Source organism: Nocardioides panzhihuensis (assembly GCF_013408335.1).
GTDB classification, from domain to species: domain Bacteria; phylum Actinomycetota; class Actinomycetes; order Propionibacteriales; family Nocardioidaceae; genus Nocardioides; species Nocardioides panzhihuensis.
Genome location: NZ_JACBZR010000001.1, coordinates 3840855 through 3897112, shown reverse-complemented (window position 1 = coordinate 3897112; position 56258 = coordinate 3840855). Strand labels below are relative to the sequence as shown.

Genomic DNA, 56258 nt, shown 5'->3' with positions numbered 1-56258 from the left:
CGTTGGGTGTGGTCACGTCCACGCTGCCGGCGACATCGCCACCCTTGCCGTCGGTGAGGATGTACTCGATCGTCTCGGTGCCGCGCCAGCCCTTGGCCGGCTGGTAGGTCACGGTGGTGACGGGCTCGCCGGCCATCCGCAGGCCGCCGAAGATCGCGCCGCTGACGCCGCCGCCCTTTCCGCCGGAGGTCGTGGCGCCGCCCTTGGTGACCGTGCCGCGGGCAGGGGCTGCTAGAGCGGCCTCCTTGACCGAGAGCGGATCGCCGTCGGCGTCACTGGCGCCCTGGGTCAGGTCGATGACCGCCTTGCCGCCCGGAGAGACCTCGACCGTAGGCAGAGGCGCGGTGATCACCGGCGCCTCCTGCGCTGGCACGGGAGTGTCGGCAGGCGGGGCCGCTGGTGGTGCGGCCGGCGGGGCCGCGGGCTGGCCGGCGGGCGGAGCGGCTGCCGGCGGCGGAGCAGCCGGGGGAGCGGCGGGAGGAGCAGGAGCCGGGTCGGCGGCAGCAGGCGCCTGCGCGGCTGGCTCGTCGGCGGCCGGTTGCTTCGGGGCCGGGTCACCACCGGTGAGCGCGAACCCGGCGACCACGGCCGCAGCGGCCGCGACACCGGCGCCACCCGCGACCGTACGTCCCACAGGGTCGCCCAGCACCCAGTCCTTGACTCGACCGAAGAAGAGCAGCGCGCCGCCCTTGGCGGCGACGCCACTGCCGACGGCGAGGTAGCCCGCGCCGGCTGCGCCGAGCAGGGCAGGTGCGAGCCAAGCGCCCATACCGGAGTTGACCTCGGTGAGCTCGAGGTAGATCGCGGTGCAGGGGCGGCAGTCCTGGAGGTGTTCGTCGACCTTCTTCGAGTCACGCTTGGACAAGCCGTTGCGGATGTAGGCGCCCAGGTTGGCTCGCGTCGTGGCGCAGGCCTCCTCGCCGGCATCCTGCGCGTGCATCGAGATGAAGGCCTGCTTGAGACCCTCGCGAGCACGGTAGGCGAGCGCGGAGACCGAGTTGGCCGACATTCCGAGCAGGGGCGCGATCTCGGCCGGCTTCTGGCCTTCGACCTCGGTGTGCCACAGCACCTGCTGCCAACGCTCGGGGAGCTGCTGGAACGCCTTTGCGGCCGCCTGGTTGTCGAAGCCCGACACCGCGGTGTCCTCGAAGGGCACGCCCGGGTCGAACGGCGTCAGGTCGTCGGTCGTGGTGAGCTTGGAGGCGGCGCGGATCTTGTCCACGTGGAGCCGCCGCAACGACGTCAGCAGGTAGGCGCGGAACGCCAGGTCCGGGCCGCCGCCCCTCTGCAGCACGTTGAGCACCTTGGCGAAAGCCTCGGAGACGAGGTCGTCGACGTCGCCCGCCGACACCAGCTGGCGGGCGAGGCGGCGCGCAGACTCGACATGGCGCTCGAACAGCAGCCCGTACGCATCCAGATCACCCCCACGGACAGCGGTGATCAGCTCGGCGTCGCCAGGGGCGTCGAGGGTCTGTAGAGAGGTGGGGGTCGTTTCGCTCACGGCACCAGAGACGTTCGAAGTATGGAGGTATGACGCGGGTTGCGCCAACGGGAGACATGCGTTGTGCTAACGACAGCGGTAGCCCGCACGTCACGCCCCCTCCCCGGGATCTGACAACAACTTTCGAGAAACCCAGAAAGACGGGCCTCTATCGCGTCATGCTTGCCGATTTCGTGCGTCAAGTCCATGTGAGCGCGAGCTGGACCGGCGTGCCCACCACTGTATCCATGACCCTTCGGCATCGGACGAGAAGCGACAACAACGCCAGGAAACATCAGGAAAGGGGTGAGTTGTGCGGCTGTTCTCCCGAGATCGGCGTCCGCGTGCCTCCACCCCGACTGAGACCACAGAGCTCTCCGAGCAGCAGCGCGCGTTGCTCCCGGAGCGGTTCGAGGCTGTCGCAGAGGCGCTGGCCGAGCGGAGCAGCTACGTCGCCGAGGCCTGCTGGGTGGTCGGCCATGACCTCGCGGAGACCGGTGTGTCGCTCGGCGAGAGCCTCGAGGACCTCCGGATGACGACCCAGACCGTCGAGAACCGTGACCCGGCCTTCGTCGAGGTGCACGCTCTCTCGGTCGCCTGGAGCGAGGCGACGCTCGGCTACCTGCACACCATCTCCTGTGCCGACCCGCTCACCGGCCTCTCCACCCTCGCGCACGTACGTGACCGGATATCGGAGCTCTATCGCGACGCCAAGGCGTGCAGCCACGCGCTGGTCGTCACCGACGCCCACCTCCCGGGCGCTCCCGGTCAGAAGACCGACAGCATCGCCACCGCGCGCCGGATGTCGCTGCTGGGCCAGACCGCCCGCACGGTCTTCGCGGGCGCGGCCGCCGTCGGACAGGTCGGTCACAGCCGGATGGTCGTGGTCGCACCGCGTGACGAGACGCTGGTCAAACGGCTCGGGCTCCTCAAGCGGATGGTCGAGCACAGCGCCGACCGGATCTGGATCGAGGGGCTTCCCGAGAACGACCAGTCGGCCGGCTTCCTGCTCGACGAGCTCGCCCGCGGAGCATGAGCCCATCGGCGGATCTGGGCTGAGCAATACCCCCTGACGCCACACTCACCCGGGGCTATGGTGAACGTATGTGCGGTCGTTACGCGTCCAGCCGCCAGCCCGACGAGCTGGCGGAGGAGTTCGAGATCGATGAGCTGCGTCTGCAGGAGCCGCTCACGGAGAGCTACAACGTCGCGCCGACCGACGATGTCTACGCCGTCCTCGAGCGGCCGCCGCGTGAGGACGACGCGCCCAGCGAGCGCCAGCTCCGCTCCGTACGTTGGGGGCTGGTCCCGTCCTGGGCCAAGGACGTCAAGATCGGCAACCGGATGATCAACGCCCGGATGGAGACGGTCGCCGAGAAGCCCGCCTATCGCCGGGCCTTCGCCAAGCGCCGCTGCCTGCTGCCGGCCGACGGCTACTTCGAGTGGTACGCCACCGAGGCCAAGGACGCGAAAGGGCTGAGTGGAAAAGGACGGGCGCGCAAGCAGCCCTACTTCATCACCCCGAAGGACGGGAAAGTGCTGGCGATGGCCGGGCTCTACGAGCTGTGGCCCGACCCCGCCAAGGCCGAGGACGACCCCGGCAGGTGGCTGTGGAGCTGCACCGTGATCACCACCGAGGCGGAGGACTCCTTGGGGCGGATCCATGACCGGATGCCGCTCATGGTCGAGCGTGAACGCTGGGACCAGTGGCTCGACCCGACCCGCCCGGGCGACGTGGAGCTGCTGACCCCGGCGGCGCCCGGCCGTCTGGAGGCCTTCCCGGTCTCGACACTGGTGAGCAACGTACGCAACGACGGCCGCGAGCTCATCGAGCCGCTACCGATCGAGGAAGCCTGGGGATGACATGGGTGGAACCACGACGCAGATGATCGACACGCCCTACGGGGAAGGGCGGCTGTACACCCGCCGGGCGCGGCGACCACAGGCGACCCTGCTGCTCTCCCACGGCGCGGGCAACGGCATCGACACCCACGACCTGATGGCGCTCAACGACGCGCTGCCGGGGCAGGGGATCACCGTGGTCCGTTTCGAGCAGCCCTGGCGCGTCAAGGGGAAGCCGGTGGCCACGCCGCCCAAGTCCCTCGACGCTGCGCTGACCCTGGCCGCCAACTGGATGCGGGTGCGTACGCCGCTGGTGGTCGGCGGGCGCTCCGCCGGCGCCCGCTCGGCGGTCCGCACGGCTCGGGCTTTCGGTGCGGCCGGGGCGCTCTGCCTGGCCTTCCCGCTGCACCCGGTGAGCAAGCCCCAGATCTCTCGTGCCCACGAGCTGCTGGAGGCGAAGGTGCCGACGCTTGTGCTTCAGGGCACCCGCGACAGGTTCGGCAGACCCGAGGAGTTCCCCGAGAGCGTCGAGGTCACCCCGATCCCCGGCGCCGACCACTCTCTCGTCGTCGGGAAGCGCGGCCCGCTCAGCCAGGCCGAGGCCGACGCGATCCTGGTCGAGTCCACCCTGGAGTGGTTGGTCCGCGAGGTCATCGCCTAGCTGGGAATGTTTGGCGACCGTCGCGGCGTTCCCACGACATGACGATCCTCCTCGAACGCCCTACGGCGAACGTGTCGCCGATGAGCGCCCCGATGCTCACCGGCGTACCCTGGGACGTGATGAGCGACAACAACGATGAAGTCGTCGACCTGGCTACGGAGACTCCCGAGGAGCGCGCGCTGCGCTTCGAGCGGGATGCGCTGCCCTTCCTCGACCAGCTCTACTCGGCGGCGATGCGGATGACCCGCAACCCGTCCGACGCGGAAGACCTGGTGCAGGAGACGTTCGCGAAGGCGTACTCCTCCTTCCATCAGTTCAGGCCCGGCACCAACCTCAAGGCCTGGCTCTACCGCATCCTCACCAACACCTTCATCAACACCTACCGCAAGAAGCAGCGCCAGCCGCAGCAGTCGATGTCCGAGGACGTCGAGGACTGGCAGCTGGCCCGGGCCGAGTCACACACCTCGACCGGTCTGAAGTCCGCGGAGATGGAGGCGCTCGAGCACCTGCCCGACTCTCAGGTGAAGGACGCGCTGCAGCGCCTCCCGGAGGAGTTCCGGCTCGCTGTCTACCTCGCCGACGTCGAGGGATTCGCCTACAAGGAGATCGCCGAGATCATGGAAACCCCGATCGGCACCGTGATGTCGCGGCTTCACCGCGGCCGGCGCCAGCTGCGCGATCTTCTCTCCGACTACGTACGCACCAACGACCTCACCGGCGCTCGTGGAGGTGCGTCATGAGTGCCCACGAACACGACGCCTCACCGAGCGACTGCGCCGACTTCCTCGAGCAGATCGTCTTCCTGATCGACAACGAGCTCGCCGCGGCCGACGCCGACCAGGTCAAGCTGCACCTGCAGAGCTGCAACCCCTGCCTGGAGACCTACGATCAGCAGCGCATCGTCAAGGCGGTCGTCGCGCGCTCGTGCTCCGAGGTCGCCCCGGGAGACCTGCGCGCGAAGATCATGGTCCAGATCCAGGAGCTTCGCACCAGGTCCTGACGAGGCCCCAGAACGAGGCCCCAGAACAAGGGCCCAGACGCGACGAGAGCCCCAGCCGATCGGCTGGGGCTCTCACGTCATTTCAACAGCTCAGCTGTTGGGGCGCTTGCCGTGGTTCGCGCCCTTCTTGCGGCGCGCGCGGCGCTTGCGGCCAGTCTTGCCCATGATGATCTCCTCCATTGGGGTACGTGACCCCGAGGGGCCTCGGGACAGTCTCTCAAACCCGGCGCTGAGACGTGAAATTCGCCCCTGTCCGCCGGTCGGCGGTTCAGCCGAGGTATGCCCGGTTGGACCGCTTCAGGGCCGCGACGACGACCAGCAGCAGGTCGCCACGGATCTGCGGGGGGTCGTGGCTGAGCGCGAGCTGAAGGTAGAGGGCCCGGAGGAACGCCTCGGCGTTCCCGGTGAGCAGGAACGGGTCCCGGTCGGGGGTCTCCGGGGTGGCGGTGGCGACGGTGACGATCCGGTTGATCCACGGCTCCATGATGTTGAGCGGGACCAGGTTGCGGCGCAGCACGGCCATCGTGGCCGACGCCAGCCGGTCGGGCTCACCGTGGGCGTAGATCGTGTCGCCGCGGGCGAGCACCCGGTCGGCGACGACGTCGAGGATCACCGTCAGCTCCGGCTTGCCGAGGTGCTCGGAGGCGGCCAGGATGCCGAGGGCGTCGGCGCCCCGCGCGACCGCGTGTGCCCAACCGCGCTCGGGGACGAAGGCCCGCAGGTCGCGCTCGCGCAGCAGCCAGGTGGCGATCCGGTCGCCCCACTCCAGCACCTTCTCCGCGCGCACCAGCGAGCGCGCGTTGTCGCGGGCGATGCACTCGGCCAGGGCCTCGACCGAGGAGGCCCGGCGGAAGACGCCGTTGTTGCCGGAGTCACCGAGGCCGACTACGAGACCGGCGGCCATCCCGTCGCCCAGGCCGGCGAGCAGGTCGTCGTAGACACCGCGCTGGATCCACGTCGACAGGGCAGGAACGGCCAGTCCGCTGCGTACGTCCGGGTCGGGGTCGCCGAGCATCCGGGTGAGCTCGATGGTGAGGTCACCGAGCGGCCGGTCCGTGGGTACAGCGAGACCGGTCGAGTGAACCTCCCGCCAGTACGCCTCCGACATGGGGGACATCCTGCCAAACCCGCCCACGCGTGGACATCCGACCCGCGCAATGCGCATACCTTGGTCTACATCTACGCTGTCGCCGTGCCCACTCTGAGTGAGCTTGCCCAGCACCACACCGACCTCGACGGCGATGACGTCGGGTGGCTTCAGCTGCTCATGGCCGACTGGCAGATCCTGGCAGATCTCTCCTTCGCCGACCTGGTGCTGTGGTTGCCCGACAAGTCCGGCAACGGCTTCTGGGCGGCCGGTCAGATGCGTCCTACGACCGGTCCGACGGCCTACGTCGACGACATCGTCGGCATGTTCGTGCCGAAGGGACGCCACGCCACCCTCGACGACGCCGTCGACGTCGGCCGGCTGGTGCGCGAGGGCGACCCGGAGTGGCGCGACGATCTCCCGGTGCGGGTCGAGACCATCCCGGTACGCCGCGCCGGCCGGATCATCGCGGTGCTGAGTCGCAACACCAACCTGCTCGGCGTCCGCACTCCCTCCAAGCTCGAGCTCTCCTACCTGCAGACGGCCAACGACCTGACCCAGATGGTCGCGAACGGCTTCTTCCCCGCGATCGGCCAGCGCAGCGACCACACCGACACCCCTCGGGTGGGGGACGGGTTCGTCCGCGTGGATGCCGGCGGCGTCGTCGACTACGCCAGCCCCAACGCGCTCTCGGTCTTCCGCAGGCTGGGCCTCTCCGGCGATCTCGCCGGCCAGTCCCTCGCCGGGATGACCCGCGCTCTGGTGCCACCGCGCAAGCGCCCCGACGAGGAGACGCTGAGCGCGGTGCTCGGCGGACGGGCGCACCGCGACACCGAGATCGACACCGGCGTCATGGCGATCATCATGCGCTCGATCCCGCTTCGGCCGCGCGGCGAGGCGATCGGTGCGCTGGTGCTGCTGCGCGACGTCACCGACCTGCGCCGGCGCGATCGTGAGCTCGTCACCAAGGACGCCACGATCCGCGAGATCCACCACCGAGTGAAGAACAACCTACAAACCGTGGCCGCGCTGCTGCGGATGCAGTCGCGCCGCGTCGACTCCGGGGTGGCACAGGACGCACTGAACGAGGCCGTACGCCGGGTCGGATCGATCGCGCTGGTCCACGAGATCCTCTCCCAGCAGGCTGTCGAGGAGACCGTCGAGTTCGACGAGATCGCCGACCGGCTCGCTTCCATGGTCGGAGAGGTCACCTCGGTCGGCGTGGCGGTGCGGGTGCGCCGTGAGGGCTCGTTCGGGTCGCTGCCGTCGGAAGTGGCCACGCCGATGGCGATGATCGTCACCGAGCTGTTGCAGAACGCAGTCGAGCACGGCTACCGCGGCAGCGGTCCAGGTGACCCCGAGACGGGCAAGATCATGATGTCCGTACGACAGCAACCCGCCGGGCATCTCCAGGTGACGATCGAGGACGATGGTCACGGACTGCCCGACGGGTTCAGTCTCGACACATCGACAAACTTGGGGTTGTCGATCGTGAAGACTCTCGTCGAAGGCGAGCTCGGTGGCCGACTCTCGTTGGGGCCCCGGCCTGATGGTCACGGGGCGAGAGCTGCGGTCGAGCTGCCGTTGGAGCTCTAGGTGGATCTCTAGGGGGTTGATGGCCTCTAGGGGTTGGTCAGACGGCGGTGCGGACACGGGAACGGGCGTTGCGGCGCTTCAGCGCACGACGCTCGTCCTCGCTCAATCCACCCCACACGCCGTGGTCCTGACCGGCCTCAAGAGCCCACTGAAGACACTGCTCCCGGACGTCGCAACGCCGGCAGACCTGCTTGGCTTCCTCGATCTGGAGGATAGCCGGGCCGGTGTTTCCAATGGGGAAGAACAGTTCCGGGTCTTCATCGAGACAAGCCGAACGGTGGCGCCAATCCATGGCTGGGTAGACCCTCTTTCTGACATAGGATGGGCAAGGCCTTGGTGGTTCGAGACCCTGCGAGTGGGCACGTGGCGGGGATGTGTGAATGTCTTCACGTGCGTGCTGTTCCTACAGTTCCAAGAAATGGACGCCGAAACAACCCCTAACCAGTGTCTGCTTCGTCACCGGACCGTAACACTCCGTCTTCCTGATGCTAGACAATTCGGTAACGCGGTGAGTTACCCAAAAATGCCGTGGTGTATGCTTCCGCGAATTCCCCGAGTCTGGGACAGCGTTCTAGGCTGCTGAGGTGACCGCCCCGCATCGCCCCTGGACCCTTCTACTGGCCGTGTTCGCCGCAGGCCTCGAGACTGCCGCGCTGCTGCTGTGGGGAGCGCTGGAGTTCGTACGCATCCCAGAGGCCTCCTCGCTCACGACCGCCGTCGCGGGCGGGCTGTTCTTCCTGCTGTGCGCGGCCGGCATCGGTTGGTGCGCGTACAAGATCTGGCGCCTGGAGTCGTGGTCGAGGGCGCCCCTGGTGCTCGTCCAGCTGATCGTGCTCGGCCTGGCCTGGAACCTGCGCGAGGACCTCGCGATCACGGGCGGACTGGTGCTGGTCGCGGCGATCGCGCTCGTGGGCATCTTCGCCCCGCCGAGCATCGCCGCGCTCGAAGAGCAGTAGCGGCTAGTCCTCCTCCAGCGCCTTACGGAGCTGGACGAGCGAGCGGTTGAGCAGCCGCGAGACCTGCATCTGGGACACGCCGATCTCGGCGGCGATCTCGGTCTGGGTCTTGTTGCGGAAGAACTTCAGCATCAGCACCTGCTTCTCGTGTGCGGAGAGGCTGTCGAGCACCGGCTTGATCGACTCCCGAACCTCGACGTCGTCCAGGCGCAGGTCGTGGGCGGTCAGCGAGTCGAGCATCGGCGCGGTCTCCTCGCTCTCGGCGTCGAGCGACAGCGCTGCGTACGCGTTGCTGGACTCCAGGCCCTCGACGACGGTCTCGAGGCTCACGCCGAGCCGGGCGGCGAGGTCGCGGGCGGTGGGGGAGCGGCCGAGCTCCTGGGAGAGCTCTGCGGTGGCCTCGCGGAGGTTCTGCTGGAGGTCGCGAAGGCGACGGGGGACGCTGACGGCCCAGCGGCTGTCGCGGAAGTAGCGCTTGATCTCCCCGAGGATGGTCGGCACCGCGTAGGTGGAGAACTCCACGTCGCGGGAGAGGTCGTAGCGGTCGACCGCGTTGAGGAGGCCGACCACGCCGACCTGGACGAGGTCTTCGTGCGGCTCGCCGCGTCCGAAGAACTGGGAGGCGCAGTACTCCACCAGCGCCATGTTGAGGTGGACGAGCTCATCGCGCGCAGCGGTCCGCTCCGCGTCGGTCAGGCCGGGTCCGGCAAGGGCCGTGAAGAGCTCGCGGGAGCGGGCGCGGGCTCCATCCACCTCGCTGGCGCTCCGGGACCTCGACGACCGAATCGTCTCCTGCGCCATGTCAGCGCGCGGCTCCAAGCGGGGTCGCTCCGGCGACCAGGGAGATCCTGAGCTGATCACCGTCGGGGGTGGCGGTGACCTCCCTGGCGAGCGTGGTGAGCACCTGCCAGGCGAAGCTCTCCTCGTCGATCTCGGCTTCGGCGTCGCAGGTCGTGGTCACGGTGACCCCGACGGTGTCTGTGCCGATGTCGAAGACGATGTCCAGATCGGCGGCCTCCGCGGCACACTCCAGACAGATCGCCGCCGCCTCGCTGACGGCCATCCGCAGGTCCTCGATGTCCTCGAGGGTGAAGTCGAGGCGCGCGGCGAGCGCGGCGGTCGTCGTACGCAGCACGGAGACGTAAGCACCTTCTGCGGGAAGGCGCAGCTCGACCTGGGGCATCTGGGTTGTCAGTCCTTCTGATGGGCGTCGCGATGATTATGCAACGAGATCGGTCGCGGTGACCCCTGAACGCACCGCAGCCGCTCCGGGATCGGAGCGGCTGCGGCGTACGGTCTGAGATCTTGCGAAGACTCAGGCCTTCTTGGTCGCCCAGAAGATCTCGGCGATCTCGTCGATCTTGGCGAGGAGCTTGTCGGCTACCTCGAGGTCGAGGGTGCCCTTGGTGCCGGAGGCGCCGGCGAGCTTGGTGGCCTCGTTGACGAGGGTGTGGAGCTGGGGGTACTTCTCGAAGTGCGGGGGCTTGAAGTAGTCGGTCCACAGCACCCACAGGTGGTGCTTGACGAGCTCGGAGCGCTGTTCCTTGATGAGCACGGCGCGGGTGCGGAAGTCGGGGTCGTCGCTGTCCAGGGCTTTGGCGATGACTGCCTTGACGGACTCGGCCTCGATGCGGGCCTGGGCGGGGTCGTAGACGCCGCAGGGCAGGTCGCAGTGGGCCGAGACCTCGATGGTGGGAGCGAAAAGTCGCGCGAACATGCGGGTCCTCTCAAAGAGTGTTCATGTGTCCTACTGATTGCGACACTACTCCGCATGGATGACATCGCGACCAGGGCACCCCGACACGCCTGGGGGATGGCGAAGGTCGTCGGGGACTCGATGGTGCCGACGCTGCAGGCAGGGGACCGGTTGTTGGTCTCCTACCGACGTACGCCGGAGCCTGGGTCTGTGGTCGTCGCCCGGCTCGCCGACGGCGCGGTCGTGGTGAAGCGCGCGGTGGAGCGGCGTACGACCGCGTCCGGCCGTCCCGGGTGGTGGCTGCTCTCGGACAACCCGGCCGCCCCGGGGGTGATCGACTCCCGTCATCGCGGGCCCGTGGTGGACGCCGACGTGATCGCTGTGGTCGTGGGCCGACTCTGGCCGCGCCCGCGCATCCTGAGGTGAATCTCTGGACGAGGGCTCCAGATGAGGGCTTGGTCACCTTGTAGGAAACATCAACCGCTTCCTCCGGTAGCCTGTGGGAAACTGCCATCCGGGCACCACATCCCTGTAGATGGCGCCATGCGCGGCTCCACCCCTCGGCTCGCGTTCGAACGCCCGACGTCCCGAGTCCGTAGTTTCTGGAGGCCCCCAATGACCGAGTCCACCCTGTCCACCGAACCCACCGCGACCACCGTGCCCACCGCCTACGACGGCGACCCGGTGTTCGAGCTCCACCGTGGCGGCAAGATGGCGATCGCGGCGACCGCATCGGTCTCCGACAAGGCATCGCTGTCGATGGCCTATACCCCCGGCGTCGCGCGAGTCTGCACCGCGATCGCCGAGCAGCCGGAGCTCGCCCGCACCTTCACCTGGGTGCCCAACACCGTCGCGGTCGTCACCGACGGCACCGCGGTGCTCGGACTGGGTGACATCGGCCCGGCCGCCGCGATGCCGGTCATGGAGGGCAAGGCGGTGCTGTTCAAGGAGTTCGGCGGCGTCGACTCGATCCCGATCTGCCTGGACACCACCGACGTCGACGAGATCGTCGAGACCGTCATCCGGATGGCGCCGAGCTTCGGTGGCATCAACCTCGAGGACATCTCCGCGCCGCGCTGCTTCGAGATCGAGGACCGCCTCAAGGAGGCGCTCGACATCCCGGTCTTCCACGACGACCAGCACGGCACCGCCGTGGTCACCCTGGCTGCGCTGATGAACGCGCTGAAGCTGACCGGCCGCACCCCGGAGTCGACCCGCGTGGTCATCTCGGGCGCCGGCGCCGCGGGCGTGGCGGTCGCCAAGATCCTGCTCGAGTTCGGCATCAAGGACCTCGCCCTGCTCGACCGCAAGGGCGTCATCTCCTCCACCCGCTCCGATCTGACCGCCTCCAAGAAGGCGATCGCCGAGGTGACCGCGGACATCACCGGCCGCTCGGGCTCGCTGGCTGAGGTGCTCGACGGTGCCGACGTCTACGTCGGCCTCTCCGGCGGCACCGTCCCCGAGGAGTTCGTCGCGACCATGGCCGAGCAGGCGATCGTCTTCGCGATGGCCAACCCGAACCCGGAGATCCACCCCGACGTGGCGCACAAGTACGCCAGCATCGTCGCCACCGGTCGCTCGGACTTCCCCAACCAGATCAACAACGTGCTCGCCTTCCCCGGCATCTTCCGGGGTGCGATCGACGTCCACGCCTCCTCGATCACCGAGGGGATGAAGCTCGCCGCGGCCCAGGCCCTGGCGGCGCTGGTCGAGGACGAGCTGTCGGAGGTCAAGATCATCCCCGAGCCGTTCGACCCGCGGGTCGGCCCCGCCGTGGCCGCTGCCGTCGCCGCCGCTGCCCGGATCGACGGGGTCGCTCGGGCCTGAGCGTCCCGCCATCTGCGTACCTCGATCGGGCAACCGTCCGAGTCGGTAGGGTCGGAGGCATGTTCGCTGCGTACGCCGAGAAGTTCTCATCCGACGACCCGATCTCCGGCCTGGTGCTGGGCGAGCGGCCCGACCCGGTGGCACCGGACGGGTGGACGACCGTCACCGTCAAGGCGGCCTCGCTCAACCACCACGACCTGTGGTCACTGCAGGGGGTCGGGCTCAAGGCCGAGTCGCTGCCGATGATCCTCGGCTGCGACGCGGCCGGGCTCGACGAGGACGGCAACGAGGTCGTCGTGCACTCGGTGATCTCCTCGCCCGACTGGACCGGCGACGAGACCCTCGACCCGAAGCGGTCGCTGCTCTCCGAGCGCCACCAGGGCACCTTCGCCGAGAAGGTCGTAGTGCCGCGGCGCAACGTGGTGGCGAAGCCCGACGGCATGTCCTTCGAGGAGGCGGCCTGCCTGCCGACGGCGTGGCTGACGGCCTACCGGATGCTGTTCACCCAGGGCGGGCTCAAGGCGGGCGACTCGGTGCTGGTGCAGGGCGCCGGCGGGGGAGTGGCGACCGCGGCGATCACGCTCGCGCGGGCGGCCGGTCTGAAGGTCTACGCCACCTCGCGCGACGAGGCGAAGCAGAAACGTGCCCTCGAGCTCGGCGCCCACGAGGCGCTGGCGTCGGGTGAGCGGCTGCCGGTCAAGGTGGACGCGGTGATCGAGACCGTCGGGCGGGCGACCTGGAAGCACTCGGTCCGCTCGCTGCGACCGGGAGGGGCGATCATCATCAGCGGCACCACGTCGGGGGCCGACCTCGACGACGCGCTGCTGACCAACATCTTCTTCCTGCAGCTGAAGGTGATCGGCTCGACGATGGGCACCCGCAACGATCTGGCGAGCCTGGTCTCCCTTCTCGAGGCGACCGGCACCCGCCCGCTGATCGACCGCACCATGCCGCTGACCGAGGCCAAGGCCGGCTTCGAGGCGATGCACGCCGGTGATCTCTTCGGGAAGGTCGTCTTCACGCTGTAAGGCAGAGCGTCGTGACCTAGCGCGATGTGACGCAGCACGATGTGACGCAGCACGATGTGACGTACGGAATATCGTTCGACTCACCCCGGTTGTGCAAGGGACCATTGAGTGTCACTGCCTGGGGGCTCGCAAAGTTTCTTGTGGCGTGATGTCGAAATCGGCCCCACCCGTTCGATGTATCTATGAGAGCGGGCGGCAACGGGCCCCTGCGTACGACCCGAGGACCTCGTCATGACTGCTGCCGTCACAACATCGCACCGTCCCTTGGACGGTGAGAAGCGGCGTACTCCTGCCGTCATCAACTTGCTCGTGCTGGCCACCTTCGTGGTGATCCTCAACGAGACGATCATGCTCAACGCGATCCCGAACCTGATGAACAGCTTCGGGGTCACCGAGCATGCCGCCCAGTGGGTCTCGACCGCGTTCATGCTGACCATGGCGTCGGTGATCCCGGTGACCGGCTGGTTCCTGCAGCGGGTGACGACCCGGACGGCGTACGCCACGGCGATGGGCATCTTCATCGCCGGCACCCTGATCTCGGCGATCGCCCCGGTCTTCAGCATCCTGCTCGCCGGCCGGGTCATCCAGGCGGCCGGCACCGCGGTGATGATGCCGCTGCTGATGACCACGCTGATGACGGTCGTCGACGAGAGCGACCGGGGCCGGGTGATGGGCAACGTCACCATGGCGATCTCGGTCGCGCCGGCGCTGGGGCCGACGATCTCCGGGCTGATCCTGGGTTTCGGCTCGTGGCGGCTGCTCTTCCTGCTGGTCCTGCCGATCGCCATCGGCGTGGCCTGGTCCGGGCTGCGCCGCCTGGAGAACGTCGGTGAGACCTCGAAGACGAGCGTGGACTGGGCATCGGTGGTCATCGCCGCGCTCGGGTTCGGATCGCTCGTCTACGGACTCAGCCGGTTCGCCGAGGGTGAGGTCGGGCGTCCGGTGATCATCGTCGCCTTCGGCGCGGTGCTGATCATCGGCTTCGTGCTTCGCCAGCTGAGGCTGCAGCGAGTCGGCTCGCCGCTGCTCGACCTGCGCGCCTTCCTGCACCCGACCTTCACCAAGTCGCTGGTCCTGATGGCGATCGCGTTCCTGGCGATGATGGGCTCGATGATCCTGCTGCCGCTCTACCTGCAGACCGTGCGTGGGCTCACCCCGCTCTACACCGGCCTGCTGGTCATGCCGGGCGGTCTCGCGATGGGCCTCCTCGGGCCGACCGTCGGGCGGATCTTCGACGCGCGCGGTGGTCGCGTGCTCGTCATCCCGGGCTCCGTCGGCATCGTGGCCGCTCTCGCCGGGCTCTCGCAGATCTCGCTCACCACGCCCTACTGGCTCATCCTGGTGCTGCACCTGATCCTGATGGTCAGCCTGGCCGCGGCCTTCACCCCGGTCTTCACCCTCGGCCTCGGGTCGCTGCCGTCCCACCTCTACTCCCACGGCTCCTCGATCCTGGGCACGCTCCAGCAGGTCGCGGCCGCCTTCGGCACAGCCCTGGCGGTGACCGTGATGTCGGTACGCAGCGACCAGGTCATCGACGAGGTCGGTGCTGTCGCTGCCCAGGTCAGCGGCCTGCAGGCCGCGTTCATGGTCAGCGCCGCGCTCGCAGTGATCGTGGTCGTGATGGCCGTCATGCTGCCTGCTCGGGCCGAGTCGCCCGAGGAGCCCGTCGAGGAGCCTGGGGCCGATCTCGACGCCGAGCTCGCCGAGCTGTGCGAGCACGGACGCGAGGCGGCCGCCTGCGGTTGCTGAGGCCTACCCCTCGGACTGCCACTGATAGACCCCGATCAGCAGCATCCGCAGTTGGGTCCGCACGGTGGCGACGATCTGCCTCTCCTGCTCGGGGCGGCTGGTGGAGAGGATCTGCTCGGCGGTCGCGACCAGGACCGTGACGAACAGCGACGAGAGCACGTGCAGGTCCTTCGCGGTCCACGTGGCCGTGCCGGTCATCAGCGCCAGGTCGGTGGCGAGCTCGCGTTCGCAGAGCTCGATCTCGCGCTGGATGGCCTCGCGCACCGAGCGCGGCCCGGCGACGCGCTCACGCGCGATGAACCCGAAGTGGTTGCGGCGCCGGTGGACGTGGTCGACGAGCGCGTCGATCGAGCCGTCGACGATGTCCTTGTCGGCCTGAGCGTTGCGGCGTACGTCACGAAACAGGTCTCGCAGCGAGTCGAAGGACTCCTCGACCAGCGCGAGCCCGAGCGACTCGATGGAGTCGAAGTGGCGGTAGAACGCCGTCGGCACGATCCCGACCTGCTTGGCGACCTGGCGCAGGGAGAGCGCGGTCAGGGAGCTGTCGGAGCACAGCTCCAGCGTCGCGTCCAGGATCGCTCGCCGGGTCCGGAGCTTGCGCTCCGCACGGCTCTCCGGCTCCGCACCTGTCTCGATCACCAGACCATCCTAGGGGCAGCGACCGGCGGGATGTCAGGTGCACACCTGTACACCGTGATTTGGACCACGCGGGCGGTGTCTTGACGCGTGCGGCAATGACCAGCCATGGTTGTCGGTGTACAGATGTTCACTGAAAGGCGAAACACATGGCACTCGACCTCGGCGGCCGGATCCTCCGCTCCCGCACGGTTGCGGCGCTCGCCTCCCCGCATGGCATCGACCGCTACCTCACCCAGATCAACCCGATGCTGGCAGCACACGAGGTGCGTGCTCGCATCACCGACATCCACCCGGAGGTCAGCGCGCCTGGCGCGCCCCGGGTGGCGACCGTGACTCTCCAGCCCACCTCGACCTGGCGCGGACACCGCGCCGGCCAGCACGTCAGCGTCGGCATCGACACGGGGGAGGGGCGGCGTACCACCCGCGTCTTCACCGTCTCCAACACCGAGAGCAAGCCTGGCGAGCCGCTCACCATCACGGTGCGTGCCCACGAGGACGAGCACGCGACCCCCTACAGCATCTCCAAGTTCCTGACCGAGCGGGCCACGGTCGGGACCCTGGTGCACCTGTCCCAGGCCGAGGGCGACTTCGTCCTTCCCGACCGTGTGCCCGAGCACATCCTCCTGATCTCGGGCGGCTCCGGCATCACTCCGGTGATGTCGATGCTGCGCTCGCTGCAGCGGCGTACGCACCGGGGCAAGGTCACCTTCCTGCACTGGGCGCCCAGCGCCGACCGCCAGATCTTCGCCGACGAGCTCGATGAGATCCGTCGCCAGGGTCACGGCGTCGACCTGCACATCCTCCACACCGCCGATGGGGCGCCCTACCTCTCCCCGGCGCTGCTGGAGAAGCTCGTCCCGGGCTACCGCGAGGTGCCGACGTGGGCCTGCGGTCCGGCGTCGCTCATCGAAGCGGCCCAGGCTGCGTACGACGGGACCGAGTCGCTCCGTGTGGAGTACTTCAAGCCGCCCAGGACCGCCGGTGTCGCCGGCGGCGAGATGGCGTTCGCGCGCACCGGTAAGTCCGTCGCCAACGACGGCGCGACGATCCTCGACCAGGCCGAGGCCGCGGGGCTGACCCCCGAGTCCGGCTGCCGGATGGGGATCTGCTTCTCCTGCACGACCAACAAGAGCTCCGGACGGGTCCGCAACGTCCTGACCGGCGAGACCTCCGAGCTCCCTGACGAACAGATCCGGATCTGCGTGAGCACGCCCGAGGGCGACTGCTCCGTGGACCTCTGACGATTCCCTCGAGGAGATATCCATGACCACTGTTGAGAACACCGGAAACCGCCGACTGAGCCCCGAGGAGCTGGATGCGTTCGGCGCCGAGATGGAGGCCATCCGCCAGCGGATCGTCGCCGACCTGGGCGAGAAGGACTCGGCGTACATCTACGACATCGTCAAGAAGCAGCGCGCCTTCGAGCTCGCCGGCCGCGCGCTCTTCTATCTGCCCGTGGTCGGGTGGGTCCCGGCGGTCGCCTGCCTGTCGATCTCCAAGATCCTCGACAACATGGAGATCGGGCACAACGTCATGCACGGCCAGTACGACTGGATGGGCGACCCCCACCTCAACTCGCGCATGTTCGACTGGGACACGATGGCCCCGGCCGAGAACTGGAAGTACGGCCACAACTACATGCACCACACGTTCACGAACATCGTGGGCAAGGACCGCGACGTGGGCTACGGCGTCCTCCGGATGGACGAGGACCAGAAGTGGCACCCGTACTACCTCGGCAACCCGCTGTACGCCTTCCTGCTGATGACGTTCTTCGAGTGGGGCGTGGCGATGCACGACCTCGAGGTCGACGAGCTCGTCGCCGGCCGCCGGACGTGGGCCGAGAACAAGGAGATCGGCGCCCGGATCTGGCGCAAGGTGAAGAAGCAGACGATGAAGGACTACGTCCTCTTCCCGCTGCTCACCGGTCCGCTCGCACCGCTCACCTTCGCGGGGAACTTCACCGCCAACATCATCCGCAACGTATGGACGTTCAACATCATCTTCTGCGGGCACTTCCCGGCCGGTGTCGCCACCTTCTCGCAGGAGGAGTGCGAGGACGAGACCCAGGGCCACTGGTACTACCGCCAGCTGCTCGGCTCCGCCAACATCACCGGAAGCCGCACCTTCCACATCATGTCCGGCAACCTGTCCCACCAGATCGAGCACCACCTCTTCCCCGATCTCCCCGCGCGTCGCTACCCGGAGATCGCCGAGGAGGTCCGTGAGATCTGCGAGCGCTACGGCCTCTCCTACAACACCGGCCCGCTGCACCAGCAGCTGCTCGGCGTCTTCAAGAAGATCTGCAAGTTCGCCCTCCCCGACCGCAAGAAGCCCGCTGCTGCTGAGGTGCGGAGCGCCCCTGCGCTCGAGGGGGTCGCAGCATGACGCCTGACCAGCCACAATGGGTTGTCATGGAGCCAGAGCTGAGCAAGAACGAGATCCGTAAGGATGTCGCGCAGAGCGCCGTCGAGGTCACCGCCACCACGGTCGGCCAGGTCACCATGATCATCACCGGCGCGGTGAAGGATGTAGCGGTCGCGGTCGGCGGCCTCGCCACCGAGCTCTTCGAGCTCCGCGCCGCAGCCAAGCGAGCCGAGAAAGACCTCCCCGAGTAGTCAGTTTCTGACGCCCAGAGGTCACTTTCTGGCAGCGAGAAGTCGAAATTCGAGGCCGAGAAGTCAGGAAACTGACTTCTCGGCCTCAGTTTTCGACGCTTCGGCGTCAGAAAGTGACGCTTCGGCGATCAGTCTTCGGGGTCGTCTAGGCGGGCGAGCCAGGTGGCGAACCGCTCGACGGCGGTCTCGTGCTCGGGGTGTACGTCGACGAAGGCCTGGAGCTGCTCGGCGAGCCAGGCGAGGGTGACCTCCTCGTCGCCCCGACGGGTGACGAGCTCCTCGATGCCGCGGTCGGTGAAGTACATGGGCTCAGTCTTTCATTCTGCGTTCGTCGGTGAGTCGGAGGCCGGGCCGCCGGAGAGGCCGCGTACGACCATGCCGAGGGTGGCGTTGATGAGCCCGTCGCGATCGGGTGCGGGTACGTGGCGATAGGGCCCGTCGACGAAAAGGACCGAGAGGCCGTGGACCGCGGCCCAGGCGGCCGTCTCGGCATTGAGGCGGAGCTCGGCTGCCAACCAGCCGGCCTCGACCAGGTCGTCGAGAGCGGTGGTGAGGAAAGCGTACGGCGGGGCCTCGGCGAGGATCTGGGAGAGCTCGCCGGGCGGATGGATCTCGCCCGTGGCGGGAGGGCAGAAGGCGGTGCGGAACAGTCCTGGCTGGGCGAGCGCGAAGAGGACATACCCTCGCCCGGCCGCGGCTAGACGCTGCACCGCGGCCTCGGCCGGGTCGGACGCGGGTATTTCGGCGCTGAGGAGCTCGAGGATCGTCGCGGTCAGTCGTTCCATCGCCTCGTGCTTGGCCGCGTGAAGCAGGTCGGACTGGTTAGCGAAGTGGCGGTATGTGGCGGTTGGGGTGACCCCCACCGCGCGGGCCGTCGCGCGGATCGTCACCGCGTCCGGGCCGCCCTGCTCGGCAAGGGTCGCGGCCGCATCGACCAGCGCGTTGCGGAGGTCGCCGTGGTGGTAGGGCCGGGAGCCCTCGTCCGAGCTTGCTGAGGAGTTCACGGAATTCATGTTGACACCTGCCCACATCGAAGGGAAAGTTAACACCTGCAAAGTTTACGCCTGCACACATTCCTCTGGAGGACTCATGTTCCACCGACTCGGCACCTTCGTGGTGCGAAATCCGCGCCGGGTCCTGGTGATCGGCCTGGTCGCCCTCCTCGGCGCGATCTATCTGGCCACCTCGGCCTTCGGCAAGCTCGACGACGCCGGCTTCGACGACCCCGCCTCGGAGAGCAGCCGCGCCGCCGTCGCGTTCGAGGAGGGATTCGGCAACGACGCCGGATTCCTCCTGACCGTCAGCGCCGACGAAGGCACCGTGACCCAGGGTGCAGCCGCGAAAGACGCCCAGGCGCTCGTCGACCGCCTCCGCGCCGACGACGAGCTCACGGACGTGGTCTCCTATCTCGACGCGCCCGCCCGAGGCGTGGTCTCCGAGGACGGTGCTCACGGTCTGATCTCCGTCGGCGCGAAGGACCCCGAAGACATCGACGCCGCGGCAGTGATCGACCGCTATTCCGATGCTGGAGCCACCGAGGACACCACGACCGTCCACGTCGGCGGCCAGCTCGCCACCTTCGAGGAGATCAGCAGTCAGCTCGGCGGCGATCTAGCCCTCGCCGAAGCCATCGCGATCCCGCTGATGATCGCTCTGCTCATGCTGGCCTTCGGCAACATCGTCGCTGCCTTCGTCACCCTCGGTGTCGGCGGCTTCGCGATCGCCGGCACCTTCGCGGAGCTCTCCGTGCTCGGCTCGTTCACCGACGTCTCGGTCTACGCTCTCAACGTCACGACCGGCCTCGGACTCGGCCTCGCCGTCGACTACGGCCTCCTGATGGTGGCTCGGGTCCGCGAGGAACGAGCGGCTGGGGCAGCACACGCCGAAGCGGTCGTACGCGCGGTGGAGACAGCAGGTCGGACCATCGTCTTCAGCGCCTCAACGGTCGCGGTCTCGCTGGCCTCGCTGCTGATCTTCCCCCTCTACTTCCTGCGCTCCTCGGCGTACGCCGGCATCGGGGTCATGGTGATCACGGCCGTCGTCGCGGTGGTGATGCTCCCGGCCACGATCGCGCTGCTCGGTGACCGGATCGATGCGCTCCGGATCCCGGGCGTGCGCGGACTGCGCGGTGGTCCGGCCCCGTTCTGGACCCGCCTGGCCAGGTTCGTCACCAACCGCCCCTGGGTCGCGCTACCCGTGGTCGCCGTCCTGCTCGCGATGGCCGCGCCGTTGGCGGGGATCCAGTTCGGCACTCCCGACGACCGGGTGCTCCCGACGACGGCCGACAGCCGCCAGGCAGGGGACCTGCTCCGCGAGGAGTTCGACGGTGACAGCACCAGCCCCGTCACGGTGGTGACCACCTCGACCGTCGCGGACGATGAGCTCGGCACGTACGCCGCCGACCTCTCCCGTGTCGACGACGTCGACCGCGTCGACACCCGCCTGGGGACGTACGCCGATGGCACCCTCGTCTCGACGACGCCGGTCCTGCCTTCTGGCGACGGCGCGGACCAGCTCGCCGTCGTCAACCAGCTCGACCGTCAGTCCGAGGAAGCCCGTGACCTGGTCCGTGACGTCCGCGACGTCCGGTCGCCGGAAGGCACGGAGACCTTCGTCGGCGGCGGCGCCGCGGACCTGCTGGACTCCCTGGACGCGATCGGTGCCAAGCTCCCGTACGCCGCCTGCGGGCTCGCGATCGCAATGGTGGTGATCCTGTTCCTCTTCACCGGCAGTCTGATCCAGCCGTTGCGGGCGCTGGTGCTCAACATCCTCGGCCTCGGCGCGACCATCGGCGCGACGGTGGCGATCTTCCAGGAGGGCCTGGGTGCCGATGCCCTCGGGTTCACCGCAATGCCGTTGAACGTCTCGATGGTCGTGCTGCTGCTGGTCATCGCGTTCGGACTGTCGATGGACTACGAGGTCTTCGTGCTCGGCCGGATCACCGAGATGCGACGGCGTGGCCTGGGCAATGTCGAGGCGGTCGTGCAGGGGCTGGCCCGCACCGGCCGGATCGTCACCACGGCCGCGGCCCTGATCGCGACCAGCTTCTTCGCGTTCCTGGTCAGCGACATCAGCTTCATGAAGTTCTTCGGGCTCGGCGTCGGTCTGGCGATCCTCATCGACGCGTTCCTCATCCGCGGGATCCTTTTGCCCGCGGCCATGCGGATGCTCGGCGAGGCGGCCTGGTGGGCGCCACGACCGCTGCGGCGCCTGCATCGCAAGGTCGGTCTGAGTGAGGAGCCGGTGAAGGAGCCGATCCCGGTCCCCGTCTAGTTCAGGACGTACGAAGGCCCCCCCGGTGCGAGCACCGAGGGGCCTTGCGTGGAGCGGATCAGGCGAAGGCGCGCTCGATGAGCTCCTTCTGCTCGACCGTGTGCCGCTTGATGGTGCCGACGGCGGTGGTGGAGGAAGCCGGGCGGGTGATCGGCTCGACCTCACGGCCCAGCTCGGGAACCACGTTGAGGTAGTAGCTCGGCCACGGGCCCTGGTTGTAGGGCTCGTCCTGAACCCACTTGACCTTGGCGTTCGGGTACTTCGCGAGCTCGGTCGCGAGCTCCTCGGTCGGCCACGGGTAGAGCTGCTCGACGCGGACGATCGCGACGTCCTCACGCTCCCGCTTCCTACGCTCCACGACGAGGTCCCAGGTCAGACGGCCGGAGACCACCAGCACTGTGCTGACCTTCGAGGGGTTGGCCTCGGTGTCGGCGATGACCGGCTGGAACGAACCCGAGGTGAAGTCGGCCGGCTGTGAGGCGGCGTCCTTGCGACGCAGCATCGACTTCGGCGTGAAGACGATCAGCGGGCGGTGCTCCTCGCCGAGAGTGTGGGTGCGCAGCAGGTGGAAGTAGGACGCCGGAGAGGAGGGCTGAGCCACGACCATCGCCTCGTCGGCGCACAGCGTGAGGAACCGCTCGATGCGAGCCGAGGAGTGGTCGGCGCCCTGACCCTCGTAGCCGTGCGGCAGCAGCAGCACGACGCCGGAGTCCTGGCCCCACTTGGTCTTGCCGGCCGAGATGTACTCGTCGATGACCGACTGGGCACCGTTGACGAAGTCGCCGAACTGCGCCTCCCAGAGGACGAGCGCCTCCGGGCGGGCCACCGAGTAGCCGTACTCGAACCCGAGTGCGGCGTACTCCGAGAGCAGCGAGTCGTAGACGTAGAACTTCGCCTGCTCCTCGGTCAGGTTGTTCAGCGGCGTCCACTCGTCGGCGTTCTTGCGGTCGATCATGGTCGCGAAGCGCTGCACGAAGGTGCCGCGACGCGAGTCCTGACCGGCCAGACGCACCGGGCGGCCGTCGAGCAGCAGAGAACCGAAGGCGAGCGTCTCGCCGGTGGCCCAGTCGATGCCACCGTCGGAGATCTGGGTCGCGCGACGCTGCAGCTGCGGCATCACCTTCGGGTGGACCGTGAAGCCCTCCGGCGGGGTGACGTACGCATCCGCGATCCGCTTCAGCACGTCCTGGGTGATCGCGGTGACGGTCTCGCCGGCAGGCTTCTCGGGGTAGTCCGGGACGGTCTCCCAGGCCTGCGGCATCTTGTCGGCCTCGCGCACCTCGGTGAAGACCTGCTCCAGGCGAGCCTGGTAGGCGGCCAGGACCTGCTCGGCCTCCTCGATCGTGATGTCACCACGACCGATCAGCGACTCGGTGTAGAGCTTGCGGACCGAGCGCTTCTGCTCGATCAGGTCGTACATCATCGGCTGGGTGAACGACGGGTCGTCGCCCTCGTTGTGCCCGCGGCGGCGGTAGCAGATGAGGTCGATGACGACGTCCTTGTTGAACGCCTGGCGGTATTCGAACGCGAGCCGCGCGACTCGCACGCAGGCCTCGGGGTCGTCGCCGTTGACGTGGAAGATCGGCGCCTGGACCATCCGCGCGACGTCGGTGGCGTACAGCGAGGAGCGCGAGGAGCCCGGCGAGGTGGTGAAGCCGACCTGGTTGTTGATGACCAGGTGGACCGTGCCACCGGTGCGGTAGCCACGCAGCTGGGACAGGTTGAGCGTCTCCGCGACCACACCCTGGCCGGCGAAGGCGGCGTCACCGTGAACCAGCAGCGGCAGCACGGGGAAGACGGGACCCTGGTCGAGCACGTCCTGCTTGGCGCGGGCGATGCCCTCCAGGACCGGGTCGACGGTCTCGAGGTGGGACGGGTTGGCGGCGACGGAGACCTTGATCTTGTCGCCCAGGTCGGAGACGAACTCGCCCTCGGCGCCGAGGTGGTACTTCACGTCGCCGGAGCCCTGGACCGTGCGCGGGTCGATGTTGCCCTCGAACTCGCGGAAGATCTGGTTGTAGGACTTGCCGACGATGTTGGCGAGCACGTTGAGGCGACCGCGGTGGGCCATCCCGATCGTGACCTCGTCCAGACCGGCCTCGGCAGCGGCCTCGCAGACCTCGTCGATGACCGGGATCGCGGTCTCGCTGCCCTCGAGGGAGAACCGCTTCTGACCGACGAACTTCGTCTGCAGGAAGGTCTCGAAGGCCTCGGCCTCGTTGAGCTTCGACAGGATCCGGAGCTGCTCCTGGCGCGGGGTCTTGTCGTAGGGCCGCTCCACGCGGTCCTGGATCCACCGGCGCTGCTCGGGGTCCTGGATGTGCATGTACTCGATGCCGGTGGTGCGGACGTAGGAGTCACGCAGCACGCCGAGGATCTCGCGCAGCTTCATGAACGGCTTGCGGCCGCCGGCGAAGGAGCCGACCGGGAACTCGCGGTCGAGGTCCCACAGCGTCAGCCCGTGCGACTCGATCTGCAGGTCGGGGTGCGAACGCTGCTTGTACTCCAGCGGGTCGGTGTCGGCCATCATGTGACCACGCACGCGGTGGGCGTGGATGATCTCGCCGACCTTGACCTGCTTGGAGATCTGGTCGTCGTGGGTGGTGTCGATGTCCTGGTTCCAGCGGATCGGCTCGTAGGGGATCCGCAGCGACGCGAAGATCTCGTCGTAGAACTCGTTCTCACCGAGCAGGAGCTTGTGGACTGTGGCCAGGAACTCGCCCGACTGCGCGCCCTGGATGACCCGGTGGTCGTACGTCGAGGTCATCGTCATGATCCGCGAGACCGCGTTCTGGGCGAGCTTCGAGGGGGAGGCGCCCTGGAACTCGGGCGGGTAGTCCATCGAGCCCACGCCGATGATCGCGGCCTGGCCCTGCATCAGCCGCGGCACCGAGTTGTTGGTGCCGATGCCACCGACGTTGGTCAGGCTGACCGTGGTGCCGGAGTAGTCGGCCATGGACAGCTTGTTGTCCTTGGCCTTGCGGACGATGTCCTCGTACGCCGTCCAGAAGCCGGCGAAGTCCATCAGCTCGCAGCCCTTGATGGAGGGCGCGACCAGCTGACGGGTGCCGTCCTTCTTCTGCTGGTCGATGGCCAGACCGAGGTTGATGTGCGGCGGAGTCACCTGGGTCGGCTTGCCGTCGATCTCGGCGTAGGTGTTGTTCATCGCCGGCATCACCTTGATCGCCTTGATGATGGCGTAGCCGATGAGGTGGGTGAAGGAGACCTTGCCACCGCGAGCGCGCTTGAGGTGGTTGTTGATGACGGTGCGGTTGTCCCATAGCAGCTTGACCGGCATGTTGCGCACGGAGGTCGCGGTCGGCACCGAGAGCGACACGTCCATGTTCTTGGCGGTGGCGGCCGGGATGCCGCGCAGCGTGGTGTAGGTCGGCTCGTCGGTGACCGCGACGGCGGTCGGCTTCGGGGCGTCCTTGGGAGTGGGCTTCGCGGTGCCCGTGGCCGGCTCCGCTGCCTGGGAGGCCGGGCGCGGCTTGGCCTTGGGAGCCGGAGCCGCCTTCGCCACCGGCGCCTCGGTCGAGGCGGGGGTGGTCGGCGCGGGCGCGTTGGCGGGAGCGTCGGCCGGCGCGGTCGGGACCGGAGACTTGGCAGCGGGCGTGGCCGGGGCCGAGGCACCGTTCTGCGACGCGCCTGGCTGTCCGTTTGTTTCGAAGAACTTCACCCACACGGGGTCAACACTGCTGGGATCCTTCGTGTACTGGTCGTACATCTCCTCGACCAGCCACTCGTTGGCGCCGAATTCCGCTGGGATGTCGGCAGTGTTGGGGGACGGGGTGCCTGAGGACACGGCTTGATTCGCCTCTTCCGAATTTTCGCACTGTAAGAAATGGGTTGCCCACGGGCAAGGCTATCCCCCCGAACACGCAAATGCCCGATGCAGGCTCCACCTGTGGACAGGATGTAATCCGTCACACATCTTGCGTTACCTGCTGGGCGGAGTTGCAACCCGGGTCCTTGTGCGTACAGTGGCCCGGTCCGAGAGCACGTCGACGAGGCGGATCCCCCACATGACGAGCAGCAGCACAAGGCGCAGTCGGTCGACCGGTCGGCGCGTCGCGACGGCACTCACGGCGGCCTTCCTGAGTGGCACGGTGGCGCTCGCCGGATGCGGTGGTGAGCCCGACGAGCCCGCCGCTTCGTCGTCTGCGTCGCCGCCGCCACCGCCCAAGGTGAAGTCGGCCGCCAAGCTCATCCACGTGCAGGGCAAGTTCCCCAAGAGCCGGCACCAGGCGGTTGCCGCCAACGTCTCCGCTGTCGTCGACAGCTGGCTGCAGGCCGCGTACGTCGGGGGTGACTTCCCGCGCGCGACCTCGACCTACGGCAACGTCTTCCCGGGATTCTCCAAGGGCGCGGTCGCCCAGGCGGGCAAGCAGATGAGCCTGATGAGCAGCGCCACGATCGCTCCCCACATCGACAGCGTCGAGGTAGTCTCCAGCGACGTCCACGTCGACCTGCTGGCCAACAACAACTACCCGGTCGGCGCGGTCGCGCGGGTGCGGCTGGTCTACGACACGACCGGCGAGCGCGAGTCGCGCCAGATCGTCCGCGGCAGCCTCGACATGGTGCCGACCAAGAGCTCCTGGGCCGTCTTCGGCTTCAACATCACTCGCGAGGAGACGGCGGCCACGCAGCCGTCCCCGTCGCCCAGCCTGTCCGCGACCACCAAGTCGGGAGAGAAGCCGTGAACCCTCTGACGAAGCTCGTACGCCGCCGTCTCCTGACCACGCTGGCGCTCGGCCTGGTGCTCGCGACGACCGCCTTCCTGGTGCCCGACGCCCAGGTCGCCGAGCCGCGTGCGGAACTGATCGCGACCAAGTGGGCCAAGGGCCTCGACGTCGCCCAGCACACCCGCAAGGGCGGCACCATCTGGGTCCTCGCCGTCGGCTCGGACGCCCGCCCCGGCCAGAAGGTCACCCGCAGCCGCGGCGACGCGCTGCACCTGATCGGCTTCAACCCGTCCTCGGGCCATGCGACCGACATCAGCATCCCGCGCGACTCCTACGTCAACATCCCCGGTCATGGCCGCTCCAAGATCAACGAGGCGCTGACCCTGGGTGGCCCGAAGCTGATGGGCCGGGCCGTCGGCAACCTGGTCGGCGTGCAGCCGCAGTACGTCTTCGTCACCTCCTTCTCCGGCATGAGCGACCTGGTGATCGGGATCGGCGGGGTCGACGTCGACAACCCGCGCGCCTTCAGCGACCCCTACGTCGCGCGCTACGGCTTCAAGAAGGGCCGGATCCACATCAGCGGCCCGCACTCGGTCGACTTCGCACGGGCCCGCAAGACCCTGCCCGGCGGCGACTTCGACCGCTCGGCCAACCAGTCCCGGGTCATCCGCGGCATCCACCGCAAGATCGTCGCCCGTCAGAACGAGACCGGCTTCATGGCCAAGGGTGTCTCGCTGGTGATGAAGAAGATGCACACCACCGGCCTCTCCGGCCGGGACCTCTACCAGCTGGCCCACGCCGTCGCCGCGATCAACCCGAGCAAGGTCCGCACCTGCGTCCTTCCCGGCGGGATCGGCAACGCCGGCGCCGCCAGCGTGGTCTTCCCCAACGTCGGAGCAGCCCGCGCGATGGGCAACGACGCGCGCAACGACGGCCGGCTCAACCGCGGCTGCCGCGGTTAGCTCCTAGCCCTCACGAAGTCGCGCACCAGCGGCGCGACCCGCTCGGGATGGTCGGCGACCACCCAGTGGGAGCCCTCGATCTCGTGGACCGTCAGGTCTGCGACGTACGGCTTCGGGGCCTCGGCCGCCAGGGCGCGGCTGACGTAGGCGTCGCCGATCGGGGCGATGACCTGGACCGGGACGGTCACCGGACGCGGCCGCGGGCGGGTCATCCGGGCGATCGCGTTGGCTCGGTAGAGCTCGAGGCCGTTGATCCGGTCGGAGCGGGTGCGGTCGAGGGCCGAGCCACCGACGATCCGGTCGAGAAGGCCCGAACGCCAGGCGAGCTCGGGAAGCAGCGGCGCCTGGAAGAACCCGATGTAGGTCGACCCGGCACCCTGCCTGAGGCGCGCGAGCACTCCACGGACGGTTCTGCCGGGCGTACGCAGCCAGGCCCCGGTCTGGTCGAGGCTCGGTCCGGAGATCGATGTGAACGACGCGATCCGTTCGGACGGTACGTTTCCGGCGACCGCCTCCCAGGTCTGGGTCGAGCCCCAGTCGTGGGCGAGCAGGTGCACCGGCGCGGCCGGGCTGACCGTGTCGATGACGGCCTGCAGGTCGGCGTTGAGCTGCTCGACCAGGTAGCCCTCGCGCGTGGCCGGTGCCTGCGAGCTGCCGTGGCCGCGCACGTCGTACGTCACGATCCGCAGGTCGCCGCCCAAGATCCGGACCAGCGGGAGCCACACGCTGGAGTTGTCGGGGTAGCCGTGGACGCAGACCAGTGTCGGGCGGGTGTCGCCGGGAGAGCCGAAGTCGGTGACCGCCAGTCGGAGCCCGTCGGTGGTCGTCACGTGAAGGGTGCTCACGGACCGAGGCTAGTCGGACGAAGTTCACCCCCACGTGACACGATTCGGGCATGGACATCAGCTATCCGGTCACGATCGCCGCGGCTCGCACCTGGTTCAAGCTCGGCGACATCAAGATCAACATGACCGGCGTGGAGCACATCCCGGAGTCGGGCGGTGCCCTGCTGGCGGTCAACCACCTCTCCTTCGTCGACTACGTCATGGCCGGGTTCCCCGGGGCCGAGCGTGGTCGGCTGACCCGCTTCATCGCCAAGAAGGAGGTCTTCGACCACCCCGTCGGAGGCCCGGTGATGCGCTCGTTCCATCACATCCCGATCGACCGCAGCTACGGCGCGGCCGGGATGCAGAAGGCCGTCGACTACCTCCAGAACGGTGAGGTCGTCGGGATCTTCCCCGAGGCCACGATCTCGCGCTCATTCCTGATCAAGGACCTCAAGACCGGCACCGTGCGCATCGCCGCCGAGGCCGGTGTCCCGCTGATCCCCGTCGTGCTGTGGGGCACCCAGCGGATCATGACCAAGGGTCAGAAGGTCGACCTGTCGCGTCACAAGACGGTCGGCATCGAGATCGGCCCGCCGCTGCCGGTGACCGGTGAGGACCCGGCCGCCGAGACCGCGGCGCTCAAGGCGCAGATGGAGGGCATGCTCGACCGGCTGATCAAGGCGCACCCCGCCGAGGAGCAGCCTCCGGGCTCGTGGTGGCTGCCGAAGGCGTACGGCGGCTCGGCCCCCACGCTCGAGGAGGCCGAGGCGATGTACGCCGAGGAGCGCAGGCTCCGCGCCCAGCGGAAGGCCGCGAAGCGGAAGTCCTAGCTGGCTGGCTAGGTCGGGGCGCCGACCTTGTCCGGGAAGAGGCCGCGCTCGGCGGCGGTCATCGCGGTGATGGCGACATCGAGGAACTCCTCGATGACGTCGTCGTAGTTGTGGATATTGCCTGGTCGGGGATCCTGCCCGGTGGCTCCGATGAGTGTGGCGATGGCCTCGCCGGCCTCTTCGCTCACCTTCGCAACTCTCCCCCAGAGAACGGCTTCCGCGTCGCGATCGCCCTGGGACTCATCGAGCCACCGGGACAGATACGCGAGCAGAGCCGGCGTAGCGTCGGTCATGCGGTCGGAGTCTAGGGCGCTCCCGGTAATTCGGTCGAGCCTTAGGTTTAGGGGCTACTCGGCAGGTTGGTAGACGCCGAGCCGATTCCCGGACGGGTCGGTGAAGATGAAGCGACGCCCGCCGGGGTAGTCGTAGGGCCCCTCGGCGACGGTGCCGCCGGCCTTCTCGACAGCCGCCACCGCGGCATCCAGGTCGGCCGTCCGGATCAGCGGGAGCGGGGCGACCGGGGTCTCGGAGGCGTACATCCCGCCGTTCTCGTCCTTGCCGTCCGGGCCGACGATGCCGGCGTACATGCCGCCGTAGTCGTTGAAGGACCAGCCGAAGGCGGACTCGTAGAACGTGCGCGAGGCCGGGAGGTCGGTGACCGCGAGCTCGAGGTAGTCGATGTGGAGTGCATTCATGTTCCGCGACGCTACCTGCGACCACCGACACCCGGACTCAACCGAAGTCGACCTCGAAGCCCTCGCCGCGGAACGACGCGATCTTGGTGGCGTCGCGGAGGTAGGCGAGCGGGCCGTCGGGGTCGAAGTTCCAGCTGCCGCGTGCGGGCAGGAGCTTGGCCCGACCGCTCATGGTGAGCCAGGCGGTGTCAGGGTGCTCCTCGATCCCGGGCTGCTCCACGTTGCCCTGCATCGGGACCCGGGGAGCGATCCGGGTGACGTCGCTGAACCGGGCCGTTGCGATCGGGCCCTCGTCGTGGCTCGCCTCCCAGGTGTGGGTCGACAGCGGCCCCTTGGTGGACGACCCTCCGCTGAACTTGGCCAGCCCCTTCGGGATCGCCCACAACGTACGGCCGCCGGCGACGGAGTCGGGGGAGTCCACCCAGATGTCGACCACGCTCACCGCCTTCTTCCCGTTGGACGCGGTGATCACCCGGGCGGAGAGGAGCTCGTGGTAGGTCAGCGGGCTGGGTGCGGTGTAGTCGACCAGGGCGACGGCGTAGATGCCCTTCGGGTGCCGCTCGTCGACATGGTGTCCGAGCCGGTAGACCGAGAGCCACATCGATCCGTGCATGTGCCATGGGGCTGGGGGATAGCTGGTCACGTACGACTCCCGAATTCTGTTGTCGATCCATGTCGAGATGGTGATGCTCTGCTCGACGCGTTGGTGAGTGGCGATGGTCGCCACGCTTGCACAAGGAGACCAGAGATGACCGACCAGGTGAAGGGCCCCGCCTCCTACTTCCCGTCCATCGAGAAGAAGTACGGCCGTCCGATCGCTGAGTGGAAGCAGATCATCCGCGACCACGGGAGCAGCAAGCACATGGAGCTCGTGGCCCACCTGAAGAGCGAGTACGCCCTCGGCCACGGTCACGCCAACGCCCTCGTCGCGCACACGATCGCCGAGGGCTTGTGAGCACGGACCGGAACCGTTGCGCGTGTGACGATCGAGGTGCCTCAACTGCCTCAGGTTCAACGGTTCCGGTCCGTCGCCAACCCAGTGACGCCTTTGGGAAACCCGATGGCAGGCCGCGTACGTCGCCTGGGACGCTGTTGTCATGACGACCTGGTTCACCTCCGACCTGCACTTCGGGCACGCGCGGCTGCTGGAGCTCTCGGCGGGTCGCGGGGCGGCGTTCGCTTCCGTGGAGGAGATGAACGAGACGCTGGTCGACAACTGGAACTCGGTCGTCGGCGGTGAGGATGTGGTGTGGGTCCTGGGTGACTTCGACATGCACGGGAAGGACGCCTCGCTCGCACTCGTGTCACGACTGAACGGGACGAAGGTGCTGGTCAGCGGCAACCATGACGCATGCTGGGCCGGCGTGCGGGACGGGTGGAAGAAGCGATCGAGCTACCTCGAGGCTGGCTTCGCGGCGGTGATGGACTTCGCGGTCACGAAGCTGCCGCCGCTGGGGCCGGAAGCGTCGGCGACGAGAGTGCTGCTTTCCCATTTTCCCTACGCCGGGGACTCGCACGACGAGGACCGCTACGAGCAGTTCCGTCTCCGTGATGAGGGCATTCCGCTGCTGCACGGACACGTCCACGAGGCGTTCCGTGAGCGGCGTACCGCCAAGGGCACCTGGGGCATCAACGTCGGAGTCGACCACTGGGACTATCGCCCGGTCTCGGGCGAGACCCTCGCCCTCCATCTCGACGAGCTGAGGCGCACTGCTGGTTGACTTCGCCCATGCGCGACGGGCCATCGTGCTGGTCGCGCTGTCGTCGTGATCGTCCGCGCCGGCGAGGTGAGCGTGGCCGTCGCCGCGACCCTCGCCGTCATGGCGGTGCTCGCTGTCGAGCCGATCCTCGACAGGCGCGGGAAATGAGAGAGACCGCTGGTCACCCAGCGGTCTCGTCTGTGCCCCCGGCAGGAATCGAACCTGCGGCCTACGGTACCGGAAACCGGCGCTCTATCCCCTGAGCTACGGAGGCATTGCACCGCCTGAGCGATGCAGATGGAACCCTACAGGCTGGGACGGATAACGGTGAAACCGACTGGCGCTTATACGCTGGACCTCGTGACTCCTGAGCAGCTTTCCACCGCGGTCGTCGATGTCCTCACCGCGCTCGTCGATGAGGGTGCGATCGCCCTTCCCGACGGCGTACCGAGCACTGTCACGGTGGAGCGACCCCGGCAGAAGGGGCACGGCGACTATGCCACCAACGTCGCGCTGCAGCTGGCCAAGAAGGCCGGCATGAACCCGCGTGCGCTGGGGGAGCAGGTCGCCGAGAGGCTGAAGGCCACCGACGGGATCGCCGACGTCGAGATCGCCGGACCGGGTTTCCTGAACATCTCCGTGGAGGCCGGTGCCCAGGGCAAGGTGGCGGGTGAGATCGTCGCTGCCGGCGCCGCCTACGGCAACAACGAGGCCTTCGCGGGACACAACATCAACCTGGAGTTCGTCTCCGCCAACCCGACCGGCCCGCTGCACCTCGGTGGTGTCCGCTGGGCCGCGGTGGGCGACGCGCTGGGCCGCGTCCTCGAGGCGAGCGGCGCCGAGGTCACCCGGGAGTACTACTTCAACGACCACGGCGGCCAGATCGACCGCTTCGCGCGCTCTCTCCTGGCCTGGGCGCAGGGCAAGCCGGTGCCGGAGGACGGCTACGGCGGGGCGTACATCGAGGAGATCGCCAAGCAGGTCATCGCCAAGGAGCCGGGCGCGCTCGACGGCGACGACCCGCAGGAGGTCTTCCGCGCGGTCGGCGTCGACCTGATGTTCGCCGAGATCAGGCAGAGCCTGCACGACTTCAACGTCGACTTCGACGTCTACTTCCACGAGGACAATCTGCACAAGTCCGGTGCCGTGGACCGCGCCATCGCGAAGCTCAAGGAGCTCGGCAACGTCTACGAGAAGGACGGCGCGATCTGGCTCGCGACCGAGAAGTTCGGTGACGACAAGGACCGCGTCGTGATCAAGGCCGACGGCAACGGGGCCTACTTCTCCGGCGACCTCGCCTACTACCTCGACAAGCGCGAGCGCGGCTTCGACCGCTGCTTCATCATGCTCGGCGCCGACCACCACGGCTACGTCGGCCGGATGATGGCGATGTGCGCCGCCTTCGGCGACACCCCCCACGAGAACCTCGAGATCCTGATCGGCCAGATGGTCAACCTCCTCAAGGACGGCCAGCCGATGCGGATGTCGAAGCGCGCCGGCACTGTGGTCACCATCGACGACATCGTCGAGGCGATCGGTGTGGATGCGGCCCGCTACGCGCTGGCCCGCTACTCCAGCGACTCCAACATCGACATCGACCTGGACCTGTGGGCCAAGGCCGACAGCGCCAACCCGGTCTACTATGTGCAGTACGTCCACGCGCGCACCTGCCGGATGATGGCCAACGCCGCCGACCTCGGCATGCAGATCGACCTGGACACCTTCGACCCCTCGCTGCTCATCCACGAGCGGGAGGGCGAGCTCCTGCGCGCTCTCGCCGAGCTGCCCCGCGTGGTCGCCACCGCCGCCGAGCTGCGGGAGCCCCACCGGGTCGCCCGCTACCTGGAGGACACCGCCGGGATCTTCCACCGCTGGTACGACGATGACGAGTGCCGGATGCTGCCCAAGGGCGACGAGCCGGTCGCCCCCGTCAACCTGGCTCGCCTGGCGCTCGTCTCGGCTGCCCGCACCGTCTTCGCCAACGGCCTCGGGCTGCTCGGGGTCTCCGCTCCGGAGCGGATGTGAGCGCGCACGCATCGCCGGGTTCTTTCACCGGCACCTCCCCGGTGTGGCTGAAGACCCCGGACGACGTCAACGCCCTCGTGCCCGCGCTGTGGTCGGCGACGGCCGAGAAGACCGACGGTGTCCTCACCGTCGGTGGTGTCGCGGTGCCCGACCTGGTCGCGAACATCAACACCCCTGCGTACGTCCTGGACGAGGCCGACTTCCGCGAGCGTGCCCGTGCGTTCCGTGACGCCTTCACCGGCTACGACGTCTACTACGCAGGCAAGGCGTTCCTCTGCACCGAGGTGGCGCGCTGGGTGGCGCAGGAGGGGCTCTGCCTCGACGTGTGCTCCGACGGCGAGCTCTCGGTCGCGCTGCGCGCCGAGGTGGACCCGGCGAAGATCGGCTACCACGGCAACAACAAGGCGCCGATGGAGCTGCGCCGGGCGATCGTCGCCGGCGTCGGACGGATCATCGTCGACTCCTTCGCCGAGGTCGAGCGGGTCGCCGCGATCGCCGCCGAGACCGGTGTGACCGCCCGCGTGATGGTGCGGGTGACCGCCGGGGTCGAGGCCCACACCCACGAATACATCGCCACCGCCCACGAGGACCAGAAGTTCGGCTTCTCGATCTCCTCCGGCGACGCCTTCGAGGCCGTACGCCGCCTCCTGGCCGCCCCGAACGTCGAGCTGCGTGGGCTGCACTCCCACATCGGCTCCCAGATCTTCGACTCCTCCGGCTTCGAGGTCGCCGCCCGGCGAGTGCTGGCGTTGCAGGCTCGGATCCGCGACGAGCTCGGCACCGAGCTGCCCGAGATGGATCTCGGTGGTGGCTTCGGCATCGCCTACACCACCCAGGACGACCCCTCCACGCCCAAGGCGCTCGCCGAGGAGCTGACCGCGATCGTCGAGCACGAGTGCCGTGGCTTCGGCCTGGCCGTGCCGCACCTCTCGATCGAGCCGGGCCGGGCCATCGTCGGGCCCTCGATGTGCACCGTCTACACCGTCGGCACGGTCAAGGAGGTCGCCCTCGACGGCGGCGTCACCCGGACCTATGTCAGCGTCGACGGCGGGATGAGCGACAACATCCGCACGGCCCTGTACGACGCCGACTACTCCGCCACCCTCGCCGGCCGGTCCTCGAACGCCGGGCCCGTCCTGGGTCGCGTCGTCGGCAAGCACTGCGAAGCCGGCGACATCGTGGTCAAGCACGAGTTCCTGCCCGGGGACATCGCTCCCGGAGACCTGATCGCAGTGCCGGGCACCGGCGCCTACGGGCGTTCCATGGCCTCCAACTACAACCACGCGCTTCGGCCCCCGGTCGTCGCGGTCCGCGACGGGGAGTCCCGCGTCATCGTCCGGCGTGAGACCGAGGCCGACCTGTTCGCCACCGACATGGGCTAGCCCCAGCCGAGACGTCAGTTACGTCGGCCGAGGCGTCAGTTGCGTCGGCCGAATGGGCACGCCGATGCCCATTCGACCGACCGGGGTGACGCTTCGAGCGACCGGGGTGACGCTTCGGCCGACGGGGGTGACGGCTCAGTCCGATCGAAGCGCGCGCAGGACCGCGCGCCCACGCGGTGAGAGGCGATAGCCGACCGGGAGGGACTCGGTGAGACCGAGCTCTTTGAGACGGCGGATGTCGGTCTTGAACGGCTTCTTCTCGCGTCCGATCGAGGCCGCGATGGTCTCGGCGAGCTCCCCGGGGCGGGCCTCGATGAGCTCGAGATGCTCCCGCGTCCATGGCCCCCGACGACTGCGCCGGTCCATGTCGGCCAGCTTCGCGACCAGCGCGGCGGTCTCCTTCTTGCCCGGGCGCTTGGCGCGCAGCGCGATCCGCTCGTCGTCGCCGGCGTAACGCACCTCGATCCGGTAGACCTCCCCGTCCTTTCGGGACAGGAAAGCCAGCAGGTCTGGGAGCGTCGTACCTGCCCGGCTGGCGTCCTCGTCGGTGAGCGCACCACAGGTCACCGGGGACACTGCGACGAACTCGACCACACCTATCCGAGTGCGCTGGCGACCGCCGGCGACATGCATCGGACGCTTCCAGCGGCGGAAGGCGAGATCGATATCGCCGGAGTGGATGCGTTCGAGGTCGGCGTTGGGGAACAGCACCCACCTATCAAACCTCGTAATCAAGAAATTCGGTTTCGCCTTCCCGAAATCCTGTGGTGCAGGCCCCTACGATGGAGCGCATGCCGAGGGGCGCCTACTCAGATGGAGCCGCGGCGCCGTCGCAGGCGCCGCGAGCCTCTGTCGCCCGCATGACGAAGGAGCGGCGCGACAGCGTGACCCGCGCCGCGCAGACGTTCGGCTGGTCGGTGGTGACCGGCAAGGCCGCGGCGCAGCGGCCGGTTCGGTGGGAGGTGCTGGGGACCGACGTACGCGCCGAGCGCTGCGACCTCGTCGTCGACGGCTCCTGCGACGGGATCCTGGTCGAGTACTGGCACGGCAAGGCGTCCCCGGGGAAAGGTTCCTGGCGCCCGGCGCGCTGGGTGGTGGTGCGGGTCCCCGCGCACCTGCCCAAGACAGCCGCGATGATCGGGCTCTCGCCAGGCTCCGGCAACACCGGCACCGGCCGGGTGCCCACGCCGATCTTCTTCCCGCCGGAGTTCCGCGCCAAGACCAGCGTGACCACTCCCGACGGGGCCGTCATCGCAGCGGACGAGGAGCACGCCCGGTCGCTGTCCCGGTTCGCCAGCCACGTCGTCGACGAGCGGCTGTGGGTGGTGGCCCGCAACGACGCCATCACGGTCACCACCGACGTGGAGCCGGACGCGGAGGAGCTGCTCCGGCGCGTACGCCTCGCTCGTGACGTCGCTGCTGTGCTCCGGCCGATCCCGGAACTCGCCTGAGGTCTTCCGGAAAGACCTTGACCTCAAGTCAACTTGAGCATGTTGACTCTCCGTATGAGAGCGATCAGACAGCACGAGTTCGGCGGCCCGGAGGTCCTGCGCATCGAGGAGGTGCCCGACCCGACACCGGGACCGGGCCAGGTACGCATCAGGGTGGAGGCCGCCGGCGTCCACCGTCTCGACACCTCGATCAGAGCGGCCGACCTGCCGCCGACGATGCCGCGCCCGGAGCTTCCGATGACGCCCGGTCGTGAGGTGGCCGGGGTCGTCGACGAGATCGGTGAGGGCGTCGACGAGGCCTGGCAGGGCGCGAAGGTCGTCGCCCATCTGGGCGTGGGGAGCAGCGGCGGCTACGCCGAGCTCGCCGTCGCCGACGAGAAGCAGCTCTATCTCCGCCCCGACGGCCTGGAGCCGGCCGACGCCGTGGCCGCGATCGGCACCGGCCGCACCTCGGCCGCTGTGCTCGAGGACGCCCAGATCACCCCCGACGACGTCGTCGTGGTCACCTCGGCGGCCGGTGGCATGGGTGCGATCCTGCTCCAGGGCATCCGCAACGCGGGCGCTCGTGCGGTGGGGCTCGCGGGCTCGGACGCCAAGCTCGAGATCGCCCGCGGGTTCGGTGCGCAGACGGTCGTCGATTACCGCAAAGACGGTTGGCTGGAGCGGCTTCGCGCCGAGGAGCCCCGGATCACGGTCCTCCTCGATGGGCTCGGGGGTGACGTACCAAGGCAGGTCTATGCCCACCTGGAGGCCGAGGGCCGGATGGTCCGGTTCTCCGGCGACCAGGACGGCTACGAGGGCGGCGCCAAGATCATCGACATCCTCGGCCCGCGGGTCCTGGGCCGGATCAAGGAGTTCGAGCGGGCCTCGCTCGAGGCCGCCGCGGACGGCACCCGCAAGCCGTACGTCGGCTCCGCCTTCCCCCTCGCCGCCGCGGCCGCGGCCCATCGGGCGCTGGAGGCTCGCGAGACCACCGGCAAGGTCGTGCTCCTGGCCTGAACCGAAGCGGGCGGAGGTGTCCGCGCCTAGAGCGGAAGTCGGACCCGGGAGCCTGTCCCGGATACCCTTGGCGCGTGAGCAGCAACAAGACGACCACGCACGCCGTCGAGCCCCTGGGCGTCGCCGTCCTCGGCTGCGGTGTGGTGGGGTCCCAGGTGGTCCGGCTCCTGCTCGAGGGCGATGCGGATCTCGCCGCCAGAGTGGGTGCCCCGTTGGAGATCAGAGGCGTGGCCGTACGCCGCCTCGACGCTCCCCGCGACGTCGAGGTGCCCGCGGAGCTGCTCACCACCGACGCGCAGGGCCTGGTCAGCCGCGACGACGTCGACCTCGTGATCGAGGTGATCGGCGGCATCGAGCCGGCCCGCGGCCTCATCCTCCAGGCCCTGGAGAGCGGCGCCAGCGTCGTCACCGCCAACAAGGCGCTCCTCGCCGAGGACGGCCCGACGCTCTACGAGGCCGCCGAGAAGGCCGGCACCGACCTCTACTACGAGGCCGCGGTGGCCGGTGCGATCCCGATCCTCCGCCCCCTGCGCGACTCGCTCGTCGGCGACCACGTCACCAAGGTGATGGGCATCGTCAACGGCACCACCAACTACATCCTCGACAAGATGGACACCTACGGCGCCGGCTTCGAGGAGGCTCTCGTCGAAGCCCAGGAGCTGGGCTATGCCGAGGCCGACCCGACCGCCGACGTCGAGGGGTTCGACGCCGCCGCCAAGGCCGCCATCCTGGCCTCGCTCGCGTTCCACACCCGGGTGACCGCCAGCGACGTCTACCGCGAGGGCATCACCGAGGTGACCGCCGGTGACGTCGCCTCCGCCAAGGCCATGGGGAGCGTCGTCAAGCTGCTCGCGATCGCCGAGCTCGACGACGACGACGTCTCGGTCCGCGTCCACCCGGTGATGATCCCGCGCAGCCACGCGCTGGCGACCGTACGCGGCGCCTACAACGCCGTCTTCGTCGAGTCCGCCTCGGCGGGTGACCTGATGTTCTACGGCCAGGGCGCGGGCGGGGAGCCCACCGCGAGCGCCGTCCTCGGTGACCTGGTCACGATCGCGCGCAACAAGGTCCTCGGCACCCGCAGCTTCGGCGAGTCCTCCTACGCCGCCCGCGCGGTGCGTCCGATGGGGGAGACCGTCACCCGCTACCACGTCAGCCTCGACGTGGCCGACAAGGCCGGCGTGCTCGCCGCCGTCGCGACCGCCTTCTCCGAGCACGGCGTCTCGATCAAGGCCGTCCGCCAAGAAGGACGCGGCGAGGACGCTCAGCTCGTCGTCGTGTCCCACGAAGCCCCCGATGCCGCGCTCGCGGCGACCGTGCAGCACCTGCGCGAGATGGAGTACGTCCGCGACGTCGCCTCGGTGATGCGCGTAGAAGGAGCAGTCTGATGACTACGAGCCAATGGCGCGGCGTGATCGAGGAGTATCGCAACCTCCTCGACATCCCCCAGGACACCCCGGCGGTGACGCTCGGCGAGGGCGGCACCCCGCTGGTCCACTCCGAGTGGCTCTCCAGCGCCACCAAGGGTGAGGTGTGGCTGAAGGTCGAGGGTCAGAACCCGACCGGCTCCTTCAAGGACCGCGGCATGACCGCGGCCATCTCCGTCGCCGTCCACGAGGGCGCGAAGGCCGTCGTGTGCGCCTCGACCGGCAACACCAGCGCCTCGATGGCCGCCTACGCCGCCAAGGCCGGGATAACCCCGGTCGTGCTCGTCCCCAACGGCAAGATCAGTGCCGCCAAGATGGCCCAGGCGCTGGTCCACGGCGCCGAGGTGGTCAAGGTACGCGGCAACTTCGACGACTGCCTCAAGCTCTCCCGCGCGCTCGCCGACAACTATCCGGTCGCGCTGGTCAACTCCGTCAACCCGATCCGGCTCGAAGGCCAGAAGACGGCGGCCTTCGAGGTGGTCGACCGCCTCGGCGACGCTCCCGACTACCACCTGATGCCGATCGGCAACGCCGGCAACCTTTCCGCCTACTGGCTCGGCTACGAGCAGTACGCAGCGGCCGGCCACGCCACCAAGACCCCGGTCATGCGCGCCTTCCAGGCCGAGGGTGCGGCGCCGCTCGTGCTCGGCCACCCGGTCGAGCATCCCGAGACGAAGGCGACCGCGATCCGGATCGGCAACCCGGCCTCGTGGCAGCTCGCCGAGGCCGCGGCCACCAAGTCCGGTGGCCGGTTCCGCGCGCTCACCGACGAGCAGATCCTCTCCGCCCAGTCCCAGCTCGCCCGCAATGACGGCGTCTTCGTCGAGCCCGCCTCGGCGGCGGGTGTCGCGGGTCTGCTCGCCGACCTCGAGGCGGGGGAGACCTACGCCGGAGCCACCACGGTCATCACCGTCACCGGTCACGGGCTCAAGGACACCGCCACCGCGCTGGAGTTCTTCGGTGAGCTGACCGAGATCGTCATCGACGCCGACCTCGAGGCCGCGGCGGCCGCAGCCGGGCTCGCGTAGCAGCAACGATGACCTTCGTAGAAGGCCCGGTGACCGTCACCGTCCCGGCCACCTCCGCCAACCTCGGTCCCGGCTACGACTCGCTGGGGCTGGCGCTCGACCTGCGTGACGAGCTCACCGGCGAGGTGTTCTCGACAGACGCGGTCGCCGGCGGCCTGGAGGTCACCGTCGAGGGTGCGGGCGAGGGCACGGTCCCGCTCGACGAGTCCCACCTCGTCGTACGCTCCATGCGGGCCGCCTTCGAGATCATCGGCAAGCAGCCGGCCGGACTGAAGCTGCACTGCCGCAACCAGATCCCGCATGCCCGCGGGATGGGTTCGTCCTCGGCCGCGATCGTCGGCGGCCTGGTGCTGGCGCGGGCCCTGGTCGCCGGGGGAGAGCTGATCCTCGACGACGAGACGCTCTTCCAGACGGCTGCCGAGATCGAGGGTCACCCCGACAACGTCGCGCCCGCCTTCTACGGAGGTTTCACGATCGCGGGTGAGGACGATGCCCTGCCAACAGGCTCCAGAAGGCACTGTTTTGCGGTTCGCACCGCCGTGGACCCGAGGGTCAGCGTCGTCGTCTTCGTCCCCCCGACCGGTGTCGAGACCAAGACCGCCCGCGGGCTGCTGCCCAAGACGGTCCCGCACTCGGATGCGGCGGCCGACGCGGGTCGTACGGCCCTCCTGGTCGCGGCGCTGAGCGACGCGCCGGAGCACCTGCACCGCGCCACCCGAGACTTCCTCCACCAGGAGTATCGCCGACCCGCCATGCCGGAGTCGCTGGCCTTGGTCGACGAGCTGCGCGCCGACGGCGTCGCGGCCATCGTCTCCGGCGCCGGACCGACGGTCCTGGCCTTCAGCAACGGCGTGGAGTCGGCCGAGACGACCAAGCTCGCCGCCCGCTGTCCGGCGGGTTGGAGCTGCCATGCGCTGAGCGTCGACATGGACGGCGTACGCATCCTCTGAACTGCCGTCCGGGCCCGTGCTGTCATGGGTGCTGTGCGTGTTAGCCTGGATGCACATCTGGCCGTTCAGGCCTTCAGGATGTGATCCCCCTTTCGTGCCGTGCCACTTCGTTTGGCGCGCGTCGGCCCGTCAGGGGTTCTGACAAACGAGCCGTCGGTGTTGTACGCCGATCGGCGATACGTGGGAAAGGACTCACGTGACTGAGACCATGGAATCCACCGCTCCGGAGCCGAACGCCCCGAAGAAGCGTGGTGGCCTTGGCGGAATGCTCCTCGCCGACCTCAAGGCGATGGCCAACGGGATGGGCATCGCCGGAGCGAACTCGATGAAGAAGGCCCAGCTGATCGACGCGATCAAGGCTGCCCAGGGCAACCGTGCGCAGTCGGCGCCGGCGCAGAAGGCTGAGAAGCCTGCCGTCGAGAAGCCTGCCGTCGAGAAGCCTGCGGCAGAGAAGCCTTCCGAGAAGACCGCCGAGAAGCCTGCTGCCGAGAAGCCTGCTGCCGAGAAGCCGGCGGCGAATACCGCAGAGAAGACCACAGAGAAGCCTGTCGAGAAGCCGGCGGAGAAGCCGGCCGAGAAGGCCGAGAAGCCCGCGGAGAAGTCCGCCGAGGCCGCCGACGCCGGCAACGAGGGCGGCCAGCGCCCACGCCGCCAGCGCAACCAGAGCCAGAACAAGAGTGGCGGCCAGGGTGCCCAGGGCGGCCAGGGTGGCCAGCCCGCCGGCGGCGGTCAGCCCGCCGGCGGCGGTCAGCCCGCCGGCGGTGGCCAGGGCAAGGGCCCGGCCAGGTCCGGCCAGCCTGCGGCCGAGAGGAAGAACGAGGAAGCCCAGAAGGAGAAGCCGGCCGAGCAGGTCGACGACTCCGGCGATGACGACGGCGAGGGCGGCAGCCGCCGCAACCGCCGGCGTCGTGGTCGTGACCGCGAGCGCAACCGCCCGGGCCGTGGCGAGCCGGACACGACCGTCCTCGAGGACGACGTGCTGGTGCCCGCCGCAGGCATCCTGGACGTACTCGACAACTACGCCTTCGTCCGCACCTCCGGTTACCTCCCCGGACCCGACGACGTCTACCTCTCCCTGTCGCTGGTCAAGCGCCTCGGCCTGCGCCGTGGCGATGCGATCGTCGGTCAGGTGCGCCAGCCCCGCGAGGGTGAGCGCAAGGAGAAGTACAACCCGATGGTGCGCATCGACTCGGTCAACGGTGCCGACCCCGAGGTCGCCAGGCACCGCGTCGAGTTCGACAAGCTCGCCCCGGTCCACCCCGACCAGCGGCTGCGCCTCGAGGGTGGCCCCGACCCGGTCACCGGCCGGATCGTCGACCTGGTCTCCCCGATCGGAAAGGGCCAGCGCGGCCTGATCTCTGCTCCGTCGAAGGCCGGCAAGACCACCGTCCTGCAGGCGATCGCCGGCGCGATCACCGCCAACAACCCCGAGTGCCACCTGATGGTCGTGCTCGTCGACGAGCGCCCCGAAGAGGTCACCGACTTCGAGCGGAGCGTCAAGGGCGAGGTCATCGCCTCCACCTTCGACCGGCAGCCGGCCGACCACACCGTGGTGGCCGAGCTGGCCATCGAGCGGGCCAAGCGTCTGGTCGAGCTCGGTCACGACGTCGTCGTCCTGCTCGACGGGCTGACCCGGCTCGGCAAGGCCTACAACCTCTCGGTCCCGGCCTCGGGCCGGATCCTCGGTGGCGGCGTCGACTCGGCGGCGCTCTACCCGACGAAGCGGTTCTTCGGTGCGGCTCGCAACGTGGAGGACGGCGGCTCGCTGACCATCCTCGCCACCGCTGCGGTCGAGACCGGCTCCAAGACCGACGAGATCATCTTCGACGCGTTCAAGGACACCGCCAACTCCGAGCTGCGACTGAGCGAGGAGTACGCGGAGGCCGGGATCTTCCCTGCCGTCGATGTGAACGCCTCCGGCACCCGTCGCGACGACCTGCTCTTCACCGGCGGCGAGGGCGACGCGGTGCGCAAGCTGCGCGCTTCCCTGGCCACGCTGGAGGGTGCGAAGGCCGCCTCGGTCCTGGTCGACAAGGTGTCCGGTTCGGCCACCAACATGGTGCTGCTCAGCGGGGTCGCCAAGAGCTGAGACGACCGTAGCGAGGCCGAGCGGCGAGCTTGCTCGTCCGCTCGCGCCGAGCGAGGGAGTGACCGCGCGAAGCGCGGACGCGAGGTGCGTCTGGGGCCGTCGGGAATTATTCGCGGCCCCAGACGTTCACATACACTGAATCCTCGGTGCCGGTTCACGTCCCGCAACCTGCGGCGGCGACCCGGGGCCCCATGTCTTGAGAGGAACCTCATGAAGCCCGAGATCCACCCGACTTACGTCGACACCCAGGTCACCTGCACCTGTGGCAACTCGTTCACCACCCGCAGCACCGTGAACGGGGGCGCCATCCGCGCCGACGTGTGCTCCAACTGCCACCCGTTCTACACGGGCAAGCAGAAGATCCTCGACACCGGCGGTCGCGTGGCTCGCTTCGAGGCTCGCTTCGGCAAGCGCAGCAAGTAGCTGCTTCCCAGCGCCGGCCCCTGCATTCGCGGGTGGCCGGCGCTGGCGTATTTCAGCGACCACACGGTTTGAACACCCACTCCCGGGCGGAGATGTCCCGCCGGAGCGAAGCGGAGGCGCAAGACAATGCAGTTTGATGCGGTCGAAGGGCTCATCGAGGAGCACGTAGGGCTGGAGAAGCGGCTCGCCGAGCCCGAGACCCACGCCGACGCGCGCCTGGCGAAGAAGCTCAACCAGAGGTACGCCGAGCTGAGCTCGATCATCGCCGCTTACCACTCCTGGCAGCAGCTCGGGGACGACCTCGAGGCCGCCCGTGAGCTGGCGGGAGAGGACCCCTCGTTCGCCGAGGAGGCCGAGGCGCTGGTGCCCCAGCGAGAGGTCGCCGAGGAGCGGCTGCGTCGGCTGCTCGTGCCCCGCGACCCGACCGACGACAAGGACGCCATCCTCGAGGTGAAGTCGGGGGAGGGTGGCGAGGAGTCGGCCCTGTTCGCCGGCGACCTGCTGCGGATGTACTCCCGCTACGCCGAGCGCCAGGGCTGGAAGCTCGAGTTCCTCGATGCCAACGAGTCCGACCTCGGCGGCTACAAGTCGGTCACCGTCGCGGTGAAGGCGAAGGGCAACTCTGAGCCCGGCCGCGCCCCTTACGCGCTGCTCAAGTTCGAGGGTGGCGTGCACCGTGTCCAGCGAGTCCCGGTCACCGAGTCGCAGGGCCGGGTGCACACCTCGGCCGCTGGTGTCCTCGTGGTTCCCGAGGCCGAGCCCATCGATGTCGAGATCAACGACAACGACCTCCGCATCGACGTCTATCGCTCTTCGGGCCCAGGCGGCCAGTCGGTCAACACCACCGACTCCGCGGTCCGGATCACCCACGTCCCCACCGGCATCGTCGTCTCGATGCAGAACGAGAAGTCGCAGCTGCAGAACAAGGAGCAGGCGATGCGCGTGCTGCGCTCGCGCCTGCTCCAGGCCGCCCAGGACGCCGCCGACGCGGAAGCATCTGACGTCCGCCGCTCCCAGGTGCGCACCGTCGACCGCTCCGAGCGGATCCGCACCTACAACTACCCCGAGAACCGCATCTCCGACCACCGCACCGGCTACAAGTCCTACAACCTGGACCAGGTCCTGGACGGCGACCTGGAGCCGGTGATCGGAAGCGCGGTAGACGCCGACCTGGCTGCCCGCCTGGCCGGCCTGGAGTCCTGACCCGCCGAGGCGTCGATTTCTGGCGTCGACACGTCAGTTTGTGAGACCGAGAGGTCAGTTTTACGGTGCCAAGGCCTGCTTGGCGCTCAGAGACTGACCTCTCGCCGTCAGATATCGACTCTTCGGCGTCAGAAGCTGACTTCTCGCGGAAATGTCGAAGGTCGCAGCCATCTCATGGCTGCGACCTTCGACCTCAGAGTCGGTGCCTGATCAGGCGTCGACCTTCTTCTTGAAGCCCGCGATGAAGCCGGCGGCCTCGGCCGACTCCTCGGAGTCGAAGTAGACGGCCGCCTTCGTGCGGCTGTAGTAGGGGCTCGCCGTCGTGTGGTACTTCTTCCCGCTGCTGCCCTTGATGTCGTACGCGGCATCCGAGCTGGTTCCGTCCGCAGCAGGCAGCACGGCGCCGGCGTAGGGAGCACCGTCGGTCGCGGCGGGCGCCTCGGCGACCGGGACGACTTCCGGCTCGGTGTCGACGGGAGCGGTCGTGGCCTCCTCGGCCTCGGACGCCTCGGTGTCGGCGGCAGCGGCCGCGACGACGCTCTCGGCCTCCGCGACGACCGCAGCGGTGTCGGCGTCGGCGTCCGCAGCCTTCTCGGTCTCAGCCGCCTCGGCGGGGTCGGCGGCAGCGGCGACGGGGGTACTGGTGGCCTCGGGGCTCGAGTGATCCGTCTCCGCTCGGTCTCCGGTCTTGGCGTCCTTGCGGATCGGCCGTCCGAAGAAGAACCAGATCAGGGTGGCGAGGACGAGGATGAGTGCAAGCAGCAATGGCCACTTCATGGGGTGATGTTTCCTTCCAGGGGGATCTCGGGTGCGATGGTGGGGCAGCACAGTGCCCGACGAGGGGTGCGGCCATTCCCGCGTGCCCCGCCATGACCCGAAGAACTGTTGAAGCGCCCGAACGTTACCCTCGGCCGGGTACAGCATGACTAACACATTTCAGGAGCAGTTGCCCATGACCGCCCCGCGCGCACTTCTGGCAAGTGCCCGAAAGCAGCTTGAAGAGGCCGGCGTCGACAGCCCGGACGTCGATGCGGCCATCCTGCTGGCCCACGTCCTCGACATCGATCGCAACCGTCTCTTCCTCGTCGACGACGTCGCGGAGCATCAGGAGAAGGCCTACGCGAGCCTGCTCGCCCGCCGTGCGGGACGCGAGCCGGTGCAGCACCTGACCGGGGTGGCGTACTTCCGGCACGTCGACCTCGCTGTCGGGCCCGGTGTCTTCGTGCCTCGGCCGGAGACGGAGCTGCTCGCCGGGTGGGCGATCGACCGGGCCGCCCACATCGACCGGCCCGTCATCGTCGACCTCTGCACCGGATCAGGCGCGATCGCGAAGAGCATCGCCGACGAGGTCCCGGGCGCCGAGGTGCACGCGGTCGAGCTCTCCGAGGATGCCTACCCCTGGGCCGTACGCAACCTGACCGGCACCGGTGTGGACCTGCGACAGGGCGACATGGCCGACGCGTTCACCGATCTGGACGGCACCGTCGACGTGCTCGTCTGCAATCCGCCGTACATCCCTCTCGAGGCCTGGGAGTCCGTCGCCACGGAGGCGCGCGACCACGACCCCGAGCTCGCCCTCTTCTCCGGCCAGGACGGCCTCGACGCGATCCGCGTGCTGGAACTACGGGCCGCCGAGCTGCTCAAGCCCGGGGGAGTGGTCGGCTTCGAGCACGCCGACGAGCAGGGTCTGGACGGCGCCGGCGGCGGCGCCCCAGCCGTCTTCAGCAGCACGGGAAGGTGGCACGACGTCCGCGATCATCGCGATCTGGCAGGGCGTCCGCGCTTCACGACCGCGCAACTGGCAACATGAGCACTGTGACTGAGCGCTACCCGATCGCGACCGAGGACGAGCAGACCGAGGCGATCGATGCTGCTGTGACCGCCCTTCAGGCAGGCGAGCTCGTGATCGTGCCGACCGACACGGTCTACGGCATCGCCGCCGACGCGTTCGACAAGGGCGCGGTGGCTGGTCTGCTCGCCGCCAAGGGGCGAGGCCGCGCGATGCCGCCGCCCGTGCTGATCTCCAACGTAGCCACCCTCGACGCCCTCGCGACGAGGATCCCCGAGTGGGCGCGCACCCTCGTCGAGGAGCTGTGGCCCGGTGCGCTGACGATCGTGCTCCACCAGCAGCCGTCGCTGCAGTGGGACCTGGGCGAGGCCCGCCAGACCGTGGCCGTACGCATCCCCGACTCCGACATCCTGCGGCGGATCATCGACCGGGTCGGCCCGCTCGCGACCAGCTCGGCCAACCGCACCACGAAGCCCGCAGCCACCAACGCCGACCAGGCCGAGGAGATGCTGGGCAAGATGGTCAAGGCCATCCTCGACGGCGGCGAATCGCCTGTCGGAGAGGCGTCCACGATCGTCTCCGCCACCGGGGACGAGCCGAAGATCCTTCGCGAGGGCGCGATCAGCATCGATCGGATCAACGAGATCCTCGCCGAGCACGACGTCGCCATCCGTCGTCCGGGCGATCCGGATCCCGCCGCCGAGACCGAGAGCGACACCCCCGCCACGCCCGCCACGGACGCCGACACAGAAGCCTGATGCGCGCCTACGTCCTCCTCTTCCTGGTCGCCGCAGTGGTGACCTACCTGCTCACCGTCGTCGCCCGCGAGTTCGCGATGCGCACGGGGGCCGTCGCGAAGGTCCGCGACCGAGACGTACACGCCGTTCCGATCCCCTACATGGGCGGCGTCGCGATGCTGGGCGGCCTGGTCGCGGCCTACCTGGTCGCCCGCGAGCTGCCGTTCCTGGCCGATGCGCCGGACTTCGTGCTCGAAGACACCGGCGTGGTGATCCTCGCCGGTGCGCTGATCTGCGTGGTCGGTGTCGTCGACGACATCTTCGAGCTCGACGCCCTCACCAAGCTGGGCGGCCAGGTGCTGGCCACCGCGATCCTGGTGGGCTTCAACCTGCAGTACAGCCTGATCACGTTCCCCGACGGCACCCAGTTCTCGATCGACCCCGCCCAAGGTGCTCTGCTCACCGGGCTCGTCGTGATCACCGTGGTCAACGCGGTCAACTTCATCGACGGCCTCGACGGTCTGGCCGCGGGTGTCGTCGGTATCGGCGCGCTGGCGCTGTTCCTGTTCTGTTACCAGTTCACTCGGATCAACGACATCGGCCGCGCCTCGACAGCGGCTCTCCTGACAGTCGCCCTCGCCGGGGCCTGCGTCGGCTTCCTCATCCACAACTGGCATCCCGCTCGGCTGTTCATGGGCGACAGCGGCTCGATGCTGATCGGTCTGATCCTCGCCGCCAGCGCGGTCACCCTCTCGGGCTCCTACAGCGCCGGCGGTCTGAACGTGAACGCCTTCGACGCCTCCACCGCGCTCTTGGTCACCTTCCTGCCTCTGCTGCTCCCACTGACGATCCTGGTGGTGCCGCTCGTCGACCTCGTGCTGGCCGTCGTACGCCGCACCCGCGCCGGCCGGTCCCCCTTCGCTGCCGACAAGAAGCACCTCCACCACCGCCTCCTGGAGATCGGCCACTCCCAGCGTCGTGCCGTGCTGATCATGTGGCTCTGGGCCGGTCTGATGTCCTTCGGATCGGTCTTCGTGACCCTCTACCGCGGCCCGGTCGTCATCACGGGCGTCGTCGTCGCCACCGCCCTCATCGTGCTGCTCACCTTCGTCCTCCCCAAGATCCGCGGCGAGCGCACCGACAAGCTCCTCGAGGTCCCCGAGGAGCTCACGCCGTTGGGCGAGCAGGTAGGCGATCAGCGGATCTAGCGGGGCTGTCGCCGAGTGCCCTTGCCTCGTTTGTTTGCTTCGGGGCAAACTAGTCACGATCGGTCAATTGACCGGTACTTCGGATGGACTGGGGTCTCGGGTGGAGGAATTCATTGCTCGGCCGGCTGCGATTCGCGGTGCGGCGGCGGCTCTTGAACAGCTTGGTGGGATGGGTAAATACGTTACCAATATCGCCGCGACTGACGTGTCTGTTACTTCGAATAGCGATGTTCTTGTCGATGCATCTCGCGAATTTGAACGGGTGCAGACAGCCCTATTGGATGCATACGGCCCAACTGGCCCCTACGGGGTCATGATGGAGGGTGCTGCGCAAGCCATGCGTTCGATCGCGAAAGAGTATGAAACGGTCGACGCTGCTTCGGCGGCGCGACTTGACTCCCTGCTGCCAGAGCTTGGCGGCGTACCCAGTTACTTCAGTTTCGACAGTCCAGGTGTCGACGAGTCGTCTTACGCAGAGATCGGAAACGATATCGAGTCAGTGGCACTCGATCAGTACGACGATTTCATGAAGATCAGCAAGACGGTCAATCACATAATCGACTGCAAGTGGGTCGGGGATATTCTCGAGACGGTCGGGATCCCGAATGAAATTGCGAAGGTGGAGGCCAAGCTGGGGGCTGAGTGGGACCAGGTGGGCACCTCGGTTGCCGCCGTTGATCAGTGCCGTACGTGTATGCGGTCGTTTGCGGAAGACCTGACTGGCATGTGGGCCGGTCTCGAGGGGAACTGGCAAGGACGTGCTGCGGCTTCTGCGTACGACCATTTCAACGCCGTCGCGAGGGTTCTCAAAGATCACGCCAACGGCTTGGGTGCGCTCACGCAGCGGATCATTGCCGAGATGCATGCGGTGAAGTCGTCCGTGGATACGATGAACGACCTATTGGAGCAACTTATTCAGGAGCTTCCTGGTCCGCAGAGCTTTAGTGAACTCTTCTCCAGTGCGATCGAGGATGGACTTACTGAGCCATTCAAGAAGTTGCTTCAAAGAGTCAAGATGTTCAAGGCCGCGTTCGATGTCGCATTGACATTGGCATTTGGCGTGAATGCGCTGTTCGCGCAGTTGTGTAGATTCAACGAAGGTGTGGATTTCCCTCCGGTTCCTAGTTGGGACGCTCCAGACGTCAATGGAGGGTCGCGATGAATATCGGATCCTTCCGCCAGATGGTTGATGCTGTGTCGGCCTCGGCCACAGATGCTCGGGTCCAGCAACTTGTGAGTCGATATGACGACGGGGCGGCGTCCGAGAGCAGACTGGTGGAGGACCCCGACTTTATCGAGGCGCTCACGCGTTGTTATGAATCAGTCGTCCTCGACGCTCGTCGCCGCGGGGTCGACGGGCCAGCCGTGCTTGGACGCCTCTATGACAGTCAGGATGTCTGAGTAACGACGGAGTTCCATGCGAGGGCCAAGCTCCTGAAGCTGCCGGGAGGGACGCTAGACCGAACACGGCCGCGGACACGTCGAGGTCCTCAGTCAGGCAAACGCACAGATGCCAACTACCCAACACGAGAAGCTGCTGTGCCGCTGCGCTGGCGCAGGCGCGTCCCGCTCGCGGACCGGTCTCGGGATCAGGCGCCAGGCACGGGCGGGTGCGTCGAGACTCGATCGAGCTCGCGATCACTCCGTCGCTTGCGCCGGCCGATCGGTCTTGTCTCGACGCGCTTCTGGACTCCAGCCTTATGCGAGGAGGGGTCTTGGGGGCCCTGAATGGCCCGCGCATCGGCGTCATTGAAGCGGCGACCGCGCCCCCGTGCGCCGCGTCGAGGGCATGGATCGATCAATTAGGGACTCCAAACACGCTTGTGATAACTTTCACGAGCGTTCGGGATGCGCTCCTGAACACGTGAAATGCCCCCAGAGAGAACGGCCGCCAACGATGACGACCGCAACGAGCAAGAGCAAGGTACTGCGCGGTTCTGCCGCGGTGTCCGCCGTCGCTGTGCTCGCGGCCCTCACGGTAGGCTTCCTGGTTGCCGGGGCCAACGGTCTGACAGGTGCCGCGATCGGTTCGATCGCCACCCTCGTTGTGTTGGCGACCGGCTCCTGGGGCCTGTTCTGGGTCGCGGCCAAGTCGCCGGCTCTCTCGTTGCCCGCTGCCGTTGGCGTCTTCACGGTGTCGGGCATGATTCTCTTCGTCGTGCTGCTGGTTGTGTCGCAGACCGGAGGAGACGCTGTCGTACGTCCGGCAGCCTTCTCGGTAATGGCGCTGACAGTCGCATGGACGACCACGTTTGCGGTCCTGGTGCGACGTGAGCGGATCCCGCTCTTCGACCTGCCCGGGGCAGACTCGTGACCCGCCAGTAGTGCCTGATATCGTCCGGGCCGTCGGGGGCCGCCGCCGGGATGATGCCCGAGCCTTTGGGGCTCGCCACCCAGAATCGTAAGTTCGAACAAACAGGAGACAGCGTGAAGTCGCTTGCCGCCACCGTTATGGCGTCGGAGTCGGGGCCTCATATCCCGGGGCCCGCGGACTTCTTTCCCCCGCCGATCGTCGGGTCCGGCGACTGGGCCCTGACCAAGGTGAGCCTCTTGGTCCTGCTGTCCGTCTTGATCGCCTTCGGCTTCTTCTACGCCGCCTCTCGCAAGTCAGCCGTGGTTCCGAGCCGGCTGCAGTTCGCCGGTGAGTACGTCTACGGGATGGTTCGCAACTCCATCGCTCGAGACATCATCGGGTCGAAGGACTACATGAGGTTCGTGCCGTACCTCTTCACGGTCTTCGTCTTCATCCTCATCAACAACTTCTACGGGATCATCCCGTTCATCCAGTTCCCCACGATGTCGCACATCGGTTACACGGCGGCCCTGGCGGCCATCACCTGGCTGATCTACAACATCGTCGGCATCGCGAAGCACGGTTTCGTCGGCTACCTCAAGCTCCAGACGGTGCCCGGCGGTGTCAGCGGCCCGATCCTGCTCATGATGGTTCCGCTGGAGTTTCTCTCCAACATCATCGTGCGCCCGTTCACGCTGGCCATCCGTCTCTTCGCGACCATGTTCGCCGGTCACCTGCTGGTGGCGCTGTTCTCCATCGGTGGCGCCTGGCTGATCCTGCACTACTCTCCGGCATGGCAGGGCGTCACGGCCGGTCTCTTCTCCTTCCTGCTCGGCATCTTGGTGTCTTTCCTGGACATGCTGATCATGTTCCTGCAGGCCTATGTCTTCACCCTGCTCTCGGCGATGTACATCGCCGGTGCAGTCGCGGACGAGCACTGATCCACAGCTCGTTCCACCAGCCAAACCCAACGATGTTCAACAACTGACGCAAGGCGCGTCACAACCGAAAGGAAGTCCACAATGGACGGCTCCGCAGACATGATCGGCCTCGGCCTCTCCGCGATCGGCCCGGGCGTCGGTGTCGGTCTGATCTTCGCCGCGTACGTCGCCGGTGTCGCTCGCCAGCCGGAGGCCCAGAGCCGCCTGCAGGCCATCGCGATCCTTGGCTTCGCGCTTTGTGAGCAGTTCTTCATCATCTCCCTCGCCCTCGCCTTCGTGCTCTGACGTAGGGAACTACTGAAGGTTCCGACATGATCCTTACCCAGGTAACCGCTGCGGAGACCGAGATCAACCCGTTGGTCCCGCACGTCCCGGAGATCATCCTCGGTTTCATCGTCATCGCCATCCTCTTCGTGGGAGTTGCGAAGTTCATCGTTCCGAACTTCGAGAAGGCGTACGCCGATCGAACCGCGGCGATCGAAGGCGGCATCGAGAACGCCAACGCCAAGCAGGCAGAGGCGGATGCCAAGCTCGCTCAGCTGGAGGCCCAGCTGGCCGACGCTCGTCACGAGTCTGCCCGCATCCGCGAGCAGGCTCGCGAGGAGGGCGCTGCGATCAAGACCGAGATGCGCCTCGAGGCGCAGGCCGAGGCTGAGCGCATCATCACCGCCGGCAAGGCGCAGATCGAAGCCGAGCGTCAGGCGGCTTCTACGTCGCTGCGTACCGAGGTCGGTTCGCTGGCCACCGGTCTCGCCGGTCGTATCGTCGGCGAGTCCCTCGACGACGACGCGCGTTCCAGCCGTGTGGTCGAGCGGTTCCTCGCTGACCTCGAGGCAGGAGTTCACTGATGGACTTCCGTGGAGCGTCGGCCGACGCAGTTGCCGCCCTGACCGAGGAGCTGAAGACCGCTGTGTCCGCCTCTCCTGAGGCGGCAGCCAAGGCGGCCGACTCCCTCTTCGAGGTCTCCCAGACCTTCCGCGCCGAAGCAGCTCTGCGCCGCTACGTCACCGACGCGTCGGTGCCGAAGGAGGCCAAGACCGGCCTCGTCGGTGAGCTGTTCGGCGGGAAGGTCGACGCGACGGCCCTCGGCGTGCTCGAGTCGGCGGTCAAGCACCGCTGGACGCGCGCCGGCGACCTGAGCGACGCGGTCGAGCGACTGAGCGAGATCGCGGCGGTCCGCAGTGCCGGCGGCGAGGCCACTCGCCTCGCTGACGAGCTCTTCGCGGTCCAGCGGGCCGTGCAGGAGACGCCTGAGCTGCGCGACGCGCTCTCCGACCCGGCCCGTACGACCGAGGACAAGGCCGCGCTGGTCGACACGCTGCTCGGGGGCAAGGCGCTTCCGGCGACCGTGACCCTGACGAAGCAGGCGCTGGCGGGCACCTACCGCACCGCATCGGCCGCTCTCGGTGAATACCAGAAGGTCGCGGCATCCGTCGCAGGCGAGGGCACCGCGGTCGTCCGCGTTGCGGCCCCGCTCTCGGAGGCCGAGACCACCCGTCTGGCGACAGCACTGGCGAGGAAGTACGGCCGCGAGATCCACCTCAACGTGGTCGTCGACCCGGCTGTCGTCGGTGGCATCAAGGTATCGATCGGTGACGACGTCATCGACGGCACCGTCTCGAGTCGCCTCGAAGGGGCGCAGCGAGCCCTGGCCGGCTGATCCGGCACCGCGGCCGACCTCAACTGGCCGTACGACCCCTGTGTGACACAGACTGACTTGTAAGAACTGAGAGAGAAGGCACAGATGACGGAGCTCTCCATCCGTCCCGACGAGATCCGGGACGCACTGGCAAAGTACGTCGCGGACTACAAGCCGGAGGCGGCGAAGACCGAGGAGGTCGGCACCGTCGCTTCGACCGCGGACGGCATCGCCCGCGTGTCGGGTCTGCCCTCGGCCATGACCAACGAGCTCCTCGAGTTCGAGGACGGCACCCTTGGTCTGGCCCTGAACCTGGACACCCGCGAGATCGGTGTCGTCGTCCTGGGTGACTTCGACAAGATCGAGGAGGGCCAGGCGGTCCGACGTACGGGCGAGGTTCTCTCGGTCCCCGTCGGTGACGGCTACCTCGGCCGCGTCGTGGACCCGCTCGGCAACGCGATCGACGGCCTCGGCGACATCGAGACGGTCGGCCGCCGTGCCCTGGAGCTCCAGGCTCCCGGCGTGATGGCCCGCAAGTCGGTGCACGAGCCGCTCGCCACCGGCATCAAGGCGATCGACGCGATGACCCCGATCGGCCGTGGCCAGCGTCAGCTGATCATCGGTGACCGCTCGACCGGTAAGACCACGGTCGCGATCGACACGATCATCAACCAGAAGCAGAACTGGGAGTCGGGCGACCCCGACAAGCAGGTCCGCTGCATCTACGTAGCCATCGGCCAGAAGGGCTCGACCATCGCCTCCGTGCGTGGCGCCCTCGAGGAGTCCGGCGCGCTGGAGTACACCACGATCGTCGCGGCTCCGGCCTCCGACTCCGCCGGCTTCAAGTACCTCGCCCCCTACACCGGCTCGGCCATCGGCCAGCACTGGATGTACGAGGGCAAGCACGTCCTGATCGTCTTCGACGACCTGACGAAGCAGGCCGAGGCCTACCGCGCCGTGTCGCTGCTGCTGCGCCGCCCGCCGGGCCGTGAGGCCTACCCGGGTGACGTCTTCTACCTGCACTCCCGGCTGCTGGAGCGTTGCGCGAAGCTCTCCGACGAGATGGGCAAGGGCTCGATGACCGGTCTGCCGATCATCGAGACCAAGGCCAACGACGTCTCGGCGTTCATCCCGACCAACGTCATCTCCATCACCGACGGTCAGATCTTCCTGCAGTCCGACCTGTTCGCGGCCAACCAGCGCCCGGCGATCGACGTCGGTGTCTCGGTCTCCCGCGTCGGTAGCGCCGCGATGACCAAGGCGCTCAAGGGCGTCACCGGCTCGCTCAAGGTCGAGCTCGCGCAGTACCGCGCGATGGAGGCCTTCGCGATGTTCGCCTCCGACCTGGACGCGGCCTCGAAGCAGCAGCTGGCCCGCGGTCAGCGGCTGATGGCGCTGCTCAAGCAGCCGGCCTACTCGCCCTACCCGATCGACGAGATGACCGTCTCGCTGTGGCTGGGCACCTCCGGTAGCCTGGACATCGTCCCGGTCGCGGACGTGCTCAAGTTCGAGCGGGAGTTCCTGGACTACCTGCGTCGCTCCCACGACGGCATCCTCGCCGGCATCCGTGAGTCGCTGAAGTTCGAGGACTCCACCGAGTCCGAGCTGAAGAAGGCGTACGACTCGTTCCTCGACCAGTTCGAGACCTCGGAGGGCCACTCGATCAAGCCGGGTTCCGCCAAGGCGGAGGCTCTGGCTGACGAGGACGTCGAGCAGGAGCAGATCGTCAAGCAGAAGCGGGGCTGACCCATGGCCGTGTCAGTGCGTGAACTCCGCGCGCGGATCAAGTCGACGGAGTCGATGAAGAAGATCACGCGTGCCATGGAGCTCATCGCTGCGTCCCGGATCATCAAGGCGCAGCAGCGGGCCAATGCGGCCGCGCCGTACGCCCGTGAGCTCACCCGCGCCGTCTCGGCGGTGGCGACCTACTCCAACCAGGACCACCCGCTGACCACCGAGCCGGAGTCGCCCACCCGCGCCGCCGTGCTGGTGGTCACCAGCGACCGTGGTCTGGCCGGCTCCTACTCCTCGAGCGTGCTCAAGGAGGCCGAGGGCCTGGTCGAGAAGCTCAAGGCCGAGGGCAAGGAGGTCGATCTCTACGTCACCGGACGCAAGGCGGAGGCCTTCTACAAGTTCCGTGGCCGCACCGTGGCGCAGGCCTGGACCGGCTTCTCGGACCGCCCGGAGTTCGACGCGGCCAAGGAGATCGGCGAGAAGCTGATCGAGGTCTTCGTCGAGGGTGCCGAGGCTGAGGACGCAGTGGCTCCCGGCGTCGACGAGGTCCACGTGGTCTACACGCGGTTCATCACCATGATGACGCAGAAGCCCACCGCCGTACGTCTCCTGCCTCTGGAGGTCGTGGAGGGCACCGAGGCTCCGGCCGAGGGCGATGTCCTGCCGCTCTACGAGTTCGAGCCGTCGGCCGAGGCCGTGCTCGACTCGCTCCTCCCGCAGTACGTCGTGAGCCGGATCTGGTTCGCGCTGCTGCAGGCCGCCGCCTCCGAGCTGGCCCAGCGTCAGAAGGCGATGAAGTCGGCCACCGACAACGCCGACGAGCTCATCAAGAAGTTCACCCGGGTCGCCAACCAGGCTCGCCAGGCCGGCATCACCCAGGAGATCAGCGAGATCGTCGGTGGCGTGAACGCGCTCGCCGACGCCCAGGCTGCGAACGACTGAGAACCCACAGAAGGACTGACTAGAAAATGACCGCACAGGTTGACGAGAAGACCACGACGGGCCGCATCGCCCGCGTGATCGGCCCGGTCGTCGACGTGGAGTTCCCCGTCGACGCCATGCCGGATATCTACAACAAGCTCGAGGTCGATGTCACCATCAGCGGTGAGACGACCACCCTGCCGCTCGAGGTTGCCCAGCACATCGGTGACGGCATGGTCCGCGCGATCTCGCTGAAGCCGACCGACGGCGTCGTACGCGGCTCCGCGGTGCGCGACACCGGCGGACCGATCACGGTTCCGGTGGGTGACGTCACCCTCGGCCACGTGTTCAACGCCACCGGTGACATCCTCGACGTCGACCCGGCCACGGTCGAGGTCAAGGAGCGTTGGGGCATCCACCGCAAGGCTCCCGCCTTCGACCAGCTGGAGTCCAAGACCCAGATGTTCGAGACGGGCATCAAGGTCATCGACCTCCTCACCCCGTACGTGACCGGTGGAAAGATCGGCCTCTTCGGTGGTGCGGGCGTCGGCAAGACCGTCCTCATCCAGGAGATGATCGCCCGAGTCGCCAAGAACCACGGCGGTGTCTCCGTGTTCGCCGGTGTCGGCGAGCGCACCCGTGAGGGCAACGACCTCATCCACGAGATGCAGGAGGCCGGCGTCTACGACAAGGTCGCCCTGACCTTCGGCCAGATGGACGAGCCGCCGGGCACGCGTCTTCGCGTGGCCCTCTCGGCGCTGACGATGGCGGAGTACTTCCGCGACGTCCAGGGCCAGGACGTGCTGCTGTTCATCGACAACATCTTCCGCTTCACGCAGGCGGGCTCCGAGGTCTCGACCCTGCTGGG

General features: G+C 68.1%; 59 protein-coding genes and 1 tRNA gene (2 of these 60 cut by a window edge). 42 read left to right on the top strand and 18 right to left on the bottom strand.

The features are described from left to right. Window positions 1–1501 carry the 5' portion of a sigma-70 family RNA polymerase sigma factor gene (locus BJ988_RS18465; protein ID WP_179659408.1) on the bottom strand. Its footprint begins 1010 nt before the window's first position, so 1501 of the gene's 2511 nt are visible here — the first part of the coding sequence; its start codon is at window positions 1499–1501; its stop codon lies off the left edge, out of view. 292 nt (window positions 1502–1793) lie between these two features. On the opposite strand from BJ988_RS18465, the gene BJ988_RS18460 reads away from it, so the two are divergent. The 5 genes from BJ988_RS18460 (at window position 1794) to rsrA (ending at window position 4983) form a co-directional block, all read left to right on the top strand. Beyond that, entirely contained in the window at window positions 1794–2516 is a 723-nt protein-coding gene (locus tag BJ988_RS18460) for a hypothetical protein (protein WP_179659407.1), read from the top strand. A gap of 68 nt (window positions 2517–2584) precedes the next feature. Then, window positions 2585–3343, top strand: coding sequence for an SOS response-associated peptidase (locus BJ988_RS18455; protein WP_179659406.1), 759 nt, complete (start codon window positions 2585–2587; stop codon window positions 3341–3343). Window position 3344: 1 nt separating this feature from the next. After that, window positions 3345–3983, top strand: a complete 639-nt coding sequence (locus BJ988_RS18450) for an alpha/beta hydrolase family protein (RefSeq protein ID WP_179659405.1) — start codon at window positions 3345–3347, stop codon at window positions 3981–3983. A 119-nt stretch (window positions 3984–4102) separates the two neighbouring features. Next, the gene (locus BJ988_RS18445) at window positions 4103–4723 is read left to right on the top strand and encodes a sigma-70 family RNA polymerase sigma factor (protein ID WP_179661582.1); all 621 of its coding nucleotides are present in this window, start codon (window positions 4103–4105) and stop codon (window positions 4721–4723) included. After that, window positions 4720–4983 (top strand): mycothiol system anti-sigma-R factor, encoded by a 264-nt coding sequence (gene rsrA, locus BJ988_RS18440; protein WP_179659404.1) that lies wholly within the window; start codon window positions 4720–4722, stop codon window positions 4981–4983. Before BJ988_RS18445 ends, rsrA begins: the two co-directional genes overlap by 4 nt. A gap of 90 nt (window positions 4984–5073) precedes the next feature. Here rsrA and BJ988_RS31595 read toward each other — a convergent pair whose 3' ends face one another. Next, window positions 5074–5148, bottom strand: coding sequence for a 50S ribosomal protein bL37 (locus tag BJ988_RS31595; protein WP_370249596.1), 75 nt, complete (start codon window positions 5146–5148; stop codon window positions 5074–5076). A gap of 103 nt (window positions 5149–5251) precedes the next feature. Continuing rightward, window positions 5252–6091 carry a DUF2785 domain-containing protein gene (locus tag BJ988_RS18435; RefSeq protein ID WP_179659403.1) on the bottom strand — a complete coding sequence of 280 codons (840 nt, stop codon included), beginning with the start codon at window positions 6089–6091 and terminating at the stop codon, window positions 5252–5254. Between the two features lie 84 nt (window positions 6092–6175). Between BJ988_RS18435 and BJ988_RS18430 the strand changes: the two genes are divergently transcribed. Next, window positions 6176–7666 (top strand): histidine kinase N-terminal domain-containing protein, encoded by a 1491-nt coding sequence (locus BJ988_RS18430; protein ID WP_179659402.1) that lies wholly within the window; start codon window positions 6176–6178, stop codon window positions 7664–7666. 37 nt (window positions 7667–7703) lie between these two features. On the opposite strand, the gene BJ988_RS18425 is transcribed toward BJ988_RS18430, so the two are convergent. Next, a complete protein-coding gene (locus tag BJ988_RS18425) occupies window positions 7704–7958 on the bottom strand; it encodes a WhiB family transcriptional regulator (protein ID WP_008362075.1) in 255 nt (84 codons plus the stop codon). Window positions 7959–8250: 292 nt separating this feature from the next. On the opposite strand from BJ988_RS18425, the gene BJ988_RS18420 reads away from it, so the two are divergent. Continuing rightward, window positions 8251–8622: a hypothetical protein gene (locus BJ988_RS18420; RefSeq protein WP_179659401.1), complete on the top strand. Its 372-nt coding sequence runs from the start codon at window positions 8251–8253 to the stop codon at window positions 8620–8622. Between the two features lie 3 nt (window positions 8623–8625). On the opposite strand, the gene BJ988_RS18415 is transcribed toward BJ988_RS18420, so the two are convergent. From BJ988_RS18415 to sodN, 3 genes are all read right to left on the bottom strand, one after another. Continuing rightward, window positions 8626–9375 (bottom strand): SigB/SigF/SigG family RNA polymerase sigma factor, encoded by a 750-nt coding sequence (locus BJ988_RS18415; RefSeq protein WP_343051676.1) that lies wholly within the window; start codon window positions 9373–9375, stop codon window positions 8626–8628. Between the two features lie 49 nt (window positions 9376–9424). After that, window positions 9425–9805, bottom strand: coding sequence for an ATP-binding protein (locus BJ988_RS18410; protein ID WP_179659399.1), 381 nt, complete (start codon window positions 9803–9805; stop codon window positions 9425–9427). 132 nt (window positions 9806–9937) lie between these two features. Then, a complete protein-coding gene (gene sodN, locus BJ988_RS18405) occupies window positions 9938–10339 on the bottom strand; it encodes a superoxide dismutase, Ni (protein ID WP_179659398.1) in 402 nt (133 codons plus the stop codon). Window positions 10340–10393: 54 nt separating this feature from the next. Here sodN and BJ988_RS18400 point away from each other — a divergent pair, with 54 nt between their 5' ends. From BJ988_RS18400 to BJ988_RS18385, 4 genes are all read left to right on the top strand, one after another. Further along, entirely contained in the window at window positions 10394–10744 is a 351-nt protein-coding gene (locus tag BJ988_RS18400) for a S24/S26 family peptidase (protein WP_179659397.1), read from the top strand. 189 nt (window positions 10745–10933) lie between these two features. Then, window positions 10934–12145: an NAD(P)-dependent malic enzyme gene (locus BJ988_RS18395; RefSeq protein ID WP_179659396.1), complete on the top strand. Its 1212-nt coding sequence runs from the start codon at window positions 10934–10936 to the stop codon at window positions 12143–12145. A gap of 59 nt (window positions 12146–12204) precedes the next feature. Next, on the top strand, window positions 12205–13173 hold the full coding sequence (locus tag BJ988_RS18390; protein ID WP_179659395.1) for a zinc-binding dehydrogenase: 969 nt from the start codon (window positions 12205–12207) through the stop codon (window positions 13171–13173). Between the two features lie 231 nt (window positions 13174–13404). Next, on the top strand, window positions 13405–14922 hold the full coding sequence (locus BJ988_RS18385) for an MDR family MFS transporter (protein ID WP_179659394.1): 1518 nt from the start codon (window positions 13405–13407) through the stop codon (window positions 14920–14922). A 3-nt stretch (window positions 14923–14925) separates the two neighbouring features. Here the strand turns inward: BJ988_RS18385 and BJ988_RS18380 are convergent, their stop codons facing one another. Next, window positions 14926–15561, bottom strand: coding sequence for a TetR family transcriptional regulator (locus BJ988_RS18380; protein ID WP_179659393.1), 636 nt, complete (start codon window positions 15559–15561; stop codon window positions 14926–14928). 146 nt (window positions 15562–15707) lie between these two features. On the opposite strand from BJ988_RS18380, the gene BJ988_RS18375 reads away from it, so the two are divergent. Genes BJ988_RS18375 through BJ988_RS18365 form a run of 3 tightly spaced genes read left to right on the top strand, consistent with a single transcriptional unit; the run spans window position 15708 to window position 18179 of the window. Next, entirely contained in the window at window positions 15708–16802 is a 1095-nt protein-coding gene (locus tag BJ988_RS18375) for a flavin reductase family protein (RefSeq protein ID WP_179659392.1), read from the top strand. A gap of 22 nt (window positions 16803–16824) precedes the next feature. Further along, on the top strand, window positions 16825–17949 hold the full coding sequence (locus BJ988_RS18370; protein WP_179659391.1) for a fatty acid desaturase family protein: 1125 nt from the start codon (window positions 16825–16827) through the stop codon (window positions 17947–17949). Between the two features lie 26 nt (window positions 17950–17975). Then, window positions 17976–18179, top strand: coding sequence for a hypothetical protein (locus tag BJ988_RS18365; protein WP_179659390.1), 204 nt, complete (start codon window positions 17976–17978; stop codon window positions 18177–18179). A gap of 128 nt (window positions 18180–18307) precedes the next feature. On the opposite strand, the gene BJ988_RS18360 is transcribed toward BJ988_RS18365, so the two are convergent. After that, the gene (locus BJ988_RS18360) at window positions 18308–18484 is read right to left on the bottom strand and encodes a DUF6104 family protein (protein WP_179659389.1); all 177 of its coding nucleotides are present in this window, start codon (window positions 18482–18484) and stop codon (window positions 18308–18310) included. Between the two features lie 12 nt (window positions 18485–18496). Next, the gene (locus tag BJ988_RS18355; protein ID WP_179659388.1) at window positions 18497–19192 is read right to left on the bottom strand and encodes a TetR/AcrR family transcriptional regulator; all 696 of its coding nucleotides are present in this window, start codon (window positions 19190–19192) and stop codon (window positions 18497–18499) included. Window positions 19193–19268: 76 nt separating this feature from the next. Between BJ988_RS18355 and BJ988_RS18350 the strand changes: the two genes are divergently transcribed. Continuing rightward, window positions 19269–21452, top strand: coding sequence for an MMPL family transporter (locus BJ988_RS18350; protein WP_179659387.1), 2184 nt, complete (start codon window positions 19269–19271; stop codon window positions 21450–21452). Between the two features lie 58 nt (window positions 21453–21510). Here the strand turns inward: BJ988_RS18350 and BJ988_RS18345 are convergent, their stop codons facing one another. Next, window positions 21511–25257, bottom strand: coding sequence for a multifunctional oxoglutarate decarboxylase/oxoglutarate dehydrogenase thiamine pyrophosphate-binding subunit/dihydrolipoyllysine-residue succinyltransferase subunit (locus BJ988_RS18345; protein WP_179659386.1), 3747 nt, complete (start codon window positions 25255–25257; stop codon window positions 21511–21513). A gap of 220 nt (window positions 25258–25477) precedes the next feature. Between BJ988_RS18345 and BJ988_RS18340 the strand changes: the two genes are divergently transcribed. Together BJ988_RS18340 and BJ988_RS18335 are read left to right on the top strand one after the other, a co-directional pair. After that, entirely contained in the window at window positions 25478–26155 is a 678-nt protein-coding gene (locus BJ988_RS18340; RefSeq protein WP_179659384.1) for a hypothetical protein, read from the top strand. Further along, entirely contained in the window at window positions 26152–27099 is a 948-nt protein-coding gene (locus tag BJ988_RS18335; RefSeq protein WP_179659382.1) for an LCP family glycopolymer transferase, read from the top strand. Before BJ988_RS18340 ends, BJ988_RS18335 begins: the two co-directional genes overlap by 4 nt. On the opposite strand, the gene BJ988_RS18330 is transcribed toward BJ988_RS18335, so the two are convergent. Further along, window positions 27096–27944 (bottom strand): alpha/beta fold hydrolase, encoded by an 849-nt coding sequence (locus tag BJ988_RS18330; RefSeq protein WP_179659380.1) that lies wholly within the window; start codon window positions 27942–27944, stop codon window positions 27096–27098. The two genes, BJ988_RS18335 and BJ988_RS18330, sit on opposite strands and share 4 nt — an antisense overlap. A gap of 50 nt (window positions 27945–27994) precedes the next feature. Between BJ988_RS18330 and BJ988_RS18325 the strand changes: the two genes are divergently transcribed. Continuing rightward, on the top strand, window positions 27995–28756 hold the full coding sequence (locus BJ988_RS18325) for a lysophospholipid acyltransferase family protein (RefSeq protein ID WP_179659378.1): 762 nt from the start codon (window positions 27995–27997) through the stop codon (window positions 28754–28756). Window positions 28757–28764: 8 nt separating this feature from the next. On the opposite strand, the gene BJ988_RS18320 is transcribed toward BJ988_RS18325, so the two are convergent. The 3 genes from BJ988_RS18320 to BJ988_RS18310 are packed head-to-tail and all read right to left on the bottom strand — an operon-like array spanning window position 28765 to window position 30178. Then, window positions 28765–29049: a MazG-like family protein gene (locus BJ988_RS18320; protein WP_179659376.1), complete on the bottom strand. Its 285-nt coding sequence runs from the start codon at window positions 29047–29049 to the stop codon at window positions 28765–28767. 54 nt (window positions 29050–29103) lie between these two features. Further along, the gene (locus BJ988_RS18315) at window positions 29104–29451 is read right to left on the bottom strand and encodes a VOC family protein (protein ID WP_179659374.1); all 348 of its coding nucleotides are present in this window, start codon (window positions 29449–29451) and stop codon (window positions 29104–29106) included. Window positions 29452–29488: 37 nt separating this feature from the next. Then, window positions 29489–30178, bottom strand: coding sequence for an acetoacetate decarboxylase family protein (locus tag BJ988_RS18310; RefSeq protein WP_179659372.1), 690 nt, complete (start codon window positions 30176–30178; stop codon window positions 29489–29491). 21 nt (window positions 30179–30199) lie between these two features. On the opposite strand from BJ988_RS18310, the gene BJ988_RS18305 reads away from it, so the two are divergent. Both BJ988_RS18305 and BJ988_RS18300 read left to right on the top strand, forming a co-directional pair. Further along, window positions 30200–30406, top strand: a complete 207-nt coding sequence (locus tag BJ988_RS18305) for a DUF4287 domain-containing protein (protein ID WP_179659370.1) — start codon at window positions 30200–30202, stop codon at window positions 30404–30406. Between the two features lie 142 nt (window positions 30407–30548). Further along, complete coding sequence (locus BJ988_RS18300) at window positions 30549–31172, top strand: metallophosphoesterase (protein WP_179659368.1); 624 nt, start codon at window positions 30549–30551, stop codon at window positions 31170–31172. A gap of 180 nt (window positions 31173–31352) precedes the next feature. On the opposite strand, the gene BJ988_RS18295 is transcribed toward BJ988_RS18300, so the two are convergent. After that, window positions 31353–31425 (bottom strand) — tRNA-Arg (locus BJ988_RS18295). A gap of 86 nt (window positions 31426–31511) precedes the next feature. Here BJ988_RS18295 and argS point away from each other — a divergent pair. Both argS and lysA read left to right on the top strand, forming a co-directional pair. Beyond that, window positions 31512–33176 (top strand): arginine--tRNA ligase, encoded by a 1665-nt coding sequence (gene argS, locus BJ988_RS18290; RefSeq protein WP_179659366.1) that lies wholly within the window; start codon window positions 31512–31514, stop codon window positions 33174–33176. Then, window positions 33173–34558, top strand: a complete 1386-nt coding sequence (lysA, locus tag BJ988_RS18285) for a diaminopimelate decarboxylase (RefSeq protein WP_179659363.1) — start codon at window positions 33173–33175, stop codon at window positions 34556–34558. The genes argS and lysA overlap by 4 nt, the downstream gene beginning before the upstream one ends. Before the next feature lie 135 nt (window positions 34559–34693). Here the strand turns inward: lysA and BJ988_RS18280 are convergent, their stop codons facing one another. Then, entirely contained in the window at window positions 34694–35269 is a 576-nt protein-coding gene (locus BJ988_RS18280; RefSeq protein ID WP_179659361.1) for an ASCH domain-containing protein, read from the bottom strand. Between the two features lie 80 nt (window positions 35270–35349). Between BJ988_RS18280 and BJ988_RS18275 the strand changes: the two genes are divergently transcribed. From BJ988_RS18275 to prfA, 8 genes are all read left to right on the top strand, one after another. Beyond that, on the top strand, window positions 35350–36009 hold the full coding sequence (locus BJ988_RS18275; RefSeq protein WP_179659359.1) for a hypothetical protein: 660 nt from the start codon (window positions 35350–35352) through the stop codon (window positions 36007–36009). 54 nt (window positions 36010–36063) lie between these two features. After that, a complete protein-coding gene (locus BJ988_RS18270; RefSeq protein WP_179659357.1) occupies window positions 36064–37008 on the top strand; it encodes an alcohol dehydrogenase catalytic domain-containing protein in 945 nt (314 codons plus the stop codon). A gap of 74 nt (window positions 37009–37082) precedes the next feature. Then, the gene (locus BJ988_RS18265; RefSeq protein WP_179659356.1) at window positions 37083–38396 is read left to right on the top strand and encodes a homoserine dehydrogenase; all 1314 of its coding nucleotides are present in this window, start codon (window positions 37083–37085) and stop codon (window positions 38394–38396) included. Beyond that, window positions 38396–39463, top strand: a complete 1068-nt coding sequence (thrC, locus tag BJ988_RS18260; protein ID WP_179659354.1) for a threonine synthase — start codon at window positions 38396–38398, stop codon at window positions 39461–39463. The genes BJ988_RS18265 and thrC overlap by 1 nt, the downstream gene beginning before the upstream one ends. A gap of 8 nt (window positions 39464–39471) precedes the next feature. Next, window positions 39472–40413, top strand: coding sequence for a homoserine kinase (gene thrB / locus BJ988_RS18255; protein ID WP_179659352.1), 942 nt, complete (start codon window positions 39472–39474; stop codon window positions 40411–40413). A 196-nt stretch (window positions 40414–40609) separates the two neighbouring features. Continuing rightward, on the top strand, window positions 40610–42502 hold the full coding sequence (rho, locus tag BJ988_RS18250) for a transcription termination factor Rho (RefSeq protein ID WP_179659350.1): 1893 nt from the start codon (window positions 40610–40612) through the stop codon (window positions 42500–42502). 210 nt (window positions 42503–42712) lie between these two features. Beyond that, window positions 42713–42925, top strand: coding sequence for a 50S ribosomal protein L31 (rpmE, locus tag BJ988_RS18245; protein ID WP_179659348.1), 213 nt, complete (start codon window positions 42713–42715; stop codon window positions 42923–42925). Window positions 42926–43051: 126 nt separating this feature from the next. Beyond that, complete coding sequence (gene prfA / locus BJ988_RS18240) at window positions 43052–44128, top strand: peptide chain release factor 1 (RefSeq protein WP_179659346.1); 1077 nt, start codon at window positions 43052–43054, stop codon at window positions 44126–44128. Window positions 44129–44338: 210 nt separating this feature from the next. Here the strand turns inward: prfA and BJ988_RS18235 are convergent, their stop codons facing one another. Further along, window positions 44339–44905 (bottom strand): sunset domain-containing protein, encoded by a 567-nt coding sequence (locus tag BJ988_RS18235; protein ID WP_179659344.1) that lies wholly within the window; start codon window positions 44903–44905, stop codon window positions 44339–44341. Window positions 44906–45080: 175 nt separating this feature from the next. On the opposite strand from BJ988_RS18235, the gene prmC reads away from it, so the two are divergent. The 12 genes from prmC to atpD form a co-directional block, all read left to right on the top strand. Further along, entirely contained in the window at window positions 45081–45938 is an 858-nt protein-coding gene (gene prmC, locus BJ988_RS18230; RefSeq protein ID WP_179659342.1) for a peptide chain release factor N(5)-glutamine methyltransferase, read from the top strand. Further along, window positions 45935–46675: an L-threonylcarbamoyladenylate synthase gene (locus tag BJ988_RS18225; protein WP_218860960.1), complete on the top strand. Its 741-nt coding sequence runs from the start codon at window positions 45935–45937 to the stop codon at window positions 46673–46675. Before prmC ends, BJ988_RS18225 begins: the two co-directional genes overlap by 4 nt. Then, complete coding sequence (locus tag BJ988_RS18220) at window positions 46675–47862, top strand: glycosyltransferase family 4 protein (protein WP_179659340.1); 1188 nt, start codon at window positions 46675–46677, stop codon at window positions 47860–47862. Before BJ988_RS18225 ends, BJ988_RS18220 begins: the two co-directional genes overlap by 1 nt. A gap of 100 nt (window positions 47863–47962) precedes the next feature. Beyond that, window positions 47963–49024: a hypothetical protein gene (locus tag BJ988_RS18215; RefSeq protein WP_179659338.1), complete on the top strand. Its 1062-nt coding sequence runs from the start codon at window positions 47963–47965 to the stop codon at window positions 49022–49024. Window positions 49025–49759: 735 nt separating this feature from the next. Further along, window positions 49760–50176, top strand: coding sequence for a hypothetical protein (locus BJ988_RS18210; protein ID WP_179659336.1), 417 nt, complete (start codon window positions 49760–49762; stop codon window positions 50174–50176). A 113-nt stretch (window positions 50177–50289) separates the two neighbouring features. Then, on the top strand, window positions 50290–51096 hold the full coding sequence (gene atpB / locus BJ988_RS18205) for a F0F1 ATP synthase subunit A (protein ID WP_343051673.1): 807 nt from the start codon (window positions 50290–50292) through the stop codon (window positions 51094–51096). 81 nt (window positions 51097–51177) lie between these two features. Then, window positions 51178–51381, top strand: coding sequence for an ATP synthase F0 subunit C (locus tag BJ988_RS18200; protein WP_008362139.1), 204 nt, complete (start codon window positions 51178–51180; stop codon window positions 51379–51381). 26 nt (window positions 51382–51407) lie between these two features. Beyond that, window positions 51408–51944 (top strand): F0F1 ATP synthase subunit B, encoded by a 537-nt coding sequence (locus tag BJ988_RS18195; RefSeq protein ID WP_179659334.1) that lies wholly within the window; start codon window positions 51408–51410, stop codon window positions 51942–51944. Next, window positions 51944–52756, top strand: a complete 813-nt coding sequence (locus tag BJ988_RS18190; protein WP_179659332.1) for a F0F1 ATP synthase subunit delta — start codon at window positions 51944–51946, stop codon at window positions 52754–52756. The genes BJ988_RS18195 and BJ988_RS18190 overlap by 1 nt, the downstream gene beginning before the upstream one ends. A gap of 84 nt (window positions 52757–52840) precedes the next feature. Next, on the top strand, window positions 52841–54481 hold the full coding sequence (gene atpA / locus BJ988_RS18185; RefSeq protein WP_179659330.1) for a F0F1 ATP synthase subunit alpha: 1641 nt from the start codon (window positions 52841–52843) through the stop codon (window positions 54479–54481). 3 nt (window positions 54482–54484) lie between these two features. Then, a complete protein-coding gene (locus BJ988_RS18180) occupies window positions 54485–55411 on the top strand; it encodes a F0F1 ATP synthase subunit gamma (RefSeq protein WP_179659328.1) in 927 nt (308 codons plus the stop codon). A gap of 26 nt (window positions 55412–55437) precedes the next feature. Next, window positions 55438–56258: the 5' portion of a F0F1 ATP synthase subunit beta gene (atpD, locus tag BJ988_RS18175; protein ID WP_179659326.1), read on the top strand. Its footprint extends 616 nt past the window's final position; only the first 821 of its 1437 coding nucleotides appear in the window; the start codon lies at window positions 55438–55440; its stop codon lies beyond the right edge, outside the window.

Bases quoted from the DNA above. Each gene is read 5' to 3' on its own strand.
- BJ988_RS18455 (WP_179659406.1), top strand. From the start codon at position 2,585: ATGTGCGGTCGTTACGCGTCCAGCCGCCAGCCCGACGAGCTGGCGGAG.
- BJ988_RS18450 (WP_179659405.1), top strand. From the start codon at position 3,345: ATGGGTGGAACCACGACGCAGATGATCGACACGCCCTACGGGGAAGGG.
- BJ988_RS18445 (WP_179661582.1), top strand. From the start codon at position 4,103: ATGAGCGACAACAACGATGAAGTCGTCGACCTGGCTACGGAGACTCCC.
- rsrA (WP_179659404.1), top strand. From the start codon at position 4,720: ATGAGTGCCCACGAACACGACGCCTCACCGAGCGACTGCGCCGACTTC.
- BJ988_RS18435 (WP_179659403.1), bottom strand. From the start codon at position 6,091: ATGTCGGAGGCGTACTGGCGGGAGGTTCACTCGACCGGTCTCGCTGTA.
- BJ988_RS18425 (WP_008362075.1), bottom strand. From the start codon at position 7,958: ATGGATTGGCGCCACCGTTCGGCTTGTCTCGATGAAGACCCGGAACTG.
- BJ988_RS18410 (WP_179659399.1), bottom strand. From the start codon at position 9,805: ATGCCCCAGGTCGAGCTGCGCCTTCCCGCAGAAGGTGCTTACGTCTCC.
- sodN (WP_179659398.1), bottom strand. From the start codon at position 10,339: ATGTTCGCGCGACTTTTCGCTCCCACCATCGAGGTCTCGGCCCACTGC.
- BJ988_RS18400 (WP_179659397.1), top strand. From the start codon at position 10,394: ATGGATGACATCGCGACCAGGGCACCCCGACACGCCTGGGGGATGGCG.
- BJ988_RS18395 (WP_179659396.1), top strand. From the start codon at position 10,934: ATGACCGAGTCCACCCTGTCCACCGAACCCACCGCGACCACCGTGCCC.
- BJ988_RS18390 (WP_179659395.1), top strand. From the start codon at position 12,205: ATGTTCGCTGCGTACGCCGAGAAGTTCTCATCCGACGACCCGATCTCC.
- BJ988_RS18385 (WP_179659394.1), top strand. From the start codon at position 13,405: ATGACTGCTGCCGTCACAACATCGCACCGTCCCTTGGACGGTGAGAAG.
- BJ988_RS18375 (WP_179659392.1), top strand. From the start codon at position 15,708: ATGGCACTCGACCTCGGCGGCCGGATCCTCCGCTCCCGCACGGTTGCG.
- BJ988_RS18370 (WP_179659391.1), top strand. From the start codon at position 16,825: ATGACCACTGTTGAGAACACCGGAAACCGCCGACTGAGCCCCGAGGAG.
- BJ988_RS18365 (WP_179659390.1), top strand. From the start codon at position 17,976: ATGGAGCCAGAGCTGAGCAAGAACGAGATCCGTAAGGATGTCGCGCAG.
- BJ988_RS18360 (WP_179659389.1), bottom strand. From the start codon at position 18,484: ATGTACTTCACCGACCGCGGCATCGAGGAGCTCGTCACCCGTCGGGGC.
- BJ988_RS18355 (WP_179659388.1), bottom strand. From the start codon at position 19,192: ATGAATTCCGTGAACTCCTCAGCAAGCTCGGACGAGGGCTCCCGGCCC.
- BJ988_RS18350 (WP_179659387.1), top strand. From the start codon at position 19,269: ATGTTCCACCGACTCGGCACCTTCGTGGTGCGAAATCCGCGCCGGGTC.
- BJ988_RS18340 (WP_179659384.1), top strand. From the start codon at position 25,478: ATGACGAGCAGCAGCACAAGGCGCAGTCGGTCGACCGGTCGGCGCGTC.
- BJ988_RS18325 (WP_179659378.1), top strand. From the start codon at position 27,995: ATGGACATCAGCTATCCGGTCACGATCGCCGCGGCTCGCACCTGGTTC.
- BJ988_RS18320 (WP_179659376.1), bottom strand. From the start codon at position 29,049: ATGACCGACGCTACGCCGGCTCTGCTCGCGTATCTGTCCCGGTGGCTC.
- BJ988_RS18315 (WP_179659374.1), bottom strand. From the start codon at position 29,451: ATGAATGCACTCCACATCGACTACCTCGAGCTCGCGGTCACCGACCTC.
- BJ988_RS18305 (WP_179659370.1), top strand. From the start codon at position 30,200: ATGACCGACCAGGTGAAGGGCCCCGCCTCCTACTTCCCGTCCATCGAG.
- BJ988_RS18300 (WP_179659368.1), top strand. From the start codon at position 30,549: ATGACGACCTGGTTCACCTCCGACCTGCACTTCGGGCACGCGCGGCTG.
- BJ988_RS18275 (WP_179659359.1), top strand. From the start codon at position 35,350: ATGCCGAGGGGCGCCTACTCAGATGGAGCCGCGGCGCCGTCGCAGGCG.
- BJ988_RS18270 (WP_179659357.1), top strand. From the start codon at position 36,064: ATGAGAGCGATCAGACAGCACGAGTTCGGCGGCCCGGAGGTCCTGCGC.
- thrC (WP_179659354.1), top strand. From the start codon at position 38,396: ATGACTACGAGCCAATGGCGCGGCGTGATCGAGGAGTATCGCAACCTC.
- thrB (WP_179659352.1), top strand. From the start codon at position 39,472: ATGACCTTCGTAGAAGGCCCGGTGACCGTCACCGTCCCGGCCACCTCC.
- rpmE (WP_179659348.1), top strand. From the start codon at position 42,713: ATGAAGCCCGAGATCCACCCGACTTACGTCGACACCCAGGTCACCTGC.
- prfA (WP_179659346.1), top strand. From the start codon at position 43,052: ATGCAGTTTGATGCGGTCGAAGGGCTCATCGAGGAGCACGTAGGGCTG.
- BJ988_RS18235 (WP_179659344.1), bottom strand. From the start codon at position 44,905: ATGAAGTGGCCATTGCTGCTTGCACTCATCCTCGTCCTCGCCACCCTG.
- prmC (WP_179659342.1), top strand. From the start codon at position 45,081: ATGACCGCCCCGCGCGCACTTCTGGCAAGTGCCCGAAAGCAGCTTGAA.
- BJ988_RS18225 (WP_218860960.1), top strand. From the start codon at position 45,935: ATGAGCACTGTGACTGAGCGCTACCCGATCGCGACCGAGGACGAGCAG.
- BJ988_RS18220 (WP_179659340.1), top strand. From the start codon at position 46,675: ATGCGCGCCTACGTCCTCCTCTTCCTGGTCGCCGCAGTGGTGACCTAC.
- BJ988_RS18210 (WP_179659336.1), top strand. From the start codon at position 49,760: ATGACGACCGCAACGAGCAAGAGCAAGGTACTGCGCGGTTCTGCCGCG.
- BJ988_RS18200 (WP_008362139.1), top strand. From the start codon at position 51,178: ATGGACGGCTCCGCAGACATGATCGGCCTCGGCCTCTCCGCGATCGGC.
- BJ988_RS18195 (WP_179659334.1), top strand. From the start codon at position 51,408: ATGATCCTTACCCAGGTAACCGCTGCGGAGACCGAGATCAACCCGTTG.
- BJ988_RS18190 (WP_179659332.1), top strand. From the start codon at position 51,944: ATGGACTTCCGTGGAGCGTCGGCCGACGCAGTTGCCGCCCTGACCGAG.
- atpA (WP_179659330.1), top strand. From the start codon at position 52,841: ATGACGGAGCTCTCCATCCGTCCCGACGAGATCCGGGACGCACTGGCA.
- BJ988_RS18180 (WP_179659328.1), top strand. From the start codon at position 54,485: ATGGCCGTGTCAGTGCGTGAACTCCGCGCGCGGATCAAGTCGACGGAG.